Consider the following 56,202-nt stretch of genomic DNA (forward strand, 5'->3'; position numbering starts at 1 on the left):
GATTCCAGCCGTCGCGTCCGCGATCCCAGCCGCGGCGGTCGCGGTCCCAGTCGCGCCCGCCGCCACCGCCCCAGATGTTGACCGTGCCGTACACGGGCGATGGTGCGTAGGCCGGGCCGTACGCATAGCCCGGATCGGAATAGTAGGTCGGTCCGTAGCCGTATCCGTATCCGGCGTCCGGCCCGACGACGCACCCGGCCAGCAGCGTGGCGACGCCGGCGGCGGCAATGAGCTTGAGCATGATGATCTCCGTTGGTTCCCCTATAAGTACCGCGCGCGGGGATTGCCGGCTGTTTGCAATTGTGTCGTCAAATTACAGCCTCGTAAGGTCGTGCGACGAAAGTGTTAGCATCGGGGCCTATTTTGTTTATCAGGAGCACATCGATGAAATTCGCGATCCGGGCCGTCCTGGCCGCCTTTTGCGTGACGACCGCTGCCGCCGCCTGCGCGGCCGGGCCCGCATCGGCGCCCGCCGTGTCGGCAGAATCGATCAAGATGTTCCCGCAGCCGGCGACTGGCCAGCAGCGCGCGGTGATCGCGCTGCCCGCGCTCGAGAACGAAGGCGACGCGCGCGTCGAGCTGATGATCGGCAAGACGCTGCAGACCGACTGCAACCAGCAATGGTTCGGCGGCGAGCTGACCGCCGAGGACGTGAAGGGCTGGGGCTATACGTATTACCGGCTGACCGACGTGAAGGGGCCGGCATCGACGCTGATGGCCTGCCCCGGCCAGGCGCCGCAGCAGCGCTTCGTGCAGGTGCGCGGTGACGGCCAGCTGCTGCGCTACAACAGCCGCCTGCCGCTCGTCGTATACGTACCGGACGGTTTCGACGTGCGCTACCGCGTGTGGCATGCGTCGAAGGACGTGCAGCACGCCGTCACGCAGTAACGCACCGACCGGCGCGGTCATGCGGGGGCGCTTGCCGCTGCATGACCGCGCGGTCTTGCGGGTTTCTCTCCGGAGCCCGTTACGCTATCCGCCGCTCGCGTCCGCGAGCGCCGGCCATGCGGCCAGCGCGGTTTGCGCGGCCACCTCCAGATCGCGACGGCTCGCGCCGTAGCGCGTCTGAATCGACATCCCTTGTTGCAGCGTCTCGTAGAAGCGCCCGATCGCATCGAGGTTCGCGTGCGCGGCGAGCTCGCCGGTTACCACGTCTTCGCCAAGGCGCGCGCGTAACGCGGCGACCGTCTGCTCGCGCATCGCGATCAGCGTGTGCCGGTCGCGCTTGCGACATCGGCGGCATTAGCCGTGCAGATCAGCGCCGAAAACATGGCCAGGGCCGTGAGTGTTCGAATCATGGTCGAGGTCCGTGTGCAGATGAAGGTTCGGGATTCTACGTAATCTCCGGTACATGTCGACTGCGCTCGGTCAGGGTGCGATCGCGTGTCGCATGCCGTCGTGATGACGTTGCGATGAATGGAAGAGGATAACGAAATATTTCACAGGTGAAATGTGGAATTCATTTACAAAGTGATCAAGCGTACTTACGATGACGCCAATTTGGGCTAGCGGAACTTCGTATGCGTACAGTCGATCGGGCGACGTTTGCCGCGCTCTGCCTTTGTCTTGCCGCATGTGGCGGCGGTGACGACAACGCTGCCGCAGGCACGCAGACCGTTGCGGGCACATCGACATCGTCCATCGCACCTGCCGGTGCTGCATCCGGCGCATCGGCTTCATCGACGAATTCCGGCAGCCCTGTGTCGACCGCCGGGGCGACCGGTACGGCGTCCGGTGCGACGCGTCAGCCCTCCAATGGCACCACGCCCGTTCCCGTCGCCGATGTGACGGTCTTCCCGGCCGCCGACGGCAGCGACCAGGCCGACGCGTTGCAGAAGGCATTCGACAGCCTGCGCGCCGGCCAACGCCTGGTCATCGCACCAGGACGCTACGTCGTCGGGCATTCGCTTGCCGTGACGGCGCCCCAGGCAGTGATTTCCGGATACGGCGCGACGCTGGCCGCCACGAATCCGGCCGACCAGACGATCGTGATGCGCGGTGCCGGTTCGACGCTCGTCGGCGTGACGCTGGCCGGCACCGGCACGACGCGCCTCACGACGCCCGAGTCGACGAAAGTCGAGGTGACGGGCTCGGACGTCCAGGTGCTCGGCGTGACGATCCAGGGTGGAGCGAGCGCCGGGATCTTCGTGTTCGGCGGCAACGGTATCGCGATCGTGGGCAATAGCGTGCGGGCGACGCTGGCCGACGGCATCCATACGACTTACGGTTCGGCCAACGTGCTGGTGCAGAACAATACGGTGGCCGGCACCGGCGACGATCTGATCGCCGTGGTCAGCTATCTCGGCGACGGTCGCCTGAGCAGCAACGTGCTGATCGACCATAACGCGGTGTCGGGCAACGCGTGGGGGCGCGGCATCACCGTCGTCGGCGGGCAGGCGGTAACGATCTCGAACAATACGGTCGACGGCGTCGAGAAGGCGGCGGGGATTCTGGTCGCGCAGGAAGACAGCTGGAAAACCTACGGGTCTTCGAACGTCGTCATCAAGGGCAATACCGTGACCAACATCCAGAACGCGAACGTGAACAACGGGCTGCAGCCGACGCAGCAGGCCGCGATCGAGCTGGATACGTGGTCGGGAACCGTGTCGGATGTCACGGTGGCGGACAACCGCGTGTCGGGCTCCGGCTATGCGGGTTTCCGGGCGTACGGGAACGTCTGTTCGTTCAGTGTGACGGGCAACACGTTCTCGTCGATTGCCGGCTTGCCGGTCTGGTTGTTGACGAATGGTTGCGCGGCGAACCAGATCGTCGTCGATGCGAATCGGCTCGGGGACGGCAGTCTGCTGGTGCTGCCGGCCGGGGCGTCGCCGACGGGGACGTTTGCCGTGACGGGCGTGAATGCGAGTCTGATGCCGCAGGTCAGGACGGGGTTGATGCAGTGACGGGGCGGTGAGGCCGGAAGGCGGGTGGGCGTCGTGGCAAAGCCCGATGGAGGTGGTTGCGGCCGAGCAGCGACTAGGTGGGCACGTGCACGACCCAGCGCCCGGATGCAGCAAATGCGGGCGACGCGGGTTTGGAACAGGGCGGAAAATCGGGAAATTGCTGGTCCCCCCGACAGGAATCGAACCTGTATCTAGCGCTTAGGAGGCGCTTGTTCTATCCATTGAACTACGGGGAGAGCCATGTCCGCAGTTTCACGCACAGAAGACGCGAACGGGACGGCGATGTGGACAGCGCGCAGAGTATAGCAAACGCGCGGCGCATCGGCGGACGGAATGCGTGCCGATGCGCGCCGCGCGCGCTCGATCGTGTCCGGAAGCCCGAATCAGAAATCGACGACGACGAAATCTTCCTTGCCCACGTCGCACAGCGGGCAGCGCCAGTCGGCGGGAATGTCGGCGAAACGGGTGCCGGCGGGGATGCCCTCGTCGGGCAGGCCTTCCGCTTCGTTGTAGACCCACCCGCAAATCAGGCAGACCCAGCTCTGGTATTCGGTTACTTCGCTCATGTGGTGCTCGGAATGATGGAAATCTGTGATGCCGTCCGCGGCGTGGCCGGCGGACGAAAGGCGCAATGGTACCGGAATTTCGCCGAACGCCTCTGCAACGTCGTTTTAAACGTGCGCATCGCGAACAACGGACGTCATCGCGCGGGCCGCGCACGCAGTGTATGCTTCGTGAGCCTTTCAATCTGAAGGAGGAAACGATGCTCAACAAGAAGTGGATCGCGGGTGCGGTATGTGTCGCGGCGCTGGCCGTGTCGACGCTCGCGCGCGCCGAGGCGCGCGTGTTCTTCGTCGAGCCGAAGGACGGCGCGACGGTGTCGAGCCCCGTGCACGTGAAGTTCGGCCTCGAAGGCATGGGGCTCAAGCCGGCCGGCGACATGACGCCGGATACGGGCCATCATCACCTGCTGATCGACGGCAAACCGGTGCCGAAGGGCGACGTGATCCCCGCGACGGACCATTCGCTGCACTTCGGCAAGGGCCAGACCGAAACCGACGTGACGCTGCCGCCCGGCCAGCACACGCTGACGCTGCAGCTCGGCGACGGCGCGCACCGCTCGTACGGTCCCGAACTGAGCTCGACGATCTCGGTCAACGTGAAGTAATCGCACCGCCCGCATGCGCGCACCCGGCCGGGAAGCTGCGGCCGGATGCCCGCCGCGCGGGCTGCGCAACATCGCCGCGTCGCGTGCCGGCCCCGTCCGCCGGGCGCGCCGTCATGCCGCCGCGGCACGAAATGAACCGCGCACCGGCCTAGTCCGTCCGGCCATCCCGGCGCAGGCGTCCGCCACCGGTACAATGGGCGCTTCCGATTTCTCTCTTCGCCGTCTCCCCATGTCGCTTTATTCCATTACCGGCGCGCAACTCGCGTTCGGTCACGTCGCGTTGCTCGATCACGCGGATTTCTCGCTGGAGGCCGGCGAGCGCGTCGGCCTGATCGGTCGCAACGGCGCGGGCAAGTCGTCGCTGCTGAAGATCGTCGCCGGGCTGGCGAAGCCCGACGACGGGCTGATCACGCGCCAGCAGGAGCTCGTGACCGTCTACGTGCCGCAGGAGCCCGAATTCGAACCGGGCGCGACCGTGTTCGATGCCGTCGCGTCGGGGCTCACGCACACGCGCGAAGTGCTCGAAGAATACGATTCGATCGCGCACCGCCTCGCGGAGACGCCCGAAGGCGCCGAGCACGACGCGTTGCTCGCGCGGATGAACGCGCTGCAGTCGTCGCTCGATGCCCACGATGCATGGAACTGGCGTACGCGCGTGTCGATGACGCTCGCGCAGATCGGCCTGACGGACGGCGACGCGCAGGTCGACGCGCTGTCGGGCGGGATGCAGAAGCGTGTCGCGCTGGCGCGCGCGCTCGTGCTCCAGCCCGACGTGCTGCTGCTCGACGAACCGACCAACCACCTCGACTTCGACGGCATCCGCTGGCTGGAAGAACTGCTCGTCGCGCAGCGCGCGGGCCTGCTGTTCATCACCCACGATCGCGCGTTCCTCGACCGCGTCGCGACGCGCATCGTCGAGCTCGACCGCGGCCGGCTGCTGTCGTATCCGGGCAACTTCTCCGCGTATCAGACGCGCAAGGCGCAGCAGCTCGAAGTCGAGCGCGTGGAAAACGAGAAGTTCGACAAGCTGCTCGCGCAGGAAGAAGTGTGGATCCGCAAGGGCGTCGAGGCGCGCCGCACGCGCAGCGTCGGGCGCATCGCGCGGCTCGTGCAGATGCGCAACGAGCGCGCGGAGCGCCGCAATTCGCAGGGCAACGTGAAGCTCGACGTCGCGCAGGGCGAGAAGTCGGGCAAGATCGTCGCGGAGTTGACGGACGTGACGAAGCGCTACGGCGATCGCACCGTCGTCGATACCTTCTCGACGACGGTCATGCGCGGCGACAAGATCGGTTTCGTCGGCCCGAACGGCGCCGGCAAGACCACGCTGCTCAAGCTGATCCTCGGCGAACTGAAGCCCGACGCGGGCACGGTGCGCACCGGCACGAACCTGCAGGTCGCCTATTTCGACCAGATGCGCGCGCAGCTCGACCAGGAAAAGAGCCTGGCCGACACGATCAGCCCCGGTAGCGAATGGGTCGAGATCGGCGGCGTGCGCAAGCACGTGATGAGCTATCTCGGCGACTTCCTGTTCGCGCCGGAGCGCGCACGCTCGCCGGTGAAGTCGCTGTCGGGCGGTGAGCGCAACCGGCTGCTGCTCGCGCGCCTGTTCGCGCGGCCGGCCAACGTGCTGGTGCTCGACGAACCGACCAACGACCTCGACATCCCGACGCTCGAACTGCTCGAAGAGCTGCTGGCCGACTACGACGGCACGGTGCTGCTGGTCAGCCACGATCGCGCGTTCCTCGACAACGTCGTCACGTCGGTGATCGCGGCCGAGGGCGACGGCAAGTGGCGCGAATACGTCGGCGGCTTCACCGACTGGCAGATCCAGAGCGAGCGTTCGCAGCAACTCGCGCAGCAGGAGGCGGCGAAGCGCGCGGTGAAGGAGGCGGCGCCGGTCAAGGAAGACGCGGCGAAAAGCGCGGCCGGCCGCAACGCACAGCGCACGGTGAAGCTGTCGTTCAACGAGCAGCGCGAACTCGATGCACTGCCGGAGAAGATCGCGGCGCTCGAGGAAGAGCAGAAGACGATCAACGCGCAGCTGGAGGACGGTTCGATCTTCGCGAAGGATCCGCAGGAAGGCACGCGCCTGACCGAACGGTTCGCGGCGATCGACGACGAGCTCCTCGCCGCGCTCGAACGGTGGGAGACGCTCGAGGCAAAGCGCAAGCCGGTCTGACGCCCCGTGCGCCGTGTAATTGAACTTGCGACGGCGCGCCACGCGGAACCAGTAAAATACCGCGCGTCCCGGGCAGCGCAGCGAACGCCGCGCGCCCGCTTTCGGAGCAGTCCAAGCACACCGTTGTTTCGATTCGCTTTTTTACGGAACTCAACGTTTTGTCCACGACGTTATCCACACGAGGTGTGGACAACGTCCCGATGAATGACGAAATTCAGCGCCTATGTCAACAAAGAAGCCCAGCGCGGCCTATAGCGAAGCATCGATCAAGGTGCTCAAGGGTCTCGAGCCGGTCAAGCAGCGGCCCGGCATGTACACCCGTACCGAAAATCCGCTGCACATCATTCAGGAAGTCATCGACAACGCGTCTGACGAGGCGCTCGGCGGCTACGGCAAGCAGATCACGGTCACGCTGCATGCCGACCAGTCGGTGTCGGTCGAGGACGACGGCCGCGGCATCCCGTTCGGGATGCACCCCGAAGAGGGCGTGCCGGTCGTCGAGATCGTGTTCACGCGCCTGCACGCGGGCGGCAAGTTCGACAAGGCCGCCGGCGGCGCGTACACGTTCTCGGGCGGCCTGCACGGCGTCGGCGTGTCGGTGACGAACGCGCTCGCGACGCGTCTCGACGTGACGGTCTGGCGCGACGGCAAGATCGCCGAGCTCGGCTTCGCCGAAGGCGACGTCGTGAAGCCGCTCGCGACGCAAGGCGCGGGCCGCGGCGAGAAGAAGTCCGGCACGCGCGTGCAGGTCTGGCCGAATCCGAAGTATTTCGATTCGCCGAACCTTCCGCTCGGCGAGCTGCAGCGTCTGCTGCGCTCGAAGGCCGTGCTGCTGCCGGGCGTCGAGGTGGTGCTCGTCAACGAGAAGACCGGCGAGCGCCAGGCGTGGAAGTACGAGGACGGCCTGCGCGGCTACCTGCTCGACGAGATGAACGGCAGCGAGCTGCTGATTCCGCTGTTCGAAGGCGAGCGCTTCGCCGATGCGCGTTCGACCGACGAAACCTTCGCCGAAGGGGAAGGCGCGTCGTGGGTCGTCGCCTGGAGCGAGGAAGGATCGCTCGTGCGCGAGTCGTACGTGAACCTGATCCCGACGCCGGCCGGCGGCACGCACGAGTCGGGCCTGCGCGACGGTCTCTACCAGGCGGTCAAGAGCTTCGTCGAACTGCACAACCTGCAGCCGAAGGGCGTGAAGCTGCTCGCGGAAGACGTGTTCGCGCGCGTGTCGTTCGTGCTGTCCGCGAAGGTGCTCGATCCGCAGTTCCAGGGGCAGATCAAGGAGCGTCTGAACAGCCGCGACGCGGTGAAGCTCGTATCGTCGTTCTCGCGTCCGGCGCTCGAATTGTGGCTGAATCAGCACGTCGAGCACGGCAAGAAGCTCGCCGAACTGGTGATCAAGCAGGCGCAGGCGCGCACGCGCGCCGGCCAGAAGGTCGAGAAGCGCAAGAGCTCGGGCGTCGCGGTGCTGCCGGGCAAGCTGACCGACTGCGAGACGGAAGATATCGCGCGCAACGAACTGTTCCTCGTCGAGGGCGACTCGGCGGGCGGTTCCGCGAAGATGGGCCGCGACAAGGAATACCAGGCGATCCTGCCGCTGCGCGGCAAGGTGCTGAACACATGGGAAACCGAGCGTGACCGCCTGTTCGCGAACAACGAGGTGCACGACATCTCGGTCGCGATCGGCGTCGATCCGCACAGCCCCGACGACACCGTCGACCTGTCGAACCTGCGCTACGGCAAGATCTGCATCCTGTCGGACGCGGACGTCGACGGCTCGCACATCCAGGTGCTGCTGCTCACGCTGTTCTTCAAGCATTTCCCGCAGCTGATCGAGCGCGGTCACGTGCATGTCGCGCGGCCGCCGCTGTTCCGCGTCGATGCGCCCGCGCGCGGCAAGAAGCCCGCGCAGAAGCTCTATGCGCTCGACGAAGGCGAACTCGAGGCGACGCTCGACAAGCTGCGCAAGGACGGCGTGCGCGAAACGCAATGGAGCATCAGCCGCTTCAAGGGTCTCGGCGAAATGAGCGCGGAGCAGTTGTGGGACACGACGATGAACCCCGACACGCGCCGCCTGATGCCGGTGAAGCTCGGCGAACTCGACTACGAGGCGACCGTCGCGCGGATGACCATGCTGATGGGCAAGGGCGAGGCAGCCGCGCGACGCGGCTGGCTCGAGGAAAAGGGCAACGACGTCGAAGCGGACATCTAAACCCGCGCGGCCGGGCATGACGCCCGGCCCGGCCTCACGCCACTTACGAATACGGAATTCAGATGGACGACAATACTTCCGATCTCTTCGCTGGATCCGACGCACCGGACGCCGATGCGCTGACGCTCGGCAACTACGCGGAGCAGGCGTACCTCAGCTACGCGGTCAGCGTCGTGAAGAGCCGCGCGCTGCCCGACGTGTGCGACGGCCAGAAGCCGGTGCAGCGCCGGATCCTGTTCGCGATGAACGAAATGGGCCTCGGCCCGGATGCGAAGCCGGTGAAGTCGGCGCGCGTGGTCGGCGACGTGCTCGGTAAATACCACCCGCACGGCGACCAGTCGGCATACGACGCGCTCGTGCGTCTCGCGCAGGATTTTTCGCTGCGCTATCCGCTGATCGACGGGCAGGGCAACTTCGGCTCGCGCGACGGCGACGGCGCGGCGGCGATGCGATACACCGAAGCTCGGCTCACGCCGATCTCGAAGCTGCTGCTCGACGAGATCGACCAGGGCACGGTCGACTTCATGCCGAACTACGACGGCTCGTTCGAGGAACCGAAGACGCTGCCGAGCCGCATGCCGTTCGTGCTGCTGAACGGCGCGTCGGGCATCGCGGTCGGTCTCGCGACCGAGATTCCGTCGCACAACCTGCGCGAGGTCGCGGCGGCGGCGGTCGCGTTGATCCGCAATCCGAAGCTCACGCATGCGGAGCTGATGAACCTGATCCCCGGCCCCGACTTCCCGGGCGGCGGCCAGATCATCTCGAGCGACACCGAAATCGCGGCGGCCTATGAAAGCGGCCGCGGCAGCCTGAAGGTGCGCGCGCGCTGGAAGATCGAAGATCTCGCGCGCGGCCAGTGGCAGCTGGTCGTCACCGAGCTGCCGCCGAACACGTCGGGCCAGAAGGTGCTCGAGGAAATCGAGGAACTCACCAATCCGAAGCTCAAGCTCGGCAAGAAGACGCTCACGCCCGAGCAGCTCAACACCAAGAAGGCGATGCTCGACCTGCTCGACGCGGTGCGCGACGAGTCGGGCAAGGAAGCGGCGGTGCGGCTCGTGTTCGAGCCGAAGTCGCGCACGATCGACCAGACGGAATTCGTGAACACGCTGCTCGCGTACACGAGCCTCGAGTCGAACGCGACACTGAACCTCGTGATGATCGGCGCCGACGGCCGGCCGGGCCAGAAGGGGCTGCTGACGATCCTCGACGAATGGGTGAAGTTCCGCCAGCTGACGATGACGCGCCGCTGCCGCCATCGTCTCGCGAAGGTCGACGACCGCATCCACATCCTCGAAGGACGGATGATCGTCTTCCTGAACATCGACGAGGTGATCCGCATCATCCGCGAGTCGGATGAGCCGAAGGCCGCGCTGATGAGCGCGTTCGGTCTCAGCGACCGCCAGGCCGAAGACATCCTCGAAATCCGCCTGCGTCAGCTCGCGCGGCTCGAGAAGATCAAGATCGAGAAGGAACTCGAGGCGCTGCGCGACGAGAAGGCGAAGCTCGAGGAACTGCTCGCGAACGAAAGCGCGATGAAGCGGCTGATGATCAAGGAGATCGAGGCCGATGCGAAGCAGTACGGCGACGATCGCCGCACGCTGATCCAGCAGGAAAAGCGCGCGACGTTCGAGGCGAAGGTCGTCGACGAGCCGGTGACGGTCGTCGTGTCGCAGAAGGGCTGGGTGCGTGCGCTGAAGGGGCACGGGCTCGACCCGGCCGGCTTCTCGTTCAAGGCAGGCGATCACCTGTATGCGGCGTTCCAGTGCCGCACGCCCGATCGACTGATCGCGTGGGGCAGCAGCGGCCGCGTGTACTCGGTCGACGTGTCGGTGCTGCCGGGCGGGCGCGGCGACGGCGTGCCGGTGACGTCGCTGATCGAGCTCGAGTCGGGCTCGCACCTGATGCACTACTACGCGGCGCCGGCCGACCAGCAACTGCTGCTCGCGTCGAGCAACGGCTTCGGCTTCCTCGCGAAGGTCGGCGACATGGTGAGCCGCGTGAAGGCCGGCAAGTCGTTCATGACCATCGATGCGGGCGCGGTGCCGCTCGCGCCGATGCCCGTGCTGCCGAACGCGACGCAGGTCGCGTGTCTGTCGAGCGGCGGCCGTCTGCTGGTGTTCGGGATGGACGAGATGAAGACGCTGTCGGGCGGCGGTCGCGGCGTGATCCTGATGGCGCTCGACGACAAGGAAACGCTCGTGCAGGCGCTCGCGATCGACCCGGCCGGCGTCGTGCTGATCGGCACCGGTCGCGGCGGCAAGGCGCAGGACGAAACGCTGTCGTACGCGGGGCTCGCGCCGCACGTCGGCAAGCGTGCACGCAAGGGCCGCGCGCCGGAAACGAAGCTCAAGGTCGTCAACGAGCTGCGTCCGCTGCTCGGCTGACGCCGCATCCGTTGGCCGGTTCGACCGGCATCGAAGGCCGCACCTCCGCTTCGGCGGGCGTGCGGCCGGTTCTTTTTTGCGCGACGCATTCAGGTAAGCGCGAGTGGCGCCGTCACGCGGAACTTGCAAAATATTGTGAAATTCCGCCAGGGGTCTGAACCGCGCGGCGGCGCGCCGGTCGAACGTCGCTCGAGACCGCGCGTGACGCGGCCGTTCGTTGCATTCAACTCATACCAGGATTGCCGCCATGTCCCACGCCGTTGCCGTCGCGCTGTTTCTTCATCTGCTGGCCGTCGCCGTGTGGGTGGGCGGGATGGTCTTCGCGAACTTCTGCCTGCGCCCGGCGCTGTCCGACCTGACGCCGCAGTTGCGACTGCCGTTGATCGAGGGCGTGTTCGGCCGTTTCTTCAACTGGGTGTCGGGCTCGGTGATCGTGATCCTGCTGTCCGGCGGTTTCCTGCTCACGGCATTCGGCGGCGCGCACGCGACGTGGACGCTGCACGCGATGGCGGGGCTCGGTGTCGTGATGATGCTGATCTTCGGCCACATCCGCTTCGCGCTGTTCCCGCGCATCCGCCGCGCGGTGCAGGCGCAGAACTGGCCGGACGGCGCGCGCGCGGTGAACACGGTGCGCCTGCTCGTCGTCGTCAACCTCGTGCTCGGCGTCGTGACGATCGGCGCGGCCGTGCTGTCGCGCGGTTTCTGAGCGCGAACCCCTGACCTTGCGGCGCCGTTCGGCGCCTGCCGCCGGCGCGATGCCGCGCGCCGCTACGCGGCCAGCATCGCATCGAGCAGCCACGCGCCGGCCGGGCCGAGCGGCCGGTTGCGCGACCACACCGCATCGACCCGCACGCGGCGCGGCCAGCCGCGCGAGCGCAGCTCGCAGAGGCGATCGCGCGCGAAGTGCTCGACCATCCAGCGCGGCAGCTCGGCCCAGCCGAACCCCAGCACCGCCATCTCCAGCAGCATCAGGTAGCTCGGCGCGAGCCAGCGCTGCGTGCCGATGACGATCCGGTCGTCGGCGCCGCGATCCTCCGGTTTCACGTACGTGTTGAGGCGCAGCTCGCGCGCGTCGCGCAGCGCCGAATGCGGCACGTCAGCGTCGCCGCAGGCCGCCAGCGCGTGCGTGCGCCCGACGAACAGCCCGATCTCCGATTCCTCCGCCACCGTCGCCGCGCCGATATCGGGCGGGTAGACGGCGCGCGCGGCCATCAGCCCGAGCTGTGCGCGGCCCTGCTGGATCAGGTCGAGCACGTCCTCGTGTTCGGCAATCTGGCATTCGAGTTCCAGCGTCGGAAAGCGCCGCTCGAGCGCCATCAAGGTTTCCTCGTAACGCTTCGATTGATACGTATCGGACACGACGAGCGTCAGCCGTGCTTCCTCCCCCTGCGCGAGCCGCGCGGCGGTGCGGTCGATCGCCGCGCCGGCTTCCAGTGCGCGCTGCACCTGCGGCAGCAGCGCGCGTCCGGCATCGGTCAGCGTCGGTGTGCGCGTCGAGCGATCGAACAGCTGCACGCCGAGATCGATCTCGAGGTTCGCGATCGCTTCGGACACCGTCGACTGGCGCTTGCCGAGCTTGCGCGCGGCGGCCGTGAACGAGCCGAGCAGCGCGGCTTCGGCGAAGGCGAGCAGGGCTTCGGGGGCGTGGCGCATGCGTGGATCTCACATCGTTGTATCGGTAAAACCGATGATATCAAACTGGATTCATGCATGTACGCCGATCAAAATGGCCGACATTTGCTGCACAACCGAATTGGAGGGAACCATGAAACAGATGAACAAAACGGTGACGGAACGCCTCGTTCACGCGCTGACGTTCGAGCTGGTGGCGATCGCGCTGTGCGCGCCGATCGGCGCGTGGCTGCTCGACATGCCGGTGTCGCACGTCGGCGTGCTGACGGTGATGGTGTCGCTGATCGCGATGGCCTGGAACATGACGTTCAACACGCTGTTCGACCGTTTCGAGCGCCGCGCCGGCCTCACGCGCACGCTCGGGATGCGGATCGCGCACGCGGTCGTGTTCGAGCTCGGCCTCGTCGCGATGGTGGTGCCGGTGGCGGCGTGGTGGCTGAACGTGAGCCTCGTCGAGGCGCTGCTGCTCGACCTCGGCATCGTGCTGTTCTTCCTGCCGTACACGTTCTGCTTCAACCTCGCGTACGACGCGCTGCGTGCACGCTGGGTCGCGCGCCGCGTCGCGGTGCAGGCGAGCTGAGCGGCAATCGTCCGGCGGTGGTGGGAGGGGTTGCCGTCAGTGCGCGATGGCGGCCCACAACAGCCATCCGCCGCATACGATCGCGACCGCACCGTAGACGGCGTACACGGGCACCTTGAAGCGCGCGAAGCACAGCGTCGCGAAGGCGCCCGTGAGCCAGTAGACGGGATCGGCCGGTTCGCGGTGCAGGATCCTCACGACGGCGACGACGAGAAAACCCGTCGTCGCCGCGCGCAGCAGGCGCATCCCGTGCTCGAAGCGCGAGTGGCGCTTGAGCCGGAACAGATGGTTCTGCGCGAACACGACGAGACACCCCGACGGAATGAACAGCGCGGCGGTCGCGAGCAGCGCGCCGGTCCAGCCGTCGGTCAGGTAGCCGAGAAACGGCACGACGTTCAGCAGCGGGCCGGGCGACACCGGCGATAGCGCGAACGCGAGCGTGAAGTCGTGATCGGAGATGCCGGTGGCCGGCGACACGAACAGCGTCTTGAGCACGGGCAGCGCGGAGAAGCCGCCGCCGAACAGCGTCATGCCGGCGCCGGCGAGCCGCGGCCACAGCAGCGTCTCCTGGTAGTCGCCGGGCAGCGGCAGCGCGAACAGTGCGACGAGCACGGCGAGCAGCACGAGCAGGTTGCGGTCGCGTTTGGACAGCGTGAAGTCGACCGCGTCGTGTTGCGGCGGCCCGGTCAGCCAGCCGGCTGCGAACGCAGCGAAGAGAATCCCGACGAAAGCGGCCGGACTATGCGCGAAAGCGAGCAGAATCGTCGAGAGCGCGGCGATCGCCCGTTCGAGCCGCGTGCTCGCGAGCGTGCGCAACTGCTTGACCCACGTGACGCCGATCAGCGCGGCAAGCACCATCCCGAAGTGATTGATCAGCATCGGCGCGGCGAGCGAGCGCACGATCGGCGTGCGATAGAAGATCGCGAACAGCGTCATCAGCACGGAGAACGGCAGCACGCTCGCGATGCCGGCGATCCATGCGCCGATGCGGCCATGCAGCGTCTGGCCGACCTGCACCGCGACATTGCAACCGACGGGGCCTGGCACGAGCCATGCGAGGGCGACGAGATCGGCGAACACGTGCGGCTCGATGCGCTGCAACCGGTCGACGTAGTGGCGTTCGAGCTGCGCCATCATCGAAAGCCCGCCCCACGACACGGCGGAAATGCCGGCCACGACCTTGAACAAGGCCCATAGGGATGCCTGTGTCTGTTCGACACGTTCGGCCGCTTCGACTTCGATGGTTGTCATGACGGTGCTGTTGGCGCTGGGCCTGGTCTCGCGCGTGGAAACGTGCCGGCGGCCCGCCGACACGATGGCCCTCCCGATTGTCCGCCGCGCGTCGTGACACTGCCATGCGCGAAAACGCTAGTTAATGAACTAAACAACCGGATCGGAAACCGAAATAATCGGTGTGCTGCGCAACATGGCCGCGCGGGCCGCGGGCTCAGGCGCCGGTGCTGCCGGTTGCGCGGTGCGCGAGGACACTCGGCCGGTCGCCGCGCACGCCGAAGCGCGCGATCAGCGCCGGGATCGCGTCGGCCGGCACGGGGCGGGAGAACAGGAAGCCCTGCGCTTCGATCTCGCCGAGCGCGGACAGCCATGCGATCTGCTCCTCGGTTTCGGTGCCTTCGACGACCACCGTCAGGCCGAGCGAGCGCGCGAGATGCACGATCGACGACACCATCACGCACACGCTGCGATCGTTCGGGATCGCCTGCACGAACGAGCGGTCGACCTTCAGCGTATCGACGGAGAAGCGGTGCAGGTACGACAGCGACGAATAGCCGGTGCCGAAATCGTCGAGCGCGATCCGGATGCCGAGCTTCTTCAACGCGACGATCTTCTCGGACACGAGCTCCGGATATTCCATCATCGCGGTCTCGGTGATCTCGATTTCGAGCCGGTTCGCCTCGATGCCGGTGTCCTGCAGCGCCTGCGAAATCGTCTCGATCAGGTCGCCGCGCCAGAACTGCACCGGCGAGATGTTGACCGCGAGCGTCAGCGTGTCGTGGCCGTCGTCGCGCCAGCGCGCGATCTGTTCGCACGCGGTGCGGATCACGAAGTCGCCGATCGGCACGATCAGGCCCGTCGATTCGGCAATCGAAATGAATTCGTTCGCGGAGATGATGCCGTGCTCCGGGTGATCCCAGCGCGCGAGCGCCTCGAAGCCGGTGATCGTGCGGTGCGTCAGGTCGATCTTCGGCTGGTAGGCGAGGAACAGCTGCCCCTCGGCGAGCGCGACGCGCAATTGCTGTTCCCAGCGCATCAGGTGGTCCGCGCGATGCGACAGGTGCGGCGCGTAGAACTGGTAGCAGTTCTTGCCCGCGTCCTTCGCGCTGTACATCGCGAGGTCGGCCTTCTTCAGCAGGTCGATCTCGCTTTCGTTCGCGACGGTGTGCAGCGCGATGCCGATGCTCGCGTGCAGCACGAACGAACTGCCGCGCACGTCGAACGGCTCGGCGAACATCCGGATGATCGCTTCCGCGAGCCGCACCGCGCGCCGTTCGACGTCGTCGCCCTTCATCACGACAACGAACTCGTCGCCGCCGATCCGCGCGAGCGACCCTTCGTCGCCGACGGCATCCGACAGGCGCGACGCGGTCATCTGCAGCACGATGTCGCCGGCGTTGTGGCCGAGCGTGTCGTTGACGGTCTTGAAGTTGTCGAGGTCGATGAACAGCAGGCCGAGCCGCGACAGGCTGGCCGGCATCGACACGTCGTTGCGCAGCCCGCGCAGCGTCGCGTAGCGGTTCGCGAGGCCGGTGAGGAGGTCGTATTCGGCGAGCTGGGTCATCTCGCGCTCGCGGCCGAGCAGTTTGCCGATCAACCCCGTCGCGACGCCGAAGAATGCGAGCATCGCGAGCGTGATAAAGCTCGTCATCAGCAGATAGACGTTGCGCGTGTGGTAGTAGTCCGCGAATTCCTCGGACTGCGACAGCCCGACCATCACCGCGAGCGGATAGCCGTCGAGGTGGCGGTACGACACGATGCGCGTCACGCCGTCGATCGGGTCGATGATCGTGCCCGTCACGCGCTCGGCGATCGGATAGACGCCCGACGCGGAGAACGCACCGGGCGCGTTGTTGAGCGAGCCGGTTCGCCGCGCGAGGACGGTGCCCGTGTCGGACACCACGGCGATCACGCCTTCCTTGCCGATCGCCGCGTTGTTGTAGAAGTCGTTCGTGAAGTAGCTCGGGTCTTCCGACACCACGACGATGCCCGCGAAGCTGCCGTCCGGATTGTTCAGGCGTCGTGTCATCTGCAGCGTCCAATGGCTCGACACGCGGCCGAGCACGGGCTTGCTGATGTACAGGCGATCGTCGTTGTGCGCGAGGTGGACCTTGAAGTGCTCGCGGTCGGCCAGGTTGATCGGCTTCGGATGGAGTTCGGCCGTGTTCGCGAACAGGACGCCCTTTGCGTTGACGAGCGAAACCTGGATCAGCGTGTCGCTCGGCACGACGCCTTTTTCGACCGCGCTCGCGAGGTTGAAGTGCGCGGGCGATTTCTCGAATTCGAACTTGACGAAGCGGGTGATCTGGTCGACCTGATGGATGGCCTTGACCGTGTGCTGTTCGAGCGCGGACGACAGGATCGCCGCGGAAGCCGCCGCTTCCTTGTATGCGCTGTCCTTTTCGACCGACAGCCGCGCGACGATCACCGCCCACAGCAGCGCGAGCGCCAGCATCCCGAGCAGCGGGATCGCGAACAGCGCGCGCCGGCGCGACTTGCGCGGCGCGCGCAGCGGTCGGGTCGGCGGCGTGTGGTTTGACCGGGCGGAGCTCATCTGAGAGGGCGGCGTCCTGCTCGCGTGCGTCATCCGTCAGGATGGCTGGCTATGGTTCGGGTTGTCCCGACGTCTGTTCGTTCGCGGGACACGCAACCATGGACAGACCTCCGAAACAACGGATTAGGCCCGATATTACTGGCTGGAACGTTTTTGCGATAGTTGGGCGAATCGTAGGGGCGCCGGGCGGGCCGGCGCCGGCGCACATCGCGGAATGTTACACGGGCGACCGGAAGGTGCCGTCGACGACCGTGACGACGTGGCCGCCGATCCACGTGGTGCCATCTTCGTCATAGCTGACGGAGATGCGGCCGTCGCGGCCGATCGCCGTACCCTGGCGGGCCGTATACGACGGGCCGGGGCGGCGTTCCTGCCGCGTCAGCAGCCCGGCCAGCGCGGCGTTTGCGCTGCCGGTGACCGGGTCCTCGCCGAAGCCGAAGTTGCCGCCCGTCATCAGGCAGCGGATTTCGAACGTCGCGGGGCCGCCTTCGGCGTGCGGCGCGTAGACCGCGAGGCCGTCCATGCCGTAGCGGTGCGTGAGCGCCGCCAGCGCGGCCGGATCCGGCGACAGACCGATGCACGCGTCGGCCGACTTCAGCCGCACGACCAGCCACGGCGCGCCGTTGTCCACCGCGCACGGCTCGGCTTCCAGGTCGATCGCGTCGCTGCGCAACGCGGCAGCCAGCGCCGCGTAGTCCGAACGGTCGAGCGGCGTGACGCGGGCCGGCGGCGCGGCGAACGCCCAGCCGCCGGCCTGCTCGCGCAGCGCGACCCGGCCGACCCCGCACTGCTGGATCAGCCGGCCCGGCGTGCGCGGCCGCGCGCCGCTTTCCAGGAACGCATGCGCGGTGCCGAGCGTCGGGTGGCCGGCGAACGGCAGTTCACCGGCCGTCGTGAAGATCCGTACGCGGTAGTCGGCGTCCGGATCGGTCGGCGTGCAGACGAACGTCGTTTCCGACAGGTTCGTCCAGCGGGCGATCTCGAGCATGGCGTCGTCGCCGAGCGAATCGGCGTCGAACACGACGGCGAGCGGGTTGCCCTTGAACGGCACCGACGTGAAGACGTCGACCTGCTTGAAGCGGACGAGACGACCGGTCATCTCGATGCGCCCGTTACGCGACTTCGGCGATCAGTTCGATCTCGACGCACGCGCCGAGCGGAATCTGCGCGACGCCGAACGCCGAACGCGCATGCTTGCCTGCGTCGCCGAACACTTCGGCGATCAGTTCCGACGCACCGTTCGTCACGACGTGCTGTTCGGTGAAGTCGAGCGTCGAGTTGACGAGGCTCATCAGCTTCACGATGCGCGTGACCTTGTTCAGGTCGCCGGTGTGCGCGTGCAGCGTCGCGAGCAGGTCGATCGCGATCGAGCGGGCGGCCGCCTTGCCGTCTTCCGTCTGCAGATCCGCGCCGAGCTTGCCGGCCCAGACCTTGCCGTCCTTCTTCGCGATGTGGCCCGACAGGTAGACCGTGTTGCCGCTTTGCGCGCTCATCACGTAGGCGGCGGCCGGTGCGCCGGCGGTCGGGAGTTCGATGCCGAGCGACTTCAGTTTGTCGTAGACGTTAGCCATGTGTTCGATTCCTCGTTGAGAGTCGTGACAGGAAAAAGGGGATCAGAGACGCTCGCGCAGCAGCTTGCCGAGACGCGCAACGCCTTCCTCGATCTTCTCCGGCGGCACCGTCACGAACGACAGGCGCAGCGTGTTCTGCTGCGGGTCGTTCGCGAAGAACGGCGCGCCCGGCACGAAGGCGACGTGGTTGGCGACCGCGGCTTCGAGCAGCTTCATGCTGTCGATCTGCGCGGGCAGGTTCACCCAGATGAACATGCCGCCGTCCGGGCGATTCCACGTGACGCCTTCCGGCATGTGGCGCGCGAGCGACGCGAGCATCGCTTCGCATTGCGCGCCGTACAGCTGGCGGATCGTCGGGATGTGCTCGTCGAGGAAGCCGTCCTTGATCACTTCGTGCGCGATGCGCTGCGTGAGCGTCGGCGTGTGCAGGTCGGTGGCCTGCTTGGCCTGCACGAGCTTGAAGTGGAGTTCCTCGGGGGCAATGATGTAGCCGATCCGCAGGCCCGGCGCGAGCACCTTCGAGAACGTGCCGAGGTGCACGATATGGTCGGGCGCCATCGACAGCATCGTCGGCAGCGGCTCGCCCTGATAGTTCAGCGCGCCGTACGGGTCGTCTTCCAGCACCGGGAACGGGCTCGACTGCGCGAACGCGGCGAGCGCGCGGCGCCGCTCGACGGGCAGGCGGCGGCCGGTCGGATTCTGGAAGTTCGGCTGCGCGTACAGCAGGCGCGCGCCTTGCGTCAGGTCGGGCGTGAGGCCCTCGGGCAGCAGGCCCAGTTCGTCGGTCGGCACCTGCACGTAGCGCGGCTCGTACAGCGAGAACGACTGCAGCGCGCCGAGGTAGGTCGGGGTTTCGACGAGGATCGGGCTGTCCGGATCGATCAGCGCCTTGCCGAGCAGGTCGAGCGCCTGCTGCGAGCCGGTCGTGATCAGCACCTGCGACACGCGCACGCTGTAGCGCTCGGCGATCCATTCGCGCAGCGGCAGGTAGCCTTCGGTCGCGCTGTACTGGAGTGCGGCGGCGGGCGCATCGCGCAGCACGCGGTCGGCCGCGGCGCGCATGCGTTCGGCCGGGAACGTCGCGGGAGCGGGCAGGCCGCCTGCGAACGAGATGACCTCGGGGCGTTCCGTGACCTTCAGGATCTCGCGGATCGCAGAGCTCGTCAGCTTGCGGGCGCGTTCGGAAAGCTGCCAGTGCGGCGGATGCAGGTCGCTCGGATTCATAGTCTCCTCGTTCGGATATCGTGGTCAGTCAAGAAAGGTCGATCGGGCTGATCGCGTCGACGCGGCCGGGTGGGCGTGCGGGAGCGCGACCGGGCCGTCGCGGCCGGGTGGGCAAAACCGTTCAGGCAAAACGAACATTATGGCGCACCTCATCAACCGGCGCGAGCGGGACGCGGGGCCGTGGCCACCGCCGAGCGCCGGCCGAGCATCACGGTCGCGATCACGGCGGCCGCGAACAGCCACGTCGACGGCGTCACCGTCTCGCCGAACAGCAGCGCGGAAAAGGCGATCGTGAAGAATATCTGCAGCAGCTGCACCTGGCCGACGCGCGCGATGCCGCCCATGGCGAGCCCGGCGTACCACGCGAAAAAGCCGATGAATTGCGAAAAAAGGGTCACGTAGCCGAATGCGAGCCACGTACGCAACGCGAGCGGGGCAGGGTGCGCGACGTGCTGCGTCCACGCGAGCCAGCCGACCGGCAGCACCAGGAACGGTGCGGACACGACGAGCGCCCAGCAGATCACCTGCCAGCCGCCGATCTGGCGCGCGAGGCGCGCGCCTTCCGCATAGCCGAGCGCGCCGATGCCGACCGCGACGAGCATCAAAGCGTCGCCGGCCTGCACCGTGCCGCCGCCGTCGCGCAGCGCGAACGCGATCACGAGCGCGCTGCCCGCCAGCGCGCTGGCCCAGAACGCCTTCGACGGCCGTTCGTGCGACAGCCACGCCGCGTACAGTGCGACGAACAGCGGCTGCAGCCCGTTGACGACCGCGCCGTGCGAGGCCGGCACGGTTTTCATCGCCCAGGCGGAAAACACCGGATACGCGATGATCACGCCGGCCGACACGACCGCGAGGCTTTTCAACTGCGCGCGGGTCGGCAGCCGTTCGCGGCGCCACCACAGCAGCAGGCCGGCCGGCACCGACGCGGCGAGCGCGCGGCCGAGCCCGTTCAGCAGCGGGTTGAGTTCGGAGACGACGATACGCGTCATCGGCAGCGTCAGGCTGAAGATCATCACGCCGATGAGGCCGAGCAGCATGCCCCGGGTTTCGCGCGAATTCATGAAATGGGTGTCTCCGTATTGCGGGTTTCGTGTAATCGAGGGGCGGCAGCGGCGTTCAGCGCAGCGTGCGTGCGCCTTGCGGCGTGTCGAATTCGGCGACGAGCGCCGGCGGGGCGTCGCCGATGTCGAGGTCGAGCAGATGGCCCGCGCCGAGCCAGTCGAGCTGCTCGCGGATGACGTCCGCACGCGGGTGGACGCCCTTGAGCGCCTTCAGTGCGACGCCGTCGTTCGGCAGCGATTCGGCCGGATGGCGCGGGCTGTCCCACTGGATCAGCGATGGCACGAGGCCGTCGCCGGCGCCTTGCCAAGCGGGGAAGGCGCCGTCGTCGGGCACCGTGAGACCCCAGCTCAGGTCGCCGCGCCGCATCGCGACGACCGGCGCGATGCGCGCCGGGTACTGGCGTTGCCACATCGCGAGCTGGCGCGGGCGGTCGACGCGTGCGACCCAGTGCGCGAGGAACGGGCCCTGCGCGAGCCTGGCATGCATCGCCGGATCGTCGAGGCCGAACAGCCGCGCGCGCGGCGGCGTGGCGTCGTCGCCCGTGGCGGGCGCATCGGGATCGATCGCGATCACTTCGAGGTACAGCCCGCCCCACGCGCCGAACAGCGCGTTATGGGTGCGCATCAGCGGATGGCGGCCACCGCCGGCCGGTTCGATGCCGAGCGACGCGGCGACATGGCGCACGCCTTCGTCGAGCGTGCGCGCGGCGATCACGAGATGGTCGAGGGTCAGGGAGCGGGCTGGCATGAACGTCGGTCGGGAAGCGAAAGTGTCATGGTAGGCGGGCGATGCGCCGGGCGGTTGCGGAACCGGCCGGTGCCCGGGCCGCGATACGGGCCCGGCGGTGCGGCGCCGCGTGCGGCAAGGCCGCGACGGCGGCCGCACGATCGCCATTCCGGTCAACTGTAATCGTCGGCACCGGCACAGTAACGGTACAATCGGCGCGATAGCCTTCGGTACAGTTGGAGTCGCCGCTCATGTCCACCGTCCCCCTCGCCCAGATTCCCGCGCCGCACGATACGGCCACGCTCACGCTCGTCGACCAGCTCGTCCAGTGGGCGCGGCGCCGCATCGACGAACGCGTGTTCCGGCCCGGCATGCGCATGCCGTCGATCCGCAAGCTCGCGCTCGACAAGAGCGTGTCGCGCTTTACCGTGGTGGAAGCGTACGAACGGCTCGTCGCGCAGGGCTATCTCGACTCGCGACGCGGCTCGGGCTTCTACGTGCGCGAGCGCACGGCCACCGGCCCGCAGCCGGCCGACAACGGGGTGCGCGTGGCCGAGGCCGCGCCCGTGCACAACACGATCGACGTCGTCTGGCTGCTGCGCAACATGCTGCATACCGTCAGCCCGGAAAAAGGGCCGGGTCTCGGCTACCTGCCGGGCCGCTGGCTCGACGGCGAGCTGATCACCGGCGCGCTGCGCGCGCTCGGGCGCCAGTCCGGCGCGCAGATGCTCGGTTTCGGCACCGCGCAGGGCTTCCTGCCGCTGCGCCAGCAATTGCAGACGCGGCTCGCGGAAGTCGAGATCGGCGCGAAACCCGAGCAGCTCGTGCTGGTGTCGGGCATCACGCAGGCGATCGACCTGATCTCGCGGATCTACGTGCGGCCCGGCGATGCGGTGATCGTCGGCGATCCCGCGTGGTTCCAGATGTTCGGCCGCTTCGCGTCGCAGGGCGCGCAACTGGTCGGCATGCCCTATACGCCCGACGGCCCCGATCTCGACGCGCTGGAAACGCTCGTGCAGATGTGGCGGCCCAAGATGCTCGTGATCAATTCGGTGCTGCAGAATCCGACCGGCACGTCGCTGTCCGCCGCACAGGCGTTCCGGATCCTGAAGCTTGCCGAGGCGTACGACTTCCTCGTGGTCGAGGACGACGTGTACGGCGACCTGTGCCCACCGAGCTATCCGGCCACGCGACTCGCGAGTCTCGACCAGCTGAAGCGCGTGATCTACCTGGGCAGCTATTCGAAGACGCTCGCGGCGAATTTGCGGGTCGGCTATGTTGCCTGCGCGCCGGAGATCGCGAAGGCGGTCACCGACCAGAAGATGCTGGTCGGGATGACGACGCCGGAGCTCAACGAGCGCGTGTTGTACAAGATCCTGACCGAAGGGCATTACCGGCGTCACGTGGAGCGGCTGCGCGCGCGGCTCGACGGCGTGCGCGACAAGACCGCGCGGATGCTCGAGCGTACCGGGCTGCGGCTCTTCACGATGCCGGCGGCGGGGATGTTCCTGTGGGCCGACACGGGCGTCGATTCGGACGCGCTCGCGGCCGCCGCGCACGAGGAAGGGTTCCTGCTGACGCCGGGAAGCCTGTTCTCGCCGCAGCAGTCGTCGTCGACATGGACGCGCTTCAACGTCGCGAACTGCGGCGATCCGGCACTGCCGGGGTTTCTCGCGCGCTATATCGAAGCGGCGGCGCGGCGCGCGTCGTGACGGCGGCGTGCCGCGCTTCGTCATCCCGCCGCCCGGTTCCAGCAATTGCGAAGCGGGCGGTCCGGCGCGCGGGACGCGGCGCTCAAGAGGTCATTCGAGACGGGATCGATTGAACCGTCCGAAGATCCGGCAGCAGATGAACGTAAGAAGGCTTACTACCACCGCGGACACGACAAGTGCGTAGTAGATATCGAAATTCGCTGAAGACTCGCAATCGTGCGCGGAGAACAGGCGGTCCAGCCACAGCGAGAGCGCTGGCGGCGGGGCAGGGACAAGGTCGGGATGACGAATCCACCAATAGGTCAGTGCAAGCGATGCAAACGAAATCCATGCAATGACCGTGCAGATTCGGAGTAGCCGCTTCACCACACTGCCACCATTCCGTATGCGCGCAGCATGCTTCCGGGTATGGGATGCAGGCCGTTGTTGACCAGGAGCTCCCGCAAACGCCGGAAGTCGCTTTGACTGTCGATCACGATGCATCCACGGCTGATTCCGCGAAGGCCGCGCGGATGCAGGCGGAACTGGCCTCGTTGCACGTCGTCGCACAGTGTGGCGTCGTCAATCGAGCCATCGGCCGCATATAGTGCGAACCATTCCGATTTTCCGCCGACACGATCATGCAGCCATCCGAGCCTGCCCCCTGATCGTCGGTCGACAACGTAATATTCTCCGGGCGGAATCGGTCCGCGTTCTGCAACGCAGGCAGCCGTCCGAGCGTTGACGTAAGGGGGAAGTCCTGAGAATGCCGGCAGTTCAAGGCCGCGAATCTGGAAGTGGCTGATGGGTTGATCATTAAGCTCAAAGCTGCATGGAATCATTTCGTTCTCAATTCGGGTAGCGATACGGTATTTCAGCGAATTGAAAGCGGCGCGAACATTGGATCGGTCCGAAATTCGCGCGGTAAAAGCGCTAATTCGCGACTCGACCCACACGTGCATCCGGACAAGGCACCGAAGCACACGGCCGAGCCCTTGAAATCCAGCCGGCCGCCCCCAGATGGCGGCAACAACCGGTCGGCCCCGGCATCGTGCGCCGGGTGCCCGGGGTTACACCATTCATGTAAGAGGAAACAGCATCCATGGCACACGAAACGATGAGCTTTCAGGCAGAGGTCAAGCAACTCCTCCACCTGATGATTCATTCGCTCTACAGCAACAAGGAAATCTTCCTGCGCGAACTGGTGTCGAACGCGTCCGACGCGGCCGACAAGCTGCGTTTCGAAGCGCTCGCGGACAACGCGCTGTACGAGAACGATCCGAATCTGCGCATCCGCATCGGCTTCGACAAGGCCGCACGCACGATCACGATCGAGGACAACGGCATCGGCATGAGCCGCGACGAGGCGATCGCGAACCTCGGCACGATCGCGCGTTCGGGCACCAAGGAATTCTTCACGAAGCTGTCCGGCGACCAGCAGAAGGACGCGGCGCTGATCGGCCAGTTCGGCGTGGGCTTCTACTCGGGCTTCATCGTCGCAGACAGGATCACCGTCGAGACGCGCCGCGCCGGCCTGCCGGCGAACGAAGCCGTGCGCTGGGAAAGCGCGGGCGAGGGCGATTTCACGATCGACGCGATCGAGCGCGCGCAGCGCGGCACGACGATCACGCTGCATCTGCGCGAAGGCGAGGACGAACTGCTGTCGTCGCACCGCCTGAAGTCGATCATCCAGAAGTATTCCGATCACATCGCGCTGCCGATCCTGATGCAGAAGGAAGAGTGGGATCAGGAAAAGGGCGAGATGGTCCTGAAGGACGAGGACGAGACCGTCAACCAGGCGAGCGCGCTCTGGACGCGTTCGAAGAGCGACGTCACCGACGAGCAGTACACGCAGTTCTACCAGCACATCGCGCACGACCACCAGGATCCGCTCACGTGGACGCACAACCGCGTCGAGGGCCGCAGCGAATACACGCAGCTGCTGTTCGTGCCGGCGCACGCGCCGTTCGACCTCTGGAACCGCGATTACCGCGGCGGCCTGAAGCTGTACGTGAAGCGCGTGTTCATCATGGACGACGCCGAGCAGCTGCTGCCGCAATACCTGCGCTTCGTGAAGGGTGTCGTCGATTCGGCCGACCTGCCGCTGAACGTGTCGCGTGAAATCCTGCAGGAAAGCCGCGACGTGAAGGCGATCCGCGAAGGCGTGACCAAGCGCGCGCTGTCGATGCTCGAGGAACTCGCGAACGCGGAAGAGGATGCCGGCAAGGAGAAGTACAAGACGTTCTGGAGCGCGTTCGGCCAGGTGCTGAAGGAAGGTCTGGGCGAGGATCACGCGAACCGCGAGCGGATCGCGAAGCTGCTGCGCTTCGCATCGACGCACGGCGACACCGACGCGCAGGACGTGTCGCTCGCCGACTACGTGTCGCGCATGAAGCCCGAGCAGAGCAAGATCTACTACGTGACCGCCGATACGTGGCAGGCCGCGAAGAACAGCCCGCACCTGGAAGTGTTCCGCAAGAAGGGCGTCGAGGTGCTGCTGCTGACCGATCGCGTCGACGAATGGATGCTGTCGTTCCTGCATGAATTCGACGGCAAGCCGCTCGCGAGCGTGGCCCGCGGCGATCTCGACCTCGGCGAGCTGAACGACGAGGAAAAGAAGGCGCAGGAGCAGGCGGGCGAGGCGATCAAGCCGGTCGTCGAGAAGATGAAGGAAGCGCTCGGCGACAAGGTGAAGGAAGTGCGCGTCACGTTCCGCCTGACCGATTCGCCGTCGTGCCTCGTCGCGGACGACAACGACATGAGCGGCTACCTGCAGCGGATGCTGAAGGCGGCCGGCCAGAACGCGCCGGCGATGCAGCCGATCCTCGAGATCAACCCGGAGCACGCGCTCGTGAAGCAGCTGAACGCCGACAGCGCCAATTTCGGCGACTGGTGCCACCTGCTGTTCGACCAGGCGTTGCTGGCCGAAGGCGGGATGCTCGACGATCCGGCGAGCTTCGTGAAGCGGACCAACGCGCTGCTGCTGTCGCGCACCGCGTGAACGCGCGGATGCGATTCGACGGCGCACGGGCGGGCTGGCGCGAAACGCCCCGGCCCGGCTGCACGCTCGATCAGCGCGACTGGCTGACGCGCGGCGGTTCGCTGACCGCGCATCTGGCGCGGCTCGGCAGCGTGAGCGTGCGCGTGACGCGCGAGGCCGTCGACTGCCCGTGGTTCGACGAACCGGACGCGCTCGACAGTGCGCCGCGCGCGCCGATGTGGGTGCGCGAGGTGATCCTGTCGGTCGACGGCATGCCGTACGTCGCCGCGCACAGCATCGCGCCGCTCGCGGCCAGCAAGGGTGTCTGGCAGGCGATGCGGCGGTTGCGCACGCGGCCGCTCGCGGAGCTGCTGTACAGCGATCCGCAGGTGGAGCGCTCCACGCTCGTCAGCCGGCGCGTGATCGCCGGTCATCCGCTGTATGCGCTCGCGAGCCATGCGTTGCAGGGCGCGCGGGCGCCACATGCGTTCGCCGCGCGGCGCTCGGTGTTCCAGCGGCACGGCAAGCCGTTGATGGTCACCGAATGCATGCTGCCCGCGCTGTGGCGCCATCTCGATGCGCACAGCGACGGGCCGCGATCCGCCGGGCCGCGCGGAGCGGCGTGATGCTGCAGGGCTTTCCGCCGGTCGTCGGGCCGCATACGCACACGATGATTCTCGGCAGCTTTCCGGGCGAGGCGTCGCTCGATGCCGCGCAGTACTACGCGCATCCGCGCAACCAGTTCTGGCGGTTGCTCGGGGCGGTGCTCGGCGAGCCGGGGCTGCACGAGCTCGTGTACGACGCGCGGCTCGAGCGCGTGCTTTCGCACGGCATCGGCATCTGGGACGTCCTCGACGCGTGCCACCGGCAAGGTAGTCTCGATTCTGCGATCCGGAATGCGAAGCCGAACGACTTTGCGTCGTTGCGCGCGCATGCGCCGTTGCTGAAGAAAGTGTGTTTCAACGGCAAGACGGCGGGGCGGTTTGCCGACGTGATCGGCCAGGCCGGGTACGACACGCTGGTGCTGCCGTCGTCGAGTCCGGCGAATGCGATGCTGTCGTTCGAGCAGAAGCTGGTGCAGTGGCGGGCGATTCTCGCCTGACATCGATCCGGATCGCGCGCGGACGTCGCCGCTGCGCTCAGTCGTCCTTGCCCCATCTCCACCTGGGCTTTTCGCCCTTGATCCAGCAAACGGCGGTCAACAGCGCGACCAACACCGCGATGCATGCAGCGTATGCGATCGGCGACCGGTGCGGCGGCACCAGCCACGCGCTCGCGATGATCCCGATCGCGAACAGCAGCAGTACGACCCAGCCCTGCCAGGCGACCGGCAACCCCCATCCCCATCCGTAGCGCTTCGCCGGAAACCAGATCCTTTTGCCGTTCGGGTTCATGTGTTCTCCTTCGATCACCGAGCGCAGCGTAGCGCCAACCGGCTTCGAAGTCATGCAGGGCAGGGTGGGCGGCACGGCCGCCATCGCTCACCAATGCTATCCTCTCGTCCGCTCATCCAGCGTCACCCAGCGAGATTCAATCATGACCCGACTGATCAAGCGCGCGTCCGCCGAGGCGCGCGCGTTCAAGCAACGCAAGCCGGCCGCCTACAACGGCTCCGACAAACTCCAGCCGGCGCGCGTGAAGCGCCGTCCGGAGATCGACGAACACGACGACGTGCCCGTCCTCGAGGCGCCGCGCAAGCCGCGCTTCGCGCCCGTCACGTTCTCCGAAGAGCGCGGCGTGCGCTTCCTGCACTTCGGTACCGAATGGGTGCAGGGTGCGATGCGGATCTCGAAGCCGCTGCACATCGAGCTCGAATACGCGCAGCAGATGATGGCGTGGCTGCTGTTCCTCGAAACGCCCGAGCGGATCGTCCAGCTCGGGCTCGGCACCGGCGCGCTGACCAAGTTCTCGCACCGCTTCCTGCCGCACGCGAAGGTCGAGGCCGTCGAATTGAACCCGGCCGTGATCGTCGCGGCGCGCACGATGTTCGCGCTGCCGCCCGATGACGCACGCCTCGTCGTGCACGAAGCCGACGCATGGGATTTCGTCAACGATCCGGCCAACCGCGGCACGACGGGCGCGCTGCAGATCGACCTGTACGACGCGACCGCGCGCGGTCCGGTGCTCGACAGCGTCGCGTTCTACCGCGCGGTGCGCGGCTGCCTCGCCGACGCGGGCATCGCGACGATCAACCTGTTCGGCGACCATCCGAGCTTCGTGCGCAACATGAAGCATCTGAACGCGGCGTTCGACCATCGCGTGATCGCGCTGCCGGAAGTGCACGACGGCAACCGGATCGCGATCGCGTTCTCGGGCCCCGCGCTCGACGTGTCGTTCGCGCAGCTGGAGGCCCGCGCGAAGCTGATCGAGGACACGCTGAAGCTGCCCGCGCGCAAGTGGGTGAAAGCTTTGAAAGAAACGATCGGCGCACGCGAATCCTCGTTCGCGATCTGACGCTCATGCACCGGTCGCATGCCGGTGCAACCAGCCTGACTGGGGGCGGATCACCTCGGGTTCGCCCCTGCTTGACCGCTCGCTCGCGGCTCCTATACTGGCGCGAAGCCAGGGGAGCCGCAGCTTACCCGTTTTGCCCCTCCTCTCGCCGCCGTACCCGCTTGACAAGATCGATAACCGGGAAAGATGAGGAGACGTCATGGCTCACGATGCCGACGCCAATCGGGCCGCCAAGCGCTGGCTCTGGCTGCTGGTGCTGCCGCTGATCGCGATGGTCTGGGTGCCGTCGTACAGCAAGATCGAACCGCAATGGTTGGGTTTTCCGTTTTTCTACTGGTACCAGTTGCTGTGGGTGTTCATTAGCGCGGTGATCACCGCGTTCGTGTATTTCAAGACCAAGAACGCGTGGAAGGCGAGCGGCCCGCAAGGAGGTGCGCGATGAACCTCGGCGCAACCTTCGTCTTCGTCCTGCTCTTCATCGGCGTCACGATCATCGGCTTCCTGGCCGCGAACTGGCGGCGCGGCGATCTCGCCCACCTCGACGAATGGGGCCTCGGCGGACGCCGCTTCGGCACGATCGTCACGTGGTTCCTGCTCGGCGGCGACCTCTATACGGCCTATACGTTCGTCGCGGTGCCCGCGCTCGTGTTCGGCGCCGGCGCGATGGGCTTCTTCGCGTTGCCGTACACGATCCTGATCTATCCGTTCGCGTTCGTCGTGTTTCCGAAGCTGTGGAGCATCGCGAAGCGGCACGGCTACGTGACGGCCGCCGACTTCGTCAACGCGCGCTACGGCAGCCGGATGCTCGCGCTCGCGATCGCGGTGACGGGCATCCTCGCGACGATGCCGTACATCGCGCTGCAGCTCGTCGGCATCGAAGTCGTGATCGGCGCGCTCGGTTTCGACACGACCGGCTTCATCGGCGATCTGCCGCTCATCATCGCGTTCGCGATTCTTGCCGCATACACGTACACGTCGGGGCTGCGCGCGCCCGCGATGATCGCGATCGTGAAGGACATCCTGATCTACATCACGATTGCCGCGGCGGTCATCGTGATCCCGGCGAAGCTCGGCGGCTTCGGCCATATCTTCGCGTCGGTGCCGCCGGCGAAGCTGCTGCTGAAGGCGCCCGACGCGGCCAGCCTGAACGGCTACAGCGCTTACGCGACACTCGCGATCGGTTCCGCGCTCGCGCTGTTCCTGTATCCGCACTCGGTCACGGCGATCCTGTCGTCGGCGTCGGGCAACTCGATCCGCCGCAACATGGCGATGCTGCCTGCGTACTCGTTCGTGCTCGGCCTGCTCGCGCTGCTCGGCTACATGGCGCTCGCCGCGGGCGTGAAGGACATGCCGCAGTACGCGCCGTACTTCAAGGCGTTCGGCCCGAACTTCGCGGTGCCCGCGCTGTTCCTCGAGTATTTCCCGTCGTGGTTCGTCGGCGTCGCGTTCGCGGCGATCGGCATCGGCGCGCTGGTGCCGGCGGCGATCATGTCGATCGCGGCCGCGAACCTGTACACGCGCAACATCCACCGCGAGTTCGTGAACCGCAACATGACGCACGACCAGGAGACGCACGTCGCGAAGCTCGTGTCGCTGATCGTGAAGGTCGGCGCGGTGGCGTTCATCCTCGGGCTGCCGCTGACCTATGCGATCCAGCTGCAGCTGCTCGGCGGGATCTGGATCATCCAGACGCTGCCCGCGATCGTGCTCGGCCTGTACACGCGGCTGCTCGACCACCGCGGCCTGCTGGCCGGCTGGGCGGCGGGCATCGTGTGCGGCACGTGGATGGCGGTGTCGCTGAAGCTTGCGAGCTCGATCTTCACGATCCACCTGTTCGGCCTTGCGATCCCCGGCTATGCGGCCGTGTGGTCGCTGGTCGTGAACCTCGTGGTGTCGGTGGTGGTCAGCGTGCTGGTGCGCGCGATGGGCATGGCGCATGCGGAGGACCGCACGCGGCCGGAGGATTACCTCGACGTCGTCGAGAGCTGAACGCACCCGAGCTGTTGCAGTTTCGACACGGCGCCCGCGACGCAAATCGCGGGCGTTTTGCATGGTCCGCCGCGAACGCCCCGTGCGGCCGTGCTTCCGTTCTCGTTGATCTCCAAGCGATTCTAGGACGACCGCGCCGCGGTGAAAATCGGTGTATGACCGATTGGAAGAGGCGCTTGCCGATTGTCAATATTGCGTCCCGCCCGGCCCACGCCGGGTGATTCGATCTCGACACGATTCGACTACATGAGGGATGCAATGATGAAGATGGGGTTGCTGGTGCTCGGCCTGTGGTGCGCCGCGCTTGCCGGTTGTGTGAACGCGTACTACCGGTGAGGCCAACGATGAGAGTCCTGTTGATGTGGGTGCTCGTCGCCCCGATCCTGCTCGCCGGCTGCGCGAACATGTATTACCGGTGATGGTGGGTCCGATGAAAACGATCTTGCCGGCCGCGATGCTGTGCGCGATGCTCGCCGGTTGCATTTCAGTCTACGGTCCTGGACAGCGGTACGCGGCGCGCGATGCGCCGTCGGAGCAGCAGGATACGTCCGACCGCGCGCACGGCGCCGACGATGCATCGGGCATCGTGATCGGCAATCGCAAGTACGACGAAGTATGGACGGCCGTCGCGCAGTTCTATGCGGACCACAAGCTTGCCGTGCGCGTCAGCGATCGCGACGCGGGCCTTCTGGCCGCCGCCTATGCCGATTATCCGAACGCGGGCAATTTCCTGGATTGCTCCGCGCTGAAGCAGACGTCGAACGTGACGCATATGCTGAAGGTCGTGACGCGCATCGACGACGCCACGCAAGGCGTGACCGTGTCGATCGACGTCGCGGGCACGGCCAGCGTGGTCGCGGCCGGCAAGCAGAAGAGCGCGCGCGTCGCGTGCCATTCGAACGGCACGCTGGAGCGGGCGCTGGCGGAAGTGCTGCGCAAGTAGCGAGGCCGCCCGGATCCCGGCGCTTGCGCGGCGGTCCGGGCGGCGCGGGTGCGTTACTGTCCCGCGCGTTTCGCGAGATCCTCGCGTTGCGAGAGGTCTTCGACGTTCACCATCCAGTGCACGCCGAAACGATCCTTCGCCATCCCGAAGCCGAGCGCCCAGAACGTCTTGCCGAACGGCATCGTCACCTCGCCGCCGTCGGCGAGCGCATTGAACAGCTTCTGACCTTCCTCGACCGTCGCCGGGTTCAGCGACAGCGAATAACCCGAATGCGTGCCGCCCGGCTGGCTGCAGTCGCCGTCCGAGCACATGATCATCGAGTCGCCGATCGTGAAGCTCGCATGCATCACCTTGTCGCTCATCTCCGGCGACATCGGGTAGTCGGGATTCGGCGGCGCGTCCTTGAAGTGCATCTTGAACATCGTCTTCGCGCCGAGCGCCTTTTCGTAGAACTGAAGGGCCTCTTCCGCGCGGCCGTAGAACGTCAGATACGGTTGGACTTGCATCGTTGTCTCCTGTTGACCGGCCCGGCGTGTCGGTGCCGGCCCGGGTACTTCCAAGATTGACCGGGAAGAGCACGCCGGGATGCGGCCGGCGCACTCGTGACGTGGATTGTAGTGCGCGCGCTTGACGATGGAATGAAAAATAAAAACGGCCGCGAACACGCAGTTCGCGGCCGTTTGCCACGCTTGCTGACGGCTGTTGTCAGGCTTGCTGACAGTTCAACTGACAGCCGTCACGCGCAACGCGGTTCAGCGCAGCGCATCGATCAGCTTCTCGAGCTTCACCGCGTCGGCGGCGAACACGCGGATGCCCTCGGCCAGTTTTTCCGTTGCCATCGCTTCGTCGTTCAACTGGAAGCGGAACGATGCCTCGTCGATGGCGACGCGCTCGGTCGGCTTGTCCAGCAGCGCGTCCGGCGACAGCTTGCGTGCCACCGTGTCGTTGCTGTCCTGCAGCTTCTGCAGCAAATCGGGGCTGATCGTCAGCAGGTCGCAGCCCGCGAGCTCGGTGATCTGGCTCGTCGTGCGGAAGCTCGCGCCCATCACTTCGGTGTTGTAGCCGAACGTCTTGTAGTACGTGTAGATGCGTCGCACCGACTGCACGCCCGGATCGTTCGCACCGCCGTTTTTCGCTTCATCCCAGTCGGCGCCGGCCTGCTTCTTGTACCAGTCGTAGATGCGGCCGACGAACGGCGAAATCAGTTGCGCGCCGGCTTCCGCGCATGCGGCGGCCTGGACCAGCGAGAAAAGCAGGGTCATGTTGCACTTGATCCCTTCCTTCTGCAGCACCTCGGCCGCGCGAATGCCTTCCCACGTCGACGCGAGCTTGATCAGGATGCGTTCGCGGCCGATGCCGGCGGCTTCGTACAGCTTGATGAGCTCGCGGCCCTTGTCGATCGAACGCTGCGTGTCGAACGACAGGCGTGCATCGACCTCGGTCGACACGCGGCCCGGGATCAGTTTCAGGATCTCGGTGCCGAATGCGATCAGCAGGCGGTCGATGATGAAATCGGTGCTTTCGTCGCGGTGATCGCGGACGGTTTTCTCGAGGATCGGCTTGTATGCGTCCTTCTGGACGGCCTTCAGGATCAGCGATGGGTTCGTGGTCGCGTCCTGCGGCTTGTATTGCGCAAGCTGCTGGAAATCGCCCGTGTCGGCGACGACGGTCGTGTACTGCTTCAGCTGGTCGAGTGCGGTAGTCATGGCGATTCGGGAGGAGGGCGCAAGGCGCCGGGGTTCTCACGGGCCGCGCGAGCGCGGCAGCGAAGCGAGGCGGCGCCGGGCGCCGCCTCCGGTCCACTATTCTAGGCCCGAATCGCGTCGCGCACGTTTCGGCGTGCCGTTTGCGGTGCGGGCCCGCGCCATGCGGCGCTATGCGGGGCGCCGCGCGTTCAGGATCACCTGCGTGACGATCCCCGCGACGAGCCCCCAGAACGCCGAGCCGATCGACAGCAGCGTGAGGCCCGACGCGGTGACCATGAACGTGACGAGCGCGGCTTCGCGCTGCTTCACGTCCTGCATCGCGTTCGCGAGCCCGCTCATGATCGAGCCGAACAGCGCGAGCGCGGCGACCGACACGACGAGCGCCTTCGGCAGCGCCGCGAACAGCGCGGCGATGGTTGCGCCGAAGATCCCGGCGATCAGGTAGAACGTGCCGCACCACACGGCGGCCGTGTAGCGCTTCGCGTGATCCTCGTGCGCTTCGGGGCCCGTGCAGATCGCGGCGGTGATCGCCGCGAGGTTCACGCCGTGCGAGCCGAACGGCGCGAGCAGCAGCGATGCGAGGCCGGTGGTCGCGATCAGCGGCGACGACGGCGTCGAATAGCCGTCCGCGCGCAGCACCGCGATGCCCGGCACGTTCTGCGACGCCATCGCGACCACGAACAGCGGAATGCCGATGCTGACGATCGATGCGATCGAGAACGCGGGCATCGTGAACACGGGCTGCGCGAGCGCGATGTGGAAGCGGCTGAAGTCGAGCAGGCCGAGGCCGCCGGCCACGGCGGTGCCGACGATCAGCGTCGTGACGATCGCGTAGCGCGGCGCGAGCCGCTTGACGATCAGGTAGGTGAAGAACATCGCGAGCACGAGCGCGGTCTGGAACTGCGCGGCGCGGAAGATCTCGATGCCGATCTCGAACAGGATGCCCGCGAGCAAGGCGGCCGCGATGCCGGCCGGAATGCGCCGCATCAGCGTGTCGAACAGCCCGCTCAGGCCGATCGCGGTCAGCAACAGCGCGCACACGACGAACGCGCCGATCGCCTCGGCGTAGGGCACGCCGGGCAGCGACGCGATCAGCAGCGCGGCGCCGGGCGTCGACCAGGCGACCACGACGGGCGCGCGAAAGCGCAGCGACAGGCCGATCGTCGTCAGCGCCATGCCGATCGACAGCGCCCAGATCCATGACGAGATCTGCGCGTCGGTCAGGTGCGCGGCGCGGCCGGCCTGGAACATCAGCACGAGCGAGCTCGTGTAGCCCGTCATCATCGCGACGAAGCCGGCGACGAGCGTCGAGACGGACGTATCGGCGAAAAAGCGGCGGCCGCCGGCGCGGCCAGCGCTCGCGGTGGGCGAAGGGTTCATGCTATCTCCGGGGGAGGCCGCCTGGACGCGGCCTTCGTGTCTACAGGGCGGGTTCGTTATTTGCTGAGTGCGCGCATCGCGGTTTCGAGGCCCGCGAGCGTGAGCGGATACATGCGTTGACCGAGCAGATCGCGGATCACCGCGACCGATTGCCGGTACTCCCATAGCCGCTCGGGCTCGGGGTTCAGCCAGGCATGGTGGGGGAACTGGTCCGCGAGGCGGCGCAGCCAGACGGCGCCGGCCTCCGGGTTGTTGTATTCGACCGAGCCGCCGGACTGCAGCACCTCGTACGGGCTCATCGTCGCGTCGCCGACGAAGATCAGCTTGTAATCGGGCGTGAACTTGTGCAGCACGTCCCACGTCGCGGTGCGCTCCGAGTGGCGGCGGCGGTTGTTCTTCCACAGGTGGTCGTACACGCAGTTGTGGAAGTAGTAGAACTCCAGGTGCTTGAATTCGGCCTTCGCGGCCGAGAACAGCTCTTCGGTGCGCTTGATGTGATCGTCCATCGAGCCGCCGACGTCGAGCAGCATCAGCACCTTCACGTTGTTGTGGCGCTCGGGCACCATCCGCAAGTCGAGCCAGCCGGCGTTCGCGGCCGTGCTGCGGATCGTGCCGGGCAGGTCGAGTTCCTCGGCCGCGCCTTCGCGCGCGAAGCGGCGCAGGCGCCGCAACGCGACCTTGATGTTGCGCGTGCCGATCTCGACCGAATCGTCGTAGTCTCGGTAGGCGCGCGCCTCCCACACCTTGACCGCGGTGCGGTTGCCGTTCGACGGGCCGCCGATGCGCACGCCTTCGGGGTTGTAGCCGCCGTGCCCGAACGGCGACGTGCCGCCGGTGCCGATCCACTTGTTGCCGCCTTCGTGGCGTTCCTTCTGCTCGTCGAGCAGTTCCTTCAGGCGCTCCATCAGCTTGTCGAGGCCGCCCATCGCTTCGATCTGCGCCTTTTCCTCCGGCGACAGCTCGCGCTCGAGACGCTTCTCGAGCCAGTCGAGCGGAATGTCGAACGCTTCGGACGGCAACGCGGACACGCCATGGAAATACGCGCCGAACGCCTGGTCGAACTTGTCGAAGTACTGCTCGTCCTTGACGAGCGTCATTCGTGCGAGGAAGTAGAACGCGTCGATCGACGGCGAGATCAGCCCGGCCTTCAGCGATTCGAGCAGCGTCAGGTATTCCTTCACCGAGACGGGCAGCTTGGCTGCGCGCAGCGCGTAGAAGAAATTGAGCAGCATGGCCGGGCCTTCGCGGGTGGGTTACCGGTTGTGCCGGTTCATGTAGACGAGCCGCTCGAGCAGGCTCAGATCCTGCTCGTTCTTCAGCAGCGCGCCCGCGAGCGGCGGCACGATCTGCTTCGCGTCGGCGCCGCGCAGCGCGTCGGCCGGGATGTTCTCGGCGAGCAGCAGCTTCAGCCAGTCGAGCAGTTCGGACGTCGACGGCTTCTTCTTCAGCCCCGACACGGCGCGCAACTCGAAGAAGCTCTCGAGCGCCGCGCGCAGCAGCTCCTCGCGGATGTGCGGGAAGTGGACCGCGACGATCTGCTGCATCGTCGACGGATCGGGAAACTGGATGTAGTGGAAGAAGCAGCGGCGCAGGAACGCGTCGGGCAGTTCCTTCTCGTTGTTCGACGTGATGATCACGAGCGGGCGGTGCTTCGCGCGTACCGTCTCGCGCGTCTCGTACACGTGAAATTCCATCCGGTCGAGCTCGCGCAGCAGGTCGTTCGGGAATTCGATGTCGGCCTTGTCGATCTCGTCGATCAGCAGCACGCTCGGCTGCTCGGCGTCGAACGCCTGCCACAGCACGCCCTTCACGATGTAGTTCGAGATGTCCTTCACGCGCTCGTCGCCGAGCTGCGAGTCGCGCAGCCGCGATACCGCGTCGTATTCGTACAGGCCCTGCTGCGCCTTCGTCGTCGACTTGATGTGCCACTGCAACAGCGGCATGTCGAGCGCGGCCGCCACTTCCTCGGCGAGCATGGTCTTGCCGGTGCCTGGCTCGCCCTTGATCAGCAGCGGCCGTTGCAGCGTCAGCGCGGCGTTGACCGCGAGCTTCAGGTCGTCGGTGGCGACGTAGTGCGAGGATCCTTCGAAACGCATGGCGGCGCTCTTTCCTGGTCGCAAAAAAACCCAGTATAAGTCAGAAGGGCTGTCCGGTTGGCCCGGGGCCGCGTATCGTTGCGGGGCTGCGGCGGGGCGGGCCGGGGCGCCGTATGGACGCATTCCCCGCCGACGCGGTACAATCTGGCCGTTTTTTTTGGCCTGCGTGGCGACCGACAAGCAAAACGGCGCGGGCCGTTGCCGCTTCGGCGCCAGTTTCCCCTCAAGCTAGGTTACAAGAGCTATGAACAAATTCGTCGGCAAACACGTCGTTGTCGCAGCGCTCGTGGCGCTCGCGGGCAGCGCGCAGGCGGCCGGTGTGGTCGGCAACCCGAAGGACGGGGCGAGCAAGGCCGCCATGTGCATCGGTTGCCACGGCATCCAGGATTACCGCGCGGCGTACCCGGAGGTCTACCGGGTGCCGGTCCTCGGCGGCCAGAACCAGCAATACCTCGAGAACGCGCTGAAGGCCTACCGCAAGAAGGATCGTCACTTCCCGTCGATGAACGCGATCGCCGGTTCGCTGACGGACCAGGACATCGCGGATCTGGCGGCCTACTACGCCGCCCAGAAGGCCGACACGAAGGACAATCCCTACAAGTAAAGCGCGCGCCGCCGATCTGACCGGCGGGACAGGAGCATTCATGAACAACGCATTCAAGACGGCGGCGGTTGCACTGGCGGCCGGCCTCGCGATCGGTACCGCGCATGCGGCGGACACCACGAAGGGCAAGGAGCTGGTCGAGTCGCACAACTGCGCGGCCTGCCACGGCGCGCAGCTGAACAAGCCGATCAACGCGGAGTATCCGCGCCTCGCGGGCCAGCACGCCGACTACCTCGTGTGGGCGATGCGCCAGTACCAGATGGGGCTGACGAACCCGCTGCTCGGTCGCAACAACGCGATCATGCAGGCGCAGGTGCAGAACCTGTCGGTCAGCGACATGAAGGACATCGCGGCCTACATCGAGTCGCTGAAAGAGACCGATCTCGTCTTCAAGAAGTAAGCGCGCCGGACCTTGCCGGTCCGTGCAGCCAGCATACCCCGCCGCGGCGGGGTATTTTTTTGTCCGCGGCGCTCAGTCGCGCGACGCGCGGCGCAGGATGCGCTGCAGATACGCGTCGGTATCGGGCGGCGTGCCGGTGCGCTGCGCTTCCCAGATCGTCTCGCCGAGGCATTCCATGATCATGTGCTGCGCCTCGTGGGTCGAATCGAGCTTCGCGGCCAGCTTGTCGTGCGCGGCGCGGATGCCGGGCGGCTGATCGATCGACAATTGCTCGCTGATCGCGAGGTGCATCGACAGGTGCAGGAACGGGTTCGTGCGGCCTTCCTCGGGCGTGTAGTTGCGCGCGGCGGCGCTGTCGGCGTCCGCGAGGTCGTCGTGGTATTCGGGATGCTCGACGATCCAGTCGGCCGCCATCGCTTCCAGCGGCGTCAGGATCTCGCCGGCGCGCTGCTTGCGCCAGGTCTCGGTGAAAAAGCGACGGACTTCGTCGCGACTCGGATTGAACATGGTGGGGACGCGTCGTGATTCGGGCGGCGTCATGCCGCGTCGCGCATTGTACGCCGGGTCGGCGCACGGCGCTGGCGGCGGGCAGCGGGCGCACCGTGGCGTGGCGCGGCGACGTCGATCCGCGTCGGCCGGCGCGGGCTGCGGCGCGGCGCAACAGGTAAGCGAGGGCTAGGCTGCCGGCCAGCGGGCCGCTACACTCCGACGATTCCCGTCGTCGCACTTGCCCACTTACATCATGTCCGCCACCGCCCGCTCATCGTCCGCCGCGCTGCAGGGCGCGCTCTACGTCGCGCTGTCCGCCGCCGCATTCGGCGCGATGGCGATCTTCGGCCGCTATGCGTATGCGGCCGGCGTCGACGTGCTCGGGCTGCTGATCGTGCGCTTCGCGATCGGCGGCGCGGTCCTGGCCGCGATCGCCCGGCACCGCCGCGTCGCATGGCCGCGCGGCCGCGCGCTCGCGCCGCTCGTGGCGATGGGTGCACTTGGCTACGTCGGGCAGTCGTTTTGCTATTTCAGCGCGCTCCAGCATGCGCAGGCGAGCCTCGTCGCGCTGCTGCTGTACCTGTATCCGGCCTTCGTCACGCTGTTGGCCGCGTGGTGGCTCGGCGAGCGCCTCACGCGCGCGAAGGCGGTCGCGCTCGTGCTCTGTGTCGCGGGCTCCGCGCTGATGGTCGGCGGCGGCCACGGCGAGCCGCTCGGCATCGCACTCGCGCTGGCCGCCGCAGTGATCTATTCGCTGTACATCGTCGGCGGCACGAAGGCGACGCGCGGCGTCGATCCGCTCGCGACCACCGCGATCATCTGCCTGTCAGCGACCGCGACGCTCGTCGCGATCGCGATCGTGCGTATCGCGGCGTTCGGCGCGCCGCCGCGCTGGCCGGCGACGGCCGCCGGCTGGGCGTCGATGCTCGCGATCGCGCTGGTGTCGACGGTCGCCGCGATGCTCGCGTTCTTCGCCGGGCTCGAGCGGCTGGGGGCTGCGCGCACGTCGATGCTGTCGACGCTCGAGCCGGTCGTGACGGTCGCGCTCGCGGCGCTGCTGTTCGGCGAGGCGCTGTCGCCGTTGCAGTGGGCCGGCGGCGTCGCGATCCTCGCGGCCGTGCTGGCGCTCGTGCGCGCGGGCGGCGCGGCGGCCGACGACGCGACGGCGACGTCCAACGCATAAGCAGCGGAAACGGGGAAAGTCGTGGGCGCCGCACCGGCGCTTGCGGGTCGCGCCGCGCGCCGCGCACGGCCAGGCCGGCCGCGTGAGGCGCGTCGGCCGCGGCCGGCGCTCACTCGTTCGGCGGTGGTGTCTTCGGCCGGAATTCGCACAGCGGCTCGATCGCGCAGTGCCAGCATTCGGGCTTGCGGGCCTTGCACACGTAGCGACCGTGCAGGATCAGCCAGTGATGCGCGTCCTGCAGGAATTCCTTCGGCGTGAACTTCTCGAGCGCGGCCTCGACGGCCCGTACGTCCTTGCCCGGCGCGAGCCCCGTGCGGTTCGCGACGCGGAAGATATGCGTGTCGACCGCGATCGTCGGCTGCCCGAACGCGGTGTTCAGCACGACGTTCGCGGTCTTGCGACCGACGCCCGGCAGGCTCTCGAGCGCTTCGCGATCGGCCGGCACCTCGCCGTCGTAGCGCTCGAGCAGGATGTTGCACGCCGCGATCACGTTCTTCGCCTTGGTGCGGTACAGGCCGATCGTCTTGATGTAGTCGGCGACGCCTTCTTCACCGAGCGCGACGATTTGTCGCGGGGTGTTCGCGACCGGGAACATCTTGCGCATCGCTTTGTTGACCGACACGTCGGTCGCCTGCGCGGACAGCATCACCGCGATCAGCAACTCGAACGGCGTCGTGTATTCGAGCTCGGTGGTCGGATGCGGATTGAGGCTCTGCAGCGTTTCGTAGATCGCGCGTCGTTTGGTGGCGTTCATGGACGGTTCTTGTCGGGCGGCGCGGCCGGGTCGCTTTGGTCGTCGTTGTTCGGAACGTCGCGGTCGTCGCGGGCAGCCGCAGCCTCGGCGTCGCGCTGCGCCTGCTGTTCGGCGAGCCGCTTGCGGCGGGCTTCGGCCGCGTCGATCTGCGCCTGCACGGCCGCGCTCACGCCTTCGGTGTTCTTCGGCGCGGCGCCTTGTTCGGACAGTTCTTCCTTCTTCTTGCGGGCGCGTTCGAGCGCGGCGGCGATGATCGCGCGTTTCTTCGCGTCGGCGTCGTCGGCCGGGGCGGCGCCCGGTGTGCCAGCCGGCGCCGCGGCCGGCGCCGCCTTGGCCGCACCGGCACTGGCCGCGCGGCGGGCGGCGGCGCGCGCTTCGGCGGCCTCGCGTTCGCGGCGCTGGCGGGCGAGCCGGCGGTCGTGGCGTTCGCGCGCGGCGTCCGCCTGTTCCTGCGACCACGCGTCCCAGCCCGTGCGCTCGTCGGTCACGGGGACCATCGCGATGCAGTCGACCGGGCAAGGCGGCACGCACAGGTCGCAGCCCGTGCACAGCGATTCGACGATCGTGTGCATCTGTTTCGGTGCGCCGATGATCGCGTCGACCGGGCATGCCTGCATGCACAGCGTGCAGCCGATGCACAGGCTTTCGTCGATGAACGCGACGGCGCGCGGATGCTCGGTGCCGTTGACGGGGTTCAGCGGGATCACCGGCTTGCCGAGCAGGCGCGCGAGGCGCGCGATGCCTTCGGCGCCGCCGGGCGGGCACTGGTTGTAGTTCGCGTCGCCGGCGGCGATCGCGTCGGCGTACGGACGGCAGCCGTCATAGCCGCACTTCGTGCATTGCGTCTGGGGAAGCAGATCTTCGATGCGATCCGCGAGGGTCTTGGAATCGGTCACGGTGACAACGGGCGCAGCAGCGCCGAATGGCTCTCGGCCGCGTCTGGCGCGGCCGGAAAGGTTTGCCAAACCTCGATTATCGCCGATTTCCCGCATTGCGCTGGACGCTGTCTGTGCGCATAATCGAACCGCTTTTTTGCAGGGGCTCAGCAGGAGGGCGGCCGCACGCGGCGCGCTCGTTCCAGGGCAGCCGGCGCCGAGGCGGTGGGGGTGCCGGTCCGGATCACGCGGCTCACATAGCAAAACGCCACCATGAATCAGCCAAAAATCAAAAGAGATCCTGAAGGTACCCGCCGCCGCATCCTGATGGCGGCAGCCGAAGAGTTCGCGAGTGGAGGGCTGTTCGGCGCGCGCGTCGACCAGATCGCGCGCCGGGCCGAAACCAACGAGCGCATGCTCTATTACTATTTCGGCAGCAAGGAGCAGCTGTTTACGGCCGTGCTCGAACATGCGTTCTCCGCGCTGACCGAGGCCGAGCGCGTGCTCGATCTCGACGGCGTCGCGCCCGTCGAGGCCGTCACGCGGCTCGCGCACTTCGTGTGGGATTACTACCGCGATCATCCGGAGCTGCTGCGGCTCATCAACAACGAGAACCTGCACGAAGCGCGCTACCTGCACAAGTCGACGCGAATCCGCGAGATGATGTCGCCGATCGTCGCGAAGCTCGGCAACGTGCTGATGCGCGGCCAGAAGGCCGGGCTGTTCCGCAGCGACGTCGATCCGCTGCGCTTCTACGTGACGCTGTCGGGGCTCGGCTACTACATCGTGTCGAACCGTTTCACGCTCGCCGCGACACTCGGCCGCGACTTCAGCCAAGCCGACGAGCGCGCGGAGATGGTCAGGATGAACACCGAGGTGCTGCTCGCGTATCTGTTGCGCCGATGAGCGGCCCGCCCGTGGCCGCCGGATAAAAAAACGCCGCCGTGCGCAAGCAACGGCGGCGTTTTTGCGTCGGAACGCGGTGGGTCAGGCGGCCTTGCGCGCGCGAACGGTTTTGGCGCGCGTGGCGCCCGCGCGTTTCGCGGCCGGTGCGGCCTTCGCGGTTGCCGTCTTGGCGGGCGCAACCGTCACGGCCGGCGCCTTCGCGCGCGCGCGCTTCGCGGCAGTCGCTCGCGCCGTCGCTTCGGGCTGCGGCTTGACGGCCTGCACGGCGGCGAGCGTCGTCGCGGCCGGTGCTTCGGCGGGCGCCTTGGTCGCGCCGTTCTTCGGTTCCGGCGCATGCTCGCGGATGAAATCGCGCAGCTGCGGGTAGATGATCGTGCGCCAGCGGCGGCCCGAGAAGATCCCGTAGTGACCGCATTTCTCGGCGGTCAGGCTGCGGCGATCGTCCTGCGGGATGCCCGTGCACAGCTCGTGCGCGACGTGCGTCTGGCCGCTGCCCGAGATGTCGTCGAGTTCGCCTTCGATCGTCATCAGCGCGGTGTGCTTGATGTCCTGCGGACGCACGCGCTCGCCTTCGACATCCCAGGTGCCTTCCGCGAGCCGGAATTCCTGGAACACGACGCGGATCGTCTCGAGATAGTACTCGGCGGCCATGTCGAGCACCGCGTTGTACTCGTCGTAGAAGCGGCGGTGCGCCTCGGCGTCGTCCTCGTCGCCGCGCAGCAGGCTCTGGTAGAAGTCCCAGTGCGATTGCGCGTGACGTTCCGGATTCATCGCGACGAAGCCCGTGTGCTGCAGGAAGCCCGGATACACGTGGCGGCCTTCGCCCGGATAGTTCGCGGGCACCGTGTGGATCACGTTGTTCTCGAACCACGCGGTCGAGTGCTGCGTCGCGAGCGAGTTCACCGACGTCGGGCTGCGGCGCGCGTCGATCGGGCCGCCCATCATCGTCATCGTGAGCGGCGTGTCCTCGCCGCGGCTCGCCATCAGCGAGATCGCCGCGAGCACCGGCACGGTCGGCTGGCACACGGAAATCACGTGCAGGTTGCGCGCGCCGATGTGGCGGATGAATTCCTGGATGTACGCGATGTAGTCGTGCAGGTGGAACGGGCCGACCTCGACCGGCACCATCCGCGCGTCGATCCAGTCGGTGATGTACACCTTGTGATCCTGCAGCAGCGTGCGCACGGTGTCGCGCAGCAGCGTCGAGTGGTGGCCCGACAGCGGCGCGCAGACCAGCACGACCGGCTCGTCCTTCAACTGCGTGACGGCATCGGCGTCGTCCGAATAGCGTTTGAAGCGCAGCAGCCGGCAGAACGGCTTCTCGACGATCGTCTGCTCGACGATCGGGATGTTGTGGCCGTCCTTGACGATCTGATGAATGTTGAATTCGGGCTTCTCGTAATCCTTGCCGAGCCGGTACATCAGCTCGTACGCGGCGGCCATCCGCGTCGCGCCGGGCATCAGCGAGAACGGGCTGGACGGGTTGGCGAACGACTTGGATGCGGCCTGGGCCCAGGCCGTGAGCGGGCTCAACATCGCCCGCTGGAATTCGTGCAGTTGGTAAAGCATGCAGACTACTCCCGCGTGGGGGACGGTGCGCAAGGGCGGCGTGGGGCGTCGCGGCGTGCCGTGTGGGTCAGCGACCGGCCATGGTGCAGTGCGGCCGGACAATCGAATCGATCATATCGGACAACGATGGGTGTTGCAATGCAACATTTCCCCGATTTTTCATCAAACTTTTGTGAATTGACGATCTCTGAAGAAGCCGCTCCGGCCCCGGTCAGCGCCCGGTCGCCACGGCCGGCGCCGGCTGGCCGGCCGCGCGCGCCATGGCGTCCTCGTGGTGCATCAGGTTCATTGCAGTATGCACCAGCGCCACGTGCGAGAACGCCTGCGGGAAGTTGCCGACGAGCCGGCCCTCGACCGGGTCGTATTCCTCGGCGAGCAGCCCGAGGTCGTTGGACAGCGCGAGCAGCCGGCTGAAGAGCCGGTGCGCGTCGTCGATCCGGCCGAGCAGCGCGTAGTTGTCGACCAGCCAGAAACTGCACGCGAGAAACGTGCCTTCGCCGGGCGGCAGGCCGTCGTCGTACTCCGTCGTTCGGTAGCGCATCACGAGGCCGTCGTGCAGCAATTCCCGCTCGATCGCGTCGACCGTGCCGACGATGCGCGGGTCTTCCGGCGGCAGGAAGCCGAGGAGCGGCATCAGCAGCACGCTCGCGTCGAGCTCGTCGCTGCCGTAGCTCTGCGCAAACGCCCGTTTGCCTTCATGCCATGCGTTGTCGCAGACGTCGGCGTGGATCCGGTCGCGCAGCGCGCGCCAGCGGTCGAGCGACGCGGGCAGCCGGAACATTTCCGCCGACTTGATCGCGCGGTCGAACGCGACCCACGCCATCACCTTCGAGAACGTGAAATGGCGGCGGCCGCCGCGCGTTTCCCAGATCCCCTCGTCGGGTTCCTGCCAGATCTTCTCGAGATGATCGAGCAGCGAACACTGGACGGACCACACCGTGTCGTCGGCCTGCAGGCCGCCCACGCGCGCGAGGTGCAGCGCGGCCATCACTTCGCCGAACACGTCGAGCTGGAGCTGGTTCGCGGCGCCGTTGCCGACGCGCACCGGTTTCGAATCCTGGTAGCCGGGCAGCCAGTCGAGCTCCATTTCCGGCAGCCGGCGCTCGCCCGCGATCCCGTACATGATCTGGATTTGCTCGGGCGAGCCGGCCATCACGCGGCCGAGCCACGTGCGCCAGGCGCGCGCCTCGTCGTAGTAGCCGCCGCGCATCAGCGCGAGCAGCGTGATCGTCGCGTCGCGCAGCCAGCAGTAGCGGTAGTCCCAGTTGCGGTTGCCGCCGATCTTCTCGGGCAGCGACGTGGTGGGCGCCGCGACGATCCCGCCGGTTGGCTCGTACGCGAGCGCCTTCAGCGTGATCAGCGAGCGGCGCACGGCGGCCGCGTAGCGACCCTGCACCTGGCAGCGGCCCGACCATTCGAGCCAGTAGTTCTCGGTGCGGGCGAGCATCGACAGCGGATCGCGCGCAGGCGGCAGCCGCAGGTGCGACGCCGCGTAGCTGAGCGAAAACGGCACGCGTTCATCGGCGCTCACCGTGAATTCCGCGAGCGTATGGAGGTTCTTGCCGGTGAGCGGCACCGGCGTGCGCAGCACGACGGTATCGGGGCCGGCGATCGCCTTCATGCCGTCCTCGCGGGTCAGTTGCGTGACCCACGGGATCGAGAAACCGTAGTCGAAGCGCAACACCAGTTCCATGCGCATCTTCATCGTGCCGTGGCGGCCGACGACGATCCGCACCAGTTCGGACCAGCCGTTGCCGGGCGGCATGAAGTCGATCACGGTGACGGCGCCGTCGGCGCTTTCATAGTCGGTCTCGAGGATCAGCGTGTCGCCGCGATAGCGGCGCGTCGTGTGCGTGATCGCGGCGTCGTCGGCCGGTGCGAGCAGCCAGCGGCCGTGCTCGGGCGTGCCGACCAGCGCCGCGAAACAGGCGCCCGAATCGAAGCGGGGCCAGCACAGCCAGTCGACGGAGCCGTCTTTCGAGATCAGCGCGGCGGTGTGGCCGTCGCCGACGAGGGCGTAGTCTTCGATCAGGGCGGGCATGGGCAAGCGGTCCTTGGGTATTCGAGTTCACTATGCAGGCGGAGGCGCCCTGGCTTCACGTGCCGGCGTCGCGCCCCGTATACTCGGCCGGGCGGCGGAGCGCATGAACGGCCGGCGTTTCGTCCTATCTCAACACTTGAAGCGACTCGATGCAAGGAGGATTCAATGCCCAGCCGTTTACGCGAGCGTGACGCACGCGCTTCGACACGAGGGTTCCCGCTTAGGCTCGCTCACTGGATGAAAGGTTTCGCGATCGTGCTGTCCTTGTCCGCGACCCATGCCTTCGCTCAACAATCGCCGGCACCGGCCGACGGCGTCTACAACCTGCTCGTCGGCACCTATACGGGGCGCGGCAGCGACGGGATCTACGTTTACCGCTTCGATACGAAAACGGGCAGTGTCGCACCCGTGTCGTCGGCGAAGACCGTGAATCCGTCCTACCTGTTGCCGAGCCGCGACGGTCGCACCGTCTACGCGGTCAACGAACTGCCCGGCGACAACGGCCCGGCGACGCAGCGCGGCGGCGTCAGCGCGTTCGGCTTCGATCCGAAGACGGGTGCGCTCACGTTCCTCGACCGCGTGTCGTCCGAAGGGAACGATCCTTGCTATCTCGCGCTGTCGCCGGACGGCAAGTACCTCGTCACGGCCAACTACTCGGTCGCGGCCGATCCGGGCGGCAGCTTCGCCGTGTTCCCGGTCCGCGACGGCGGTGCGGTCGGCCCGGCCGCGCTGACGGTGCATCACGAAGGCACGGGGCCCGTGAAGGGGCGCCAGGACGGCGCGCACGTGCACTCGACGGTGTTCTCGCCCGACGGCCGTTACCTGTTCGTGCAGGACCTCGGCGCGGACAAGATCTACGGCTACCGCTACACGGTCGACGGCAGCCGCGGGCTGATCAGCCCGACCGACACGCGCTACACGCCGGTGAAGGCCGGCTCCGGCCCGCGTCACATGGTGTTCGGCGCCGACGGCCGGTTCGCGTACGTGACGAGCGAGCTCAACGCGGCGGTCGAAGTGTTCGGCCACCACGACGGCAAGCTGACGCCGGTCGAGTCGCTGCCGATGACGGTGCCGGGCTTCAAGGGCAAGGTGGGCGGCGGCGCGATCCACCTGTCGCCGGACGGCCGCTTCCTGTACGCGAGCAACCGTGGCGACGTGAACGAAATCGTGATCTACGCGGTGAACAAGGCCGACGGCCGGCTGAAGACCGTCGGGCGCCAGTCGAGCCTCGGCAAGACGCCGCGCGAATTCCTGATCGATCCGACCGGCAAGTGGCTGATCGTCGGCAACCAGGACAGCGACACGTTCTACGTATTCAGTCGCGACGTCGAAACAGGGCAGCTCGGCCCGAATCCGCAGAAGGTGGCGCTCGGCAGCCCGGTCGATTTCAAGCTGGTGCCGGTGGCGCAGTAAATGGAGAAAGGGCGCTGCCTCGGCAGTGCCCTTTTTTTCGTTCGGCGGCCGCTTGCGCGGGGCGCCCGTATCGGTCGTCGTCGGCCGCGCGGCCGCCGTGCTCAGTCGGCCGCGGCCGGCACGAGCACCTCGCGGCTGCCGTTGATGCCCATCGGCGACACGAGCCCGGCTGCCTCCATCTGCTCGACGAGGCGCGCGGCGCGGTTGTAGCCGATGCGCAACTGGCGCTGCACCGACGAGATCGACGCGCGCCGCGTGCGCACGACGAACGCGACCGCTTCGTCGTACAGCGGATCGGCTTCCGCATCCGGCGCGTCGCCGAACAGGTCCTGCGTCGCGCCGTCGGCGGCCGGGCCATCGAGAATCCCTTCCTCGTACTGCGGCTCGCCGAACTGCTTCAGGTATTCGACGATCCGGTGTACTTCCTCGTCCGCGACGAACGCGCCGTGCACGCGCTGCGGGTAGCCCGTGCCCGGCGGCAGGAACAGCATGTCGCCCTGGCCGAGCAGCGATTCGGCGCCCATCTGATCGAGGATCGTGCGCGAGTCGATCTTCGACGACACCTGGAACGCGACGCGCGTCGGGATGTTCGCCTTGATGAGGCCGGTGATCACGTCGACCGACGGGCGCTGCGTCGCGAGGATCAGGTGGATGCCGGCCGCGCGCGCCTTCTGCGCGAGACGGGCGATCAGCTCCTCGATCTTCTTGCCGGCGACCATCATCAGGTCGGCCAGCTCGTCGATCACGACGACGATCAGCGGCAGCTTCGACAGCGGCTCGGGATCGTCGGGCGTCAGCGAGAACGGGTTGCCGATCTTCTTTTCCTTCGCCTCCGCGTCGCGGATCTTCTGGTTGAAGCCCGCGAGGTTGCGCACGCCGACGGCCGACATCAGGCGGTAGCGCTTCTCCATTTCGCCGACGCACCAGTTCAGCGCATTCGCCGCGAGCTTCATGTCGGTGACGACCGGCGCCAGCAGGTGCGGGATGCCTTCGTAGACCGACAGCTCGAGCATCTTCGGGTCGATCATGATGAGCCGCACGTCCTCGGGCGTCGCCTTGTACAGCAGCGACAGGATCATCGCGTTGATCGCGACCGACTTGCCCGAACCCGTCGTGCCGGCGACCAGCATGTGCGGCGCCTTCGCGAGATCGGTGACGACCGGGTGGCCGGTGATGTCCTTGCCCATCGCGATCGTCAGCTGCGATGCCGAATGCTGGTACTGGCGCGATTCGAGGATTTCCGACAGGCGGATCATCTGGCGTTTCGCGTTCGGCAGCTCGAGGCCCATGCAGGTCTTGCCGGGAATCGTCTCGACGACGCGGATCGACGTGAGGCCGAGGCCGCGCGACAGGTCCTTCATCAGGCCGACGATCTGGCTGCCGCGCACGCCGAGCGCGGGTTCGATCTCGAAGCGCGTGATCACCGGACCCGCCGATGCGCCGACCACGGTCACCGGCACCTTGAACTCCTGCAGGCGCTGCTCGATGACCTGGGCGGTCTGCGCGAGGTGTTCCTCGGTGATCGTTTCGATATCGTCGGAGGCGGGCTCGAGCAGGTCGAGCGTCGGCAGTTCGACGTTGAACGACGCGGGTGCGTGGAATTCGAACGCGTTCGGGCGCGGCTGGCGCGCGGGTTCGGCCGATGCGTCCGGGGGCGGGGCGCTCGATTCCGCCGGTGCCGGCGGCACGGGGGGCTCGGATAGCGTCGTGTCCGGCGGCGGTGCAGTCGTGACGGCCGGGATGGCGATGCCGGTGGCCGCGGGCATTGCGCTCGTGCCGGGCATGGACCAGCTCGCCGATGCAGCAGCGGGGGCCGGCGGAGCGGTGAACGACTGGGCCTGCGGCGCCGGTGCGGACGCGACGGGTTGTGCCGGTGTCGCCGTGTCGATGGTTCCGCCCGGTGTGGAGAAGGTCGGCATTGCCGACACAGACGCGGTCGCGGAAGTCGTGGGTGCGGCCGATGCCGTCGCGGGGGCGGTCGTGGCGAAGGAGGCCGGCGCGCCACCCGTCGCTGCAGGCACGCCGCCGAACGCGGCGGGTGCAGCGGCAACGATCGTGCTCGTCGGGGCGAGCGTGCCAGAAGACGGTGCCGGGGTGACCGCAGCGGCGGCGGCAGGCGCGATGCCGGGTGCCGCCTGCGCTGCTCCGGGCGGCGTGGCCTGCGTGCCGGTCGACCAAGCGTCAGGCGTGCGGTTCGCCGGTGTTGCCGAAGGCGTCGCCGATGCGGTCGACGTTGCGGTAAATGCGCTGCCGGACGGGGCGCCAGACGCGACGTCAGGCGACACCTGCGTGCTTTGCGCCGAATGCGATCCGGTTGCGCTGAAGGACGTGCCGGTCGATGCGGGTGCGGTCTCGGCCGGCTGCAATGTGGCCGGACCGGAAGCACTCGTTGCGGGCGTCGGGGCAGACGCCGCCACGGTTGCGGACGGCTGCGCGGCGGGCAGGACGGCGGCACCGGTCGAAGGCGTGTGGGCGGGTGCCGTCGGTGCGGGCGTCGGCGTGACCGTGGCCGATGCCGCAGCCGGCACGTGACCGCTGGAACCGTGTGCGGCCCCCGTGGCGCCCATCGTCGCGGACGGCTCGGCCGATACAACGGGCGCCGCCGATGCGGAGGGTTGTGACGGCGACCAGGAGGTCGTGCCCGTCATGCCGGAGAACGAATGCGTCGCGGCGGCCGGCGTGCTGTTCGACGTGTTCGTCGGCGCGGGTGCCAGGGCAGCAGAGCCCGGCGTGGTCTCGACGCGCGACGACGCGGAAGTCGCCGGAATCGTCTGCGCAGCAGAGGAGGGTTCCGCGGACAACGGCTTCGACCACGACGCAGACGCAGGTTCCGCCATCGCGGAGATCGACGCCGCCGATGCGGGTGGCATGGCGGATTGCGTGCCGGCAGGCGACGGTGCGGTTTCTCCAGCGTGCTTTGCTGCTGCATGCCAGGCCGTTCCCGTCACGGCGCCGGCTGGTGCGGTGATCGACGTGTCCGAGTCCGCCGGCGTCGCTGCCGCAACGGGCATGGCATCGGCAAGCGGCCACGTCGGCGTTGCCGCGATCGACGAAGCGGGGAGGGGAGTGGTCGGCGCGACCTGCTGGACAGGCTTCACGACGTCCTGAATCGAGTGCGTGTCCAGTTTCGTATCGACCGATACGGTGGTATCGGCCGGCGGCGTGGATCGCGACTGGACCTGACCGACCGTCCCTGCGGCCGTTGCCGCGTCCTTCGCGTCGGCGATGCGGCCCATGCCGCTTGCCATCGACGTGACGGTGGCCGCATGCGAACCGACAGCCTCGCTCGTCGCGCCCGACTCATCCGCATCGGACAGCGGCGCGGCAATCGGGCTTTCACGCGATGCGTCGAGTCTGGAAACCGGCGGGCTGACGATGTCTTCCCACGGTGCGAAGTCGATCGGCGAATCGAATGCCGGCGCGGCGGGAGCATTGGCGTCATGCCGATGCTCGCCTTCCGCATGACGCGTCGGTGCATCGGTCTCGACGCCGCGATCCGGTGTGGCATGCCGTGCAGTTTCGCCGACGGCCGGAATGCTCGTGCCAACATCGACAACGGGCATGCGCGTGCTCGGCTCGGCCGGCATGAATGCATCCAGCACGATCGGTGCGTCGTCGTATGCCGGCGTGGCTTCGTGCATGTCCGGAAGGCCTGCGTCTTGGGGCGCGGCCTGAAGCGCGCCCGCAACGACCCCGGCGGGTACGGCCGTCGATGCCGATGCCGATGCCGATGCCGACGCCGCGCCGCTCGCTGCCGCCGCAACCGCGGCGGCCGTCGCCGGCGCCGCACCGGGCGCCCGCACGTCGTCGAGCGTCGCCCATTGCGCGGTGCTGGCCTCGATCGAGCGCAGCGTGTCGTGAACGCTCGGCGCCGGCGTGATCGGCTCCGCGGGCTGCTGCACCCATGCGTAGAGCGGCGCGCGCGCGGGGACCGGCGGCGCGGGGCGGCGCCGTGCGGCATCCGGCGACTGGCCGGCGGCGCCCGCTACTGGGCGCGCGGGCGTACGCGGCGGCGTCACGCCGGCCGGCCGCGGCGTGACCGCGGCGCGCGGCGCGGCCGGCTGCTTCATTGCGGCTGCGGCCGGGCGCGCGGTGGTCGGTTGCGGCCGAACGGGCTCGAACCCGGCCGGAAGCGGGGCCGGATTCGGGCGCGGCACCTGTGCATTCGCTGCGGCTCGCGCGAGGCTGGCGGTGCTGCCGGTCGTCGGCGGCGGCATGGCGCTCGTCGTGCCCGCTGCGGGTGGCGGGGGCATGCGATGGGCCGACGTCGGCTTCAGCCAGCCCGACGGCGCGACGGGCTCCGCGAGCGGACGCGGCGCTGCGTTGCCGCGCGGCTTCGGCCGGGCCTGCGGATCGGGTTTCCACAACGTCGGGCGCGAATAGCGGCCGTTCTGCCGCGGCGCCATCGAGTTGACGGTGTGTGCGGTGGTCGGCTGCACGATGTCGTCGTCGCGATGCAGCGCGCTGCGCGGCAGGTCGGCGACGCCGCGCACGTCGTCGTCGTCGACGTCGCGCGCGAGTTTGACGCCGAACGACGTGTCGACCCACGCGGCGAACTGCCGCCAGCCGATGCCGGTCAGCCACGGCAGGCCGGCGAAGAACAGCACGACCATCGCGACCGGCGTACCGATCGGGCCGAGCACATGCGCGAAGCCGTTCGAGAGCGCGTGGCCGAGCGCATTCGTGTCGGGGCCCGACAGCGGGCTCGTCAGCGCGCAGCTCGCGACGAACACGGCTGCGAAGCCGAGCCACAGGCGAATCGAGCCGCGGCCGGCGAGTCCGCCGCCGCCGGGCAGCATCGCCTGAACGAGACGCCAGATGAGAAGGAGGAACCAGACGGCGGAGATGCCGAACCAGCCGAAGACAACCGTGTGCATGCTTTGATGAAACAGGAAGAGGGCGGGGAGCGCGGTGCGCGACCCGCCGAGTTTAACCGGCCGGCGAACAGGACTCTAAGGCGGCATGAAGGCGTCGACGCGCTTCCAGGCCGCGGGACGCGTGCGTCCGGGATTCGCGCGTGGCGAAGGCGGCCGGTCGGCCTTCGCCCGCGCGCTGCATCAGGGGCTCCGGCGCGTGAAGGTCAGCGTCGCGCCGGCTTCGGTCACGATCTGCAATTGCTGCGGCTCGCGCATCTGCACGCCGGTCTTCTCGATGTGCGCGAGCGCATCGAGGTACGCGTGTTCGAGCTGGCCGCCGAGTGCGTTCGGGCATGCCATGCGCGTGCCGGCCAGCGGCCCGAAGCTCAGCAGACCGTTCTTGAGCGCGTAGGTGCCCATGTAGCGGTTGCAGCCGGAAAAGCCGCTGGCGCGCCGGACGCCCGATTCGGTGGACAGCGCGAGCTTGATCGGCTCGCCGTTGTCGCCGTGCGGAATCGTGCGCGGCGTGCCGTCGGCGTTCACCCAGCTCGTGAGCTCCCAGCTCGTGTCGTCGAGCAGCTGGACGGCGGCGGGGTTGTACGGGTCGGGTGCGGGGGCGGCGGAATCGGGGTGGGTCGGCATCGCGCAGGCGGCGAGAAGCGTGGCAAGCGTCAACGCGCAGAGCGGCGCGCGCAGCGGGCGAAGCAGGCCGGTGCGTGCGCGTGCGGCGGCGGACAGGTGGGACATGAGCCTCGTTCCTCATCGGATTCTGATCAAGGCGTAAGAGTAACGCACCCGCCCCGCGCGAGGCGAGCCGACACTTCGCGCGTGAAAACGTTCGCAGGCCGCCGGCGGGCTTCACGCGGCGACGCGCGACGCGACGAAACCGCCCGGACCGGCACGGGTGCGCGTGTTAACATCGGAGCCGTTTTCGTCCTCCAACAGAACCAGCGGGAAATCACATGCAGATCGGTCAGCGGCTCGGTACGCCGCTTTCACCCTCGGCCACGCGCGTCATGCTGCTCGGCGCGGGCGAACTCGGCAAGGAAGTCATCATCGCGTTGCAGCGTCTCGGCGTCGAAGTCGTCGCGGTCGACCGCTATCCGGACGCGCCGGGCCACCAGGTCGCGCATCGCGCGCACGTGATCGACATGACCGACGCCGCCGCGCTGCGCGCGGTCGTCGAGGCAGAGCGCCCGCACCTGATCGTGCCGGAGATCGAGGCGATCGCGACCGATGCCCTCGCGGCGATCGAGGCGGCCGGCCTGGCCGAGGTGATCCCGACCGCGCGCGCGACGCAGCTCACGATGAATCGCGAAGGCATCCGCCGCCTCGCGGCCGAGGAGCTCGGCCTGGCGACTTCGCCGTATGCGTTTGCCGAGTCGTTCGACGCGTTCAGCGCGGCCGTCGCGAAGATCGGCATGCCGTGCGTCGTGAAGCCGGTGATGTCGTCGTCGGGCAAGGGGCAGTCGGTCGTGCGGACCGAGGCAGACGTGAAACCCGCCTGGGATTACGCGATGGCGGGCGGCCGCGTGAACCACGGCCGCGTGATTGTCGAGGGCTTCATCGATTTCGACTACGAGATCACGCAGCTGACCGTGCGCGCGATCGATCCGGCGACGCTCGAGACGCGCACCTACTTCTGCGAGCCGGTCGGGCACGTGCAGGTGGCGGGCGATTACGTCGAATCGTGGCAGCCGCAGCCGATGAGCGCCGTCGCGCTGGAGAAGTCGCGCGAGATCGCGCACAAGGTGACCGAGGCGCTCGGCGGACGCGGGCTGTTCGGCGTCGAGCTGTTCGTGCGCGGGGACGAAGTCTGGTTCTCCGAGGTGAGCCCGCGGCCGCACGACACCGGTCTCGTGACGCTCGCGTCGCAGCGTCAGTCGGAGTTCGAACTGCACGCGCGCGCGATTCTCGGGCTGCCGGTCGATCCGACGCTCGGCTCGCCGGCCGCGTCGGCGGTGATTTACGGCGGGCTCGACGAGCGCGGCATCGCGTTCGAGGGCGTGCGCGACGCGCTGGCCGTGCCGGGCGCCGACCTGCGCCTGTTCGGCAAACCGGAAAGCTTCGTGAAGCGGCGCATGGGCGTCGCCCTCGCGACCGGCGCGACCGTCGACGAAGCCCGCGAACGCGCGAAGCGCGCCGCGGCGGCCGTGCGGCCCGTGTCGGCGCGCTGACCGGATCGGGAGCACGCGATGGCGTCGACATGGCGGCGGATCGGCCGTATCGGCAAGGTGGGCGCCGCGCTGGCGCTGGTCGCGAGCCTCGCGGGGTGCGGCCTCGCGGCCGCGCCGTGCCGGGTCGCATCGGCCGGGCTGAAGATCGTGCCGGTCGTCGGCCATGTCGCGGCCGCGCCGACCGACGCGTGCGCCGACGTCATCGATCCCTGAGCGACGAACGCTCAATCCATGACCAACGATAACCGCGCGTCCCGCGAGGGCGCGCTTCCACCCGTCTCGTGAGAGGACCGCATGATTCGCCAAACCTTCGCCGCGCTCGCGCTGGCCGGCATCGCCGTTTCCGCCGCGCATGCCGCGCAACTGACCGTCGAGGAGATCGACGCCGATTCGCGCCAGCAGGCCCTCTATCAGTGCGCGAACCAGAAGCAGCCGGTGCGCGTGTCGTACTGGCGCGCGGGCAACGGCCAGAGCTTCGCGCTGGTGCCGGTCAACGGGCAGCGGCTGCTGTTCGTCGATACCGTTTCGGCGTCGGGCGTGCGCTACCAGGCCGGACGCTATACCTGGTGGACGAAGGGCAAGGAAGGGACGCTGCGCGACGAGATCGCCGACCAGAATGCGGCACCGCTGCTGGGCGACTGCGTGCAGGTCGAGAAGAAGAAAAAGAAGAAGGGCTGAGCGCCGCGCGCGATCGGATACGCCGTGCCGGCGTGCCGATTGCCGCGTTCGATGCGGGCTGCCGGGTTCGACCTGCTGCCGGATCGCTGGGCAGGCGGCGCCCGGGCTCGTCGACCGCTTGCCGATTTTCCGAAGTGCACGCCCGGAATTCGACCCCTATTTCTGCCCATCGGCCGATCGGGATAGCCCGATCGCTCGACGCATCCGCCCGCGCCGGGCCCGCCGGCGCTCGCTGCGAACCGCCACCGAGGGCGTTCGCGGCGTTGTCACGGACAGATTGCTGCGCAGTGCTACAATACGCCCCTTTCCGCCGGCATTCGCGCCGAACGGAGTCCGCACGGCCTGTGGCGCCCGATGTTCGAAATGAACCGGTCCCAAGCGCCAGAGCGGCGCCGCGCGGCGCGCCGCGGCTCCGTCTACTTCCGAAATGTGATGAGCGCAGGCCCGGCCGGCCTGACGCACGATGTCCCCGCCGCGCCTTTTGAGCGAAACGCCACCATGTCCGATTCAGTCGCCAAGCCAGCCGACGCAACCTTCGATCAATTCGGCCTTGCCGCCGATATCCTGAAAGCCATCGCGGAGCAGGGCTATACGACGCCGACGCCGATCCAGGCGCAGGCCATTCCGGTCGTGCTCGCCGGCCGCGACGTCATGGGCGCCGCGCAAACGGGCACCGGCAAGACCGCGAGCTTCTCGCTGCCGATCCTCCAGCGGCTGCTGCCGCAGGCCAACACGAGCGCATCGCCCGCGCGCCACCCGGTGCGCGCGCTGATCCTCACGCCGACCCGCGAGCTCGCCGACCAGGTCGCCGCGAACGTGCACGCGTACGGGAAGCACACGCCGCTGCGCAGCGCGGTGGTGTTCGGCGGCGTCGACATGAACCCGCAGATGGCCGAGCTGCGCCGCGGCGTCGAGATCCTGATCGCGACGCCCGGCCGCCTGCTCGACCACGTGCAGCAGAAGACGGCAAACCTCGGGCAGGTGCAGATGCTCGTGCTCGACGAGGCCGACCGGATGCTCGACATGGGCTTCCTGCCGGACCTGCAGCGCATCCTGAACCTGCTGCCGAAGGAGCGTCAGACGCTGCTGTTCTCGGCCACCTTCTCGCCGGAAATCAAGAAGCTCGCATCGACCTACCTGCGCAACCCGCAGACGATCGAGGTCGCGCGCAGCAACTCGACCAACGCGAACGTCACGCAGATCGTCTACGACGTCGCCGAAGGCGACAAGCAGGCCGCCGTCGTGCAGCTGCTGCGCGATCGCGGGCTCAAGCAGGTGATCGTGTTCTGCAACAGCAAGATCGGCGCAAGCCGGCTGGCCCGCAATCTCGAGCGCGACGGCGTGGTCGCGTCGGCGATCCACGGCGACAAGACGCAGATCGAGCGGATGCAGGCCCTCGACGCGTTCAAGCGCGGCGAAATCGAGGCGCTGGTCGCGACCGACGTGGCCGCGCGCGGTCTCGACATCGCCGAACTGCCGGCCGTGATCAACTTCGACCTGCCGTTCAACGCGGAAGACTACGTGCACCGGATCGGCCGCACGGGCCGCGCGGGCGCGACGGGCGATGCGCTGTCGCTGTGCAGCCCGAACGAGCGC

Annotated in this window: 50 protein-coding genes and 1 tRNA gene (2 of these 51 running past the window's edge); 25 read left to right on the forward strand and 26 right to left on the reverse strand. The window is 67.6% G+C overall.

Annotated elements, in window-relative coordinates; genetic code table 11:
* Positions 1 to 241 carry the 5' portion of a hypothetical protein gene (locus tag ACV22V_RS23760; RefSeq protein WP_059527437.1) on the reverse strand. It extends 137 nt beyond the left edge of the window, so 241 of the gene's 378 nt are visible here — the first part of the coding sequence; it begins with the start codon at positions 239 to 241; the stop codon falls past the left edge of the window.
* A gap of 143 nt (positions 242 to 384) precedes the next feature.
* Between ACV22V_RS23760 and eco the strand changes: the two genes are divergently transcribed.
* Complete coding sequence (gene eco / locus ACV22V_RS23765; RefSeq protein WP_448015715.1) at positions 385 to 888, forward strand: serine protease inhibitor ecotin; 504 nt, start codon at positions 385 to 387, stop codon at positions 886 to 888.
* A gap of 84 nt (positions 889 to 972) precedes the next feature.
* Here eco and ACV22V_RS23770 read toward each other — a convergent pair whose 3' ends face one another.
* The gene (locus ACV22V_RS23770; protein WP_448015716.1) at positions 973 to 1,200 is read right to left on the reverse strand and encodes a hypothetical protein; all 228 of its coding nucleotides are present in this window, start codon (positions 1,198 to 1,200) and stop codon (positions 973 to 975) included.
* A 584-nt stretch (positions 1,201 to 1,784) separates the two neighbouring features.
* On the opposite strand from ACV22V_RS23770, the gene ACV22V_RS23775 reads away from it, so the two are divergent.
* Positions 1,785 to 2,903, forward strand: coding sequence for a right-handed parallel beta-helix repeat-containing protein (locus tag ACV22V_RS23775; RefSeq protein ID WP_448015736.1), 1,119 nt, complete (start codon positions 1,785 to 1,787; stop codon positions 2,901 to 2,903).
* Between the two features lie 161 nt (positions 2,904 to 3,064).
* On the opposite strand, the gene ACV22V_RS23780 is transcribed toward ACV22V_RS23775, so the two are convergent.
* Positions 3,065 to 3,139 (reverse strand) — tRNA-Arg (locus ACV22V_RS23780).
* A 147-nt stretch (positions 3,140 to 3,286) separates the two neighbouring features.
* Entirely contained in the window at positions 3,287 to 3,469 is a 183-nt protein-coding gene (locus tag ACV22V_RS23785; protein WP_006478164.1) for a rubredoxin, read from the reverse strand.
* A 197-nt stretch (positions 3,470 to 3,666) separates the two neighbouring features.
* Here ACV22V_RS23785 and ACV22V_RS23790 point away from each other — a divergent pair, with 197 nt between their 5' ends.
* The 5 genes from ACV22V_RS23790 to ACV22V_RS23810 all read left to right on the forward strand — a co-directional run bounded on the left by ACV22V_RS23790 (position 3,667) and on the right by ACV22V_RS23810 (position 11,546).
* Complete coding sequence (locus ACV22V_RS23790) at positions 3,667 to 4,071, forward strand: DUF4399 domain-containing protein (protein ID WP_059528288.1); 405 nt, start codon at positions 3,667 to 3,669, stop codon at positions 4,069 to 4,071.
* Between the two features lie 229 nt (positions 4,072 to 4,300).
* Positions 4,301 to 6,250, forward strand: a complete 1,950-nt coding sequence (locus ACV22V_RS23795; RefSeq protein ID WP_059689435.1) for an ATP-binding cassette domain-containing protein — start codon at positions 4,301 to 4,303, stop codon at positions 6,248 to 6,250.
* Positions 6,251 to 6,473: 223 nt separating this feature from the next.
* Positions 6,474 to 8,456, forward strand: coding sequence for a DNA topoisomerase IV subunit B (locus ACV22V_RS23800; protein WP_059527399.1), 1,983 nt, complete (start codon positions 6,474 to 6,476; stop codon positions 8,454 to 8,456).
* 62 nt (positions 8,457 to 8,518) lie between these two features.
* A complete protein-coding gene (parC, locus tag ACV22V_RS23805) occupies positions 8,519 to 10,840 on the forward strand; it encodes a DNA topoisomerase IV subunit A (protein WP_059703460.1) in 2,322 nt (773 codons plus the stop codon).
* A gap of 247 nt (positions 10,841 to 11,087) precedes the next feature.
* Positions 11,088 to 11,546, forward strand: a complete 459-nt coding sequence (locus ACV22V_RS23810) for a CopD family protein (protein WP_059448642.1) — start codon at positions 11,088 to 11,090, stop codon at positions 11,544 to 11,546.
* Positions 11,547 to 11,608: 62 nt separating this feature from the next.
* Here ACV22V_RS23810 and ACV22V_RS23815 read toward each other — a convergent pair whose 3' ends face one another.
* Positions 11,609 to 12,493 (reverse strand): LysR family transcriptional regulator, encoded by an 885-nt coding sequence (locus tag ACV22V_RS23815; protein WP_059527394.1) that lies wholly within the window; start codon positions 12,491 to 12,493, stop codon positions 11,609 to 11,611.
* A 112-nt stretch (positions 12,494 to 12,605) separates the two neighbouring features.
* On the opposite strand from ACV22V_RS23815, the gene ACV22V_RS23820 reads away from it, so the two are divergent.
* Positions 12,606 to 13,052 (forward strand): multidrug/biocide efflux PACE transporter, encoded by a 447-nt coding sequence (locus tag ACV22V_RS23820; RefSeq protein WP_059527391.1) that lies wholly within the window; start codon positions 12,606 to 12,608, stop codon positions 13,050 to 13,052.
* A gap of 36 nt (positions 13,053 to 13,088) precedes the next feature.
* On the opposite strand, the gene ACV22V_RS23825 is transcribed toward ACV22V_RS23820, so the two are convergent.
* The 7 genes from ACV22V_RS23825 to ACV22V_RS23855 form a co-directional block, all read right to left on the reverse strand.
* Positions 13,089 to 14,303 (reverse strand): chromate transporter, encoded by a 1,215-nt coding sequence (locus ACV22V_RS23825; RefSeq protein WP_059527389.1) that lies wholly within the window; start codon positions 14,301 to 14,303, stop codon positions 13,089 to 13,091.
* 196 nt (positions 14,304 to 14,499) lie between these two features.
* A complete protein-coding gene (locus ACV22V_RS23830; protein WP_059527386.1) occupies positions 14,500 to 16,839 on the reverse strand; it encodes a bifunctional diguanylate cyclase/phosphodiesterase in 2,340 nt (779 codons plus the stop codon).
* Between the two features lie 217 nt (positions 16,840 to 17,056).
* Positions 17,057 to 17,938, reverse strand: coding sequence for a PhzF family phenazine biosynthesis protein (locus tag ACV22V_RS23835; RefSeq protein WP_448015717.1), 882 nt, complete (start codon positions 17,936 to 17,938; stop codon positions 17,057 to 17,059).
* A 13-nt stretch (positions 17,939 to 17,951) separates the two neighbouring features.
* Positions 17,952 to 18,410 carry a RidA family protein gene (locus ACV22V_RS23840; RefSeq protein WP_006478174.1) on the reverse strand — a complete coding sequence of 153 codons (459 nt, stop codon included), beginning with the start codon at positions 18,408 to 18,410 and terminating at the stop codon, positions 17,952 to 17,954.
* A gap of 42 nt (positions 18,411 to 18,452) precedes the next feature.
* A complete protein-coding gene (locus ACV22V_RS23845) occupies positions 18,453 to 19,634 on the reverse strand; it encodes an aminotransferase-like domain-containing protein (protein WP_059600352.1) in 1,182 nt (393 codons plus the stop codon).
* Positions 19,635 to 19,786: 152 nt separating this feature from the next.
* On the reverse strand, positions 19,787 to 20,695 hold the full coding sequence (locus ACV22V_RS23850) for a DMT family transporter (RefSeq protein ID WP_006752871.1): 909 nt from the start codon (positions 20,693 to 20,695) through the stop codon (positions 19,787 to 19,789).
* A gap of 55 nt (positions 20,696 to 20,750) precedes the next feature.
* Positions 20,751 to 21,443, reverse strand: coding sequence for a VOC family protein (locus ACV22V_RS23855; protein WP_448015718.1), 693 nt, complete (start codon positions 21,441 to 21,443; stop codon positions 20,751 to 20,753).
* A gap of 230 nt (positions 21,444 to 21,673) precedes the next feature.
* Between ACV22V_RS23855 and ACV22V_RS23860 the strand changes: the two genes are divergently transcribed.
* Entirely contained in the window at positions 21,674 to 23,134 is a 1,461-nt protein-coding gene (locus ACV22V_RS23860) for an aminotransferase-like domain-containing protein (protein WP_448015719.1), read from the forward strand.
* 362 nt (positions 23,135 to 23,496) lie between these two features.
* Here ACV22V_RS23860 and ACV22V_RS23865 read toward each other — a convergent pair whose 3' ends face one another.
* Complete coding sequence (locus tag ACV22V_RS23865; protein ID WP_306453738.1) at positions 23,497 to 24,075, reverse strand: DUF2778 domain-containing protein; 579 nt, start codon at positions 24,073 to 24,075, stop codon at positions 23,497 to 23,499.
* A 140-nt stretch (positions 24,076 to 24,215) separates the two neighbouring features.
* On the opposite strand from ACV22V_RS23865, the gene htpG reads away from it, so the two are divergent.
* From htpG to ACV22V_RS23880, 3 genes are read left to right on the forward strand one after another with little or no spacing between them, the layout of a single operon-like run.
* Entirely contained in the window at positions 24,216 to 26,114 is a 1,899-nt protein-coding gene (gene htpG, locus ACV22V_RS23870; RefSeq protein WP_223962484.1) for a molecular chaperone HtpG, read from the forward strand.
* Positions 26,115 to 26,122: 8 nt separating this feature from the next.
* On the forward strand, positions 26,123 to 26,719 hold the full coding sequence (locus ACV22V_RS23875; RefSeq protein WP_448015720.1) for a chorismate--pyruvate lyase family protein: 597 nt from the start codon (positions 26,123 to 26,125) through the stop codon (positions 26,717 to 26,719).
* On the forward strand, positions 26,719 to 27,195 hold the full coding sequence (locus ACV22V_RS23880; protein ID WP_059527367.1) for a DNA-deoxyinosine glycosylase: 477 nt from the start codon (positions 26,719 to 26,721) through the stop codon (positions 27,193 to 27,195). Before ACV22V_RS23875 ends, ACV22V_RS23880 begins: the two co-directional genes overlap by 1 nt.
* Positions 27,196 to 27,232: 37 nt before the next feature.
* Here the strand turns inward: ACV22V_RS23880 and ACV22V_RS23885 are convergent, their stop codons facing one another.
* On the reverse strand, positions 27,233 to 27,487 hold the full coding sequence (locus ACV22V_RS23885) for a hypothetical protein (protein WP_448015721.1): 255 nt from the start codon (positions 27,485 to 27,487) through the stop codon (positions 27,233 to 27,235).
* Between the two features lie 142 nt (positions 27,488 to 27,629).
* Between ACV22V_RS23885 and ACV22V_RS23890 the strand changes: the two genes are divergently transcribed.
* The 4 genes from ACV22V_RS23890 to ACV22V_RS23905 all read left to right on the forward strand — a co-directional run bounded on the left by ACV22V_RS23890 (position 27,630) and on the right by ACV22V_RS23905 (position 31,479).
* On the forward strand, positions 27,630 to 28,547 hold the full coding sequence (locus ACV22V_RS23890) for a hypothetical protein (RefSeq protein WP_059689427.1): 918 nt from the start codon (positions 27,630 to 27,632) through the stop codon (positions 28,545 to 28,547).
* Positions 28,548 to 28,746: 199 nt separating this feature from the next.
* Entirely contained in the window at positions 28,747 to 28,989 is a 243-nt protein-coding gene (locus ACV22V_RS23895; protein ID WP_011352801.1) for a DUF3311 domain-containing protein, read from the forward strand.
* On the forward strand, positions 28,986 to 30,536 hold the full coding sequence (mctP, locus tag ACV22V_RS23900) for a monocarboxylate uptake permease MctP (RefSeq protein WP_059527358.1): 1,551 nt from the start codon (positions 28,986 to 28,988) through the stop codon (positions 30,534 to 30,536). The genes ACV22V_RS23895 and mctP overlap by 4 nt, the downstream gene beginning before the upstream one ends.
* A 430-nt stretch (positions 30,537 to 30,966) precedes the next feature.
* Entirely contained in the window at positions 30,967 to 31,479 is a 513-nt protein-coding gene (locus ACV22V_RS23905; protein ID WP_448015722.1) for a hypothetical protein, read from the forward strand.
* Positions 31,480 to 31,532: 53 nt separating this feature from the next.
* Here the strand turns inward: ACV22V_RS23905 and ACV22V_RS23910 are convergent, their stop codons facing one another.
* The 5 genes from ACV22V_RS23910 to ACV22V_RS23930 all read right to left on the reverse strand — a co-directional run bounded on the left by ACV22V_RS23910 (position 31,533) and on the right by ACV22V_RS23930 (position 36,661).
* Positions 31,533 to 31,985, reverse strand: coding sequence for a VOC family protein (locus ACV22V_RS23910; RefSeq protein WP_059527353.1), 453 nt, complete (start codon positions 31,983 to 31,985; stop codon positions 31,533 to 31,535).
* 246 nt (positions 31,986 to 32,231) lie between these two features.
* A complete protein-coding gene (tal, locus tag ACV22V_RS23915) occupies positions 32,232 to 33,185 on the reverse strand; it encodes a transaldolase (RefSeq protein WP_059689424.1) in 954 nt (317 codons plus the stop codon).
* Between the two features lie 168 nt (positions 33,186 to 33,353).
* Positions 33,354 to 34,565: a benzoate/H(+) symporter BenE family transporter gene (locus tag ACV22V_RS23920; RefSeq protein ID WP_059703444.1), complete on the reverse strand. Its 1,212-nt coding sequence runs from the start codon at positions 34,563 to 34,565 to the stop codon at positions 33,354 to 33,356.
* Between the two features lie 56 nt (positions 34,566 to 34,621).
* Entirely contained in the window at positions 34,622 to 35,797 is a 1,176-nt protein-coding gene (locus tag ACV22V_RS23925) for a vWA domain-containing protein (RefSeq protein WP_448015723.1), read from the reverse strand.
* Positions 35,798 to 35,818: 21 nt separating this feature from the next.
* The gene (locus ACV22V_RS23930; RefSeq protein ID WP_448015724.1) at positions 35,819 to 36,661 is read right to left on the reverse strand and encodes an AAA family ATPase; all 843 of its coding nucleotides are present in this window, start codon (positions 36,659 to 36,661) and stop codon (positions 35,819 to 35,821) included.
* Between the two features lie 244 nt (positions 36,662 to 36,905).
* Here ACV22V_RS23930 and ACV22V_RS23935 point away from each other — a divergent pair, with 244 nt between their 5' ends.
* Complete coding sequence (locus ACV22V_RS23935; RefSeq protein ID WP_011885616.1) at positions 36,906 to 37,265, forward strand: c-type cytochrome; 360 nt, start codon at positions 36,906 to 36,908, stop codon at positions 37,263 to 37,265.
* A 40-nt stretch (positions 37,266 to 37,305) separates the two neighbouring features.
* Positions 37,306 to 37,665: a c-type cytochrome gene (locus tag ACV22V_RS23940; protein WP_011885615.1), complete on the forward strand. Its 360-nt coding sequence runs from the start codon at positions 37,306 to 37,308 to the stop codon at positions 37,663 to 37,665.
* A 72-nt stretch (positions 37,666 to 37,737) separates the two neighbouring features.
* Here the strand turns inward: ACV22V_RS23940 and ACV22V_RS23945 are convergent, their stop codons facing one another.
* Positions 37,738 to 38,205: a DUF1841 family protein gene (locus tag ACV22V_RS23945; RefSeq protein ID WP_373557189.1), complete on the reverse strand. Its 468-nt coding sequence runs from the start codon at positions 38,203 to 38,205 to the stop codon at positions 37,738 to 37,740.
* Positions 38,206 to 38,407: 202 nt separating this feature from the next.
* On the opposite strand from ACV22V_RS23945, the gene ACV22V_RS23950 reads away from it, so the two are divergent.
* A complete protein-coding gene (locus tag ACV22V_RS23950) occupies positions 38,408 to 39,337 on the forward strand; it encodes a DMT family transporter (protein ID WP_448015725.1) in 930 nt (309 codons plus the stop codon).
* A 109-nt stretch (positions 39,338 to 39,446) separates the two neighbouring features.
* On the opposite strand, the gene nth is transcribed toward ACV22V_RS23950, so the two are convergent.
* Together nth and rsxB are read right to left on the reverse strand one after the other, a co-directional pair.
* Entirely contained in the window at positions 39,447 to 40,091 is a 645-nt protein-coding gene (gene nth, locus ACV22V_RS23955) for an endonuclease III (RefSeq protein ID WP_006754450.1), read from the reverse strand.
* Entirely contained in the window at positions 40,088 to 41,083 is a 996-nt protein-coding gene (gene rsxB / locus ACV22V_RS23960) for an electron transport complex subunit RsxB (protein ID WP_059820621.1), read from the reverse strand. The genes nth and rsxB overlap by 4 nt, the downstream gene beginning before the upstream one ends.
* A gap of 156 nt (positions 41,084 to 41,239) precedes the next feature.
* Here rsxB and ACV22V_RS23965 point away from each other — a divergent pair, with 156 nt between their 5' ends.
* Entirely contained in the window at positions 41,240 to 41,872 is a 633-nt protein-coding gene (locus ACV22V_RS23965; protein WP_059527327.1) for a TetR family transcriptional regulator, read from the forward strand.
* An 81-nt stretch (positions 41,873 to 41,953) separates the two neighbouring features.
* Here ACV22V_RS23965 and ACV22V_RS23970 read toward each other — a convergent pair whose 3' ends face one another.
* Entirely contained in the window at positions 41,954 to 43,441 is a 1,488-nt protein-coding gene (locus tag ACV22V_RS23970; RefSeq protein ID WP_223960139.1) for a polyhydroxyalkanoate depolymerase, read from the reverse strand.
* Between the two features lie 211 nt (positions 43,442 to 43,652).
* Positions 43,653 to 45,482 carry a glycoside hydrolase family 15 protein gene (locus ACV22V_RS23975; RefSeq protein WP_059527320.1) on the reverse strand — a complete coding sequence of 610 codons (1,830 nt, stop codon included), beginning with the start codon at positions 45,480 to 45,482 and terminating at the stop codon, positions 43,653 to 43,655.
* A 165-nt stretch (positions 45,483 to 45,647) separates the two neighbouring features.
* On the opposite strand from ACV22V_RS23975, the gene ACV22V_RS23980 reads away from it, so the two are divergent.
* Positions 45,648 to 46,895 carry a lactonase family protein gene (locus ACV22V_RS23980; RefSeq protein ID WP_448015726.1) on the forward strand — a complete coding sequence of 416 codons (1,248 nt, stop codon included), beginning with the start codon at positions 45,648 to 45,650 and terminating at the stop codon, positions 46,893 to 46,895.
* A gap of 101 nt (positions 46,896 to 46,996) precedes the next feature.
* Here the strand turns inward: ACV22V_RS23980 and ACV22V_RS23985 are convergent, their stop codons facing one another.
* Together ACV22V_RS23985 and ACV22V_RS23990 are read right to left on the reverse strand one after the other, a co-directional pair.
* A complete protein-coding gene (locus tag ACV22V_RS23985) occupies positions 46,997 to 51,772 on the reverse strand; it encodes a DNA translocase FtsK (protein ID WP_448015727.1) in 4,776 nt (1,591 codons plus the stop codon).
* 180 nt (positions 51,773 to 51,952) lie between these two features.
* Positions 51,953 to 52,498 (reverse strand): META domain-containing protein, encoded by a 546-nt coding sequence (locus ACV22V_RS23990; protein ID WP_059527312.1) that lies wholly within the window; start codon positions 52,496 to 52,498, stop codon positions 51,953 to 51,955.
* A 215-nt stretch (positions 52,499 to 52,713) separates the two neighbouring features.
* Here ACV22V_RS23990 and purT point away from each other — a divergent pair, with 215 nt between their 5' ends.
* The 4 genes from purT to ACV22V_RS24010 form a co-directional block, all read left to right on the forward strand.
* Positions 52,714 to 53,928: a formate-dependent phosphoribosylglycinamide formyltransferase gene (purT, locus tag ACV22V_RS23995; protein WP_059527309.1), complete on the forward strand. Its 1,215-nt coding sequence runs from the start codon at positions 52,714 to 52,716 to the stop codon at positions 53,926 to 53,928.
* Between the two features lie 18 nt (positions 53,929 to 53,946).
* Positions 53,947 to 54,141 carry a DUF6726 family protein gene (locus tag ACV22V_RS24000; RefSeq protein ID WP_059527306.1) on the forward strand — a complete coding sequence of 65 codons (195 nt, stop codon included), beginning with the start codon at positions 53,947 to 53,949 and terminating at the stop codon, positions 54,139 to 54,141.
* An 81-nt stretch (positions 54,142 to 54,222) separates the two neighbouring features.
* A complete protein-coding gene (locus tag ACV22V_RS24005) occupies positions 54,223 to 54,606 on the forward strand; it encodes an MliC family protein (protein ID WP_059527304.1) in 384 nt (127 codons plus the stop codon).
* Between the two features lie 432 nt (positions 54,607 to 55,038).
* Positions 55,039 to 56,202, forward strand: the 5' portion of a protein-coding gene (locus ACV22V_RS24010; RefSeq protein ID WP_059528283.1) for a DEAD/DEAH box helicase. Its footprint extends 384 nt past the window's final position; the window shows 1,164 of its 1,548 coding nt (coding positions 1-1,164); it begins with the start codon at positions 55,039 to 55,041; the stop codon falls past the right edge of the window.

Source organism: Burkholderia sp. AW33-5, assembly GCF_053427615.1.

Bases quoted from the DNA above. Each gene is read 5' to 3' on its own strand.
- ACV22V_RS24000 (WP_059527306.1), top strand. From the start codon at position 53,947: ATGGCGTCGACATGGCGGCGGATCGGCCGTATCGGCAAGGTGGGCGCC.
- ACV22V_RS23820 (WP_059527391.1), top strand. From the start codon at position 12,606: ATGAAACAGATGAACAAAACGGTGACGGAACGCCTCGTTCACGCGCTG.
- ACV22V_RS23985 (WP_448015727.1), bottom strand. From the start codon at position 51,772: ATGCACACGGTTGTCTTCGGCTGGTTCGGCATCTCCGCCGTCTGGTTC.
- mctP (WP_059527358.1), top strand. From the start codon at position 28,986: ATGAACCTCGGCGCAACCTTCGTCTTCGTCCTGCTCTTCATCGGCGTC.
- ACV22V_RS23855 (WP_448015718.1), bottom strand. From the start codon at position 21,443: ATGCCAGCCCGCTCCCTGACCCTCGACCATCTCGTGATCGCCGCGCGC.
- rsxB (WP_059820621.1), bottom strand. From the start codon at position 41,083: ATGCGGGAAATCGGCGATAATCGAGGTTTGGCAAACCTTTCCGGCCGC.
- ACV22V_RS23885 (WP_448015721.1), bottom strand. From the start codon at position 27,487: ATGAACCCGAACGGCAAAAGGATCTGGTTTCCGGCGAAGCGCTACGGA.
- ACV22V_RS23785 (WP_006478164.1), bottom strand. From the start codon at position 3,469: ATGAGCGAAGTAACCGAATACCAGAGCTGGGTCTGCCTGATTTGCGGG.
- ACV22V_RS23845 (WP_059600352.1), bottom strand. From the start codon at position 19,634: ATGAATCCGAGCGACCTGCATCCGCCGCACTGGCAGCTTTCCGAACGC.
- ACV22V_RS23890 (WP_059689427.1), top strand. From the start codon at position 27,630: ATGACCCGACTGATCAAGCGCGCGTCCGCCGAGGCGCGCGCGTTCAAG.
- ACV22V_RS23895 (WP_011352801.1), top strand. From the start codon at position 28,747: ATGGCTCACGATGCCGACGCCAATCGGGCCGCCAAGCGCTGGCTCTGG.
- ACV22V_RS23905 (WP_448015722.1), top strand. From the start codon at position 30,967: ATGAAAACGATCTTGCCGGCCGCGATGCTGTGCGCGATGCTCGCCGGT.
- ACV22V_RS23795 (WP_059689435.1), top strand. From the start codon at position 4,301: ATGTCGCTTTATTCCATTACCGGCGCGCAACTCGCGTTCGGTCACGTC.
- ACV22V_RS23825 (WP_059527389.1), bottom strand. From the start codon at position 14,303: ATGACAACCATCGAAGTCGAAGCGGCCGAACGTGTCGAACAGACACAG.
- ACV22V_RS23990 (WP_059527312.1), bottom strand. From the start codon at position 52,498: ATGTCCCACCTGTCCGCCGCCGCACGCGCACGCACCGGCCTGCTTCGC.
- ACV22V_RS23865 (WP_306453738.1), bottom strand. From the start codon at position 24,075: ATGCACGTGTGGGTCGAGTCGCGAATTAGCGCTTTTACCGCGCGAATT.
- ACV22V_RS23940 (WP_011885615.1), top strand. From the start codon at position 37,306: ATGAACAACGCATTCAAGACGGCGGCGGTTGCACTGGCGGCCGGCCTC.
- ACV22V_RS23925 (WP_448015723.1), bottom strand. From the start codon at position 35,797: ATGCTGCTCAATTTCTTCTACGCGCTGCGCGCAGCCAAGCTGCCCGTC.
- parC (WP_059703460.1), top strand. From the start codon at position 8,519: ATGGACGACAATACTTCCGATCTCTTCGCTGGATCCGACGCACCGGAC.
- ACV22V_RS23835 (WP_448015717.1), bottom strand. From the start codon at position 17,938: ATGACCGGTCGTCTCGTCCGCTTCAAGCAGGTCGACGTCTTCACGTCG.
- ACV22V_RS23930 (WP_448015724.1), bottom strand. From the start codon at position 36,661: ATGCGTTTCGAAGGATCCTCGCACTACGTCGCCACCGACGACCTGAAG.
- ACV22V_RS23965 (WP_059527327.1), top strand. From the start codon at position 41,240: ATGAATCAGCCAAAAATCAAAAGAGATCCTGAAGGTACCCGCCGCCGC.
- ACV22V_RS23830 (WP_059527386.1), bottom strand. From the start codon at position 16,839: ATGAGCTCCGCCCGGTCAAACCACACGCCGCCGACCCGACCGCTGCGC.
- ACV22V_RS23860 (WP_448015719.1), top strand. From the start codon at position 21,674: ATGTCCACCGTCCCCCTCGCCCAGATTCCCGCGCCGCACGATACGGCC.
- ACV22V_RS23875 (WP_448015720.1), top strand. From the start codon at position 26,123: ATGCGATTCGACGGCGCACGGGCGGGCTGGCGCGAAACGCCCCGGCCC.
- ACV22V_RS23880 (WP_059527367.1), top strand. From the start codon at position 26,719: ATGCTGCAGGGCTTTCCGCCGGTCGTCGGGCCGCATACGCACACGATG.
- ACV22V_RS24005 (WP_059527304.1), top strand. From the start codon at position 54,223: ATGATTCGCCAAACCTTCGCCGCGCTCGCGCTGGCCGGCATCGCCGTT.
- ACV22V_RS23945 (WP_373557189.1), bottom strand. From the start codon at position 38,205: ATGACGCCGCCCGAATCACGACGCGTCCCCACCATGTTCAATCCGAGT.
- ACV22V_RS23850 (WP_006752871.1), bottom strand. From the start codon at position 20,695: ATGAATTCGCGCGAAACCCGGGGCATGCTGCTCGGCCTCATCGGCGTG.
- purT (WP_059527309.1), top strand. From the start codon at position 52,714: ATGCAGATCGGTCAGCGGCTCGGTACGCCGCTTTCACCCTCGGCCACG.
- nth (WP_006754450.1), bottom strand. From the start codon at position 40,091: ATGAACGCCACCAAACGACGCGCGATCTACGAAACGCTGCAGAGCCTC.
- tal (WP_059689424.1), bottom strand. From the start codon at position 33,185: ATGACTACCGCACTCGACCAGCTGAAGCAGTACACGACCGTCGTCGCC.
- ACV22V_RS23810 (WP_059448642.1), top strand. From the start codon at position 11,088: ATGTCCCACGCCGTTGCCGTCGCGCTGTTTCTTCATCTGCTGGCCGTC.
- ACV22V_RS23910 (WP_059527353.1), bottom strand. From the start codon at position 31,985: ATGCAAGTCCAACCGTATCTGACGTTCTACGGCCGCGCGGAAGAGGCC.
- ACV22V_RS23790 (WP_059528288.1), top strand. From the start codon at position 3,667: ATGCTCAACAAGAAGTGGATCGCGGGTGCGGTATGTGTCGCGGCGCTG.
- ACV22V_RS23970 (WP_223960139.1), bottom strand. From the start codon at position 43,441: ATGCTTTACCAACTGCACGAATTCCAGCGGGCGATGTTGAGCCCGCTC.
- ACV22V_RS23975 (WP_059527320.1), bottom strand. From the start codon at position 45,482: ATGCCCGCCCTGATCGAAGACTACGCCCTCGTCGGCGACGGCCACACC.
- ACV22V_RS23770 (WP_448015716.1), bottom strand. From the start codon at position 1,200: ATGCGCGAGCAGACGGTCGCCGCGTTACGCGCGCGCCTTGGCGAAGAC.
- ACV22V_RS23800 (WP_059527399.1), top strand. From the start codon at position 6,474: ATGTCAACAAAGAAGCCCAGCGCGGCCTATAGCGAAGCATCGATCAAG.
- ACV22V_RS23950 (WP_448015725.1), top strand. From the start codon at position 38,408: ATGTCCGCCACCGCCCGCTCATCGTCCGCCGCGCTGCAGGGCGCGCTC.
- ACV22V_RS23920 (WP_059703444.1), bottom strand. From the start codon at position 34,565: ATGAACCCTTCGCCCACCGCGAGCGCTGGCCGCGCCGGCGGCCGCCGC.
- ACV22V_RS23935 (WP_011885616.1), top strand. From the start codon at position 36,906: ATGAACAAATTCGTCGGCAAACACGTCGTTGTCGCAGCGCTCGTGGCG.
- ACV22V_RS23815 (WP_059527394.1), bottom strand. From the start codon at position 12,493: ATGCGCCACGCCCCCGAAGCCCTGCTCGCCTTCGCCGAAGCCGCGCTG.
- htpG (WP_223962484.1), top strand. From the start codon at position 24,216: ATGGCACACGAAACGATGAGCTTTCAGGCAGAGGTCAAGCAACTCCTC.
- ACV22V_RS23980 (WP_448015726.1), top strand. From the start codon at position 45,648: ATGCCCAGCCGTTTACGCGAGCGTGACGCACGCGCTTCGACACGAGGG.
- ACV22V_RS23840 (WP_006478174.1), bottom strand. From the start codon at position 18,410: ATGGCTAACGTCTACGACAAACTGAAGTCGCTCGGCATCGAACTCCCG.
- eco (WP_448015715.1), top strand. From the start codon at position 385: ATGAAATTCGCGATCCGGGCCGTCCTGGCCGCCTTTTGCGTGACGACC.